This is a genomic window from Psychrobacter sp. 16-MNA-CIBAN-0192, from assembly GCF_040309565.1.
Lineage (GTDB): Bacteria > Pseudomonadota > Gammaproteobacteria > Pseudomonadales > Moraxellaceae > Psychrobacter.
Genome location: NZ_JBEOOX010000001.1, coordinates 1 through 57671, shown reverse-complemented (window position 1 = coordinate 57671; position 57671 = coordinate 1). Strand labels below are relative to the sequence as shown.

Annotated in this window: 48 protein-coding genes, 2 tRNA genes and 1 riboswitch; of the genes, 17 read left to right on the top strand and 33 right to left on the bottom strand. The window is 43.0% G+C overall.

Going from position 1 to position 57671, the window contains the following annotated elements; all coding sequences use genetic code 11:
- Window positions 1-913: 913 nt before the first annotated feature.
- From AAEY78_RS00250 to sdhC, 4 genes are all read right to left on the bottom strand, one after another.
- A complete protein-coding gene (locus tag AAEY78_RS00250; RefSeq protein WP_352336322.1) occupies window positions 914-1624 on the bottom strand; it encodes a succinate dehydrogenase iron-sulfur subunit in 711 nt (236 codons plus the stop codon).
- Window positions 1625-1881: 257 nt separating this feature from the next.
- Window positions 1882-3732, bottom strand: a complete 1851-nt coding sequence (gene sdhA, locus AAEY78_RS00245; protein ID WP_352336320.1) for a succinate dehydrogenase flavoprotein subunit — start codon at window positions 3730-3732, stop codon at window positions 1882-1884.
- 177 nt (window positions 3733-3909) lie between these two features.
- The gene (gene sdhD, locus AAEY78_RS00240; RefSeq protein ID WP_352336799.1) at window positions 3910-4296 is read right to left on the bottom strand and encodes a succinate dehydrogenase, hydrophobic membrane anchor protein; all 387 of its coding nucleotides are present in this window, start codon (window positions 4294-4296) and stop codon (window positions 3910-3912) included.
- A 20-nt stretch (window positions 4297-4316) separates the two neighbouring features.
- Window positions 4317-4703, bottom strand: coding sequence for a succinate dehydrogenase, cytochrome b556 subunit (gene sdhC, locus AAEY78_RS00235; protein WP_352336318.1), 387 nt, complete (start codon window positions 4701-4703; stop codon window positions 4317-4319).
- 1282 nt (window positions 4704-5985) lie between these two features.
- Between sdhC and gltA the strand changes: the two genes are divergently transcribed.
- Window positions 5986-7278 carry a citrate synthase gene (gene gltA / locus AAEY78_RS00230; RefSeq protein WP_352336316.1) on the top strand — a complete coding sequence of 431 codons (1293 nt, stop codon included), beginning with the start codon at window positions 5986-5988 and terminating at the stop codon, window positions 7276-7278.
- 132 nt (window positions 7279-7410) lie between these two features.
- On the opposite strand, the gene AAEY78_RS00225 is transcribed toward gltA, so the two are convergent.
- Window positions 7411-8307, bottom strand: a complete 897-nt coding sequence (locus AAEY78_RS00225) for a hypothetical protein (RefSeq protein ID WP_352336314.1) — start codon at window positions 8305-8307, stop codon at window positions 7411-7413.
- A 130-nt stretch (window positions 8308-8437) separates the two neighbouring features.
- Complete coding sequence (locus tag AAEY78_RS00220) at window positions 8438-8962, bottom strand: type IV secretion protein Rhs (protein WP_352336312.1); 525 nt, start codon at window positions 8960-8962, stop codon at window positions 8438-8440.
- A gap of 272 nt (window positions 8963-9234) precedes the next feature.
- Here AAEY78_RS00220 and AAEY78_RS00215 point away from each other — a divergent pair, with 272 nt between their 5' ends.
- Together AAEY78_RS00215 and ribBA are read left to right on the top strand one after the other, a co-directional pair.
- Window positions 9235-10524 carry a replication-associated recombination protein A gene (locus AAEY78_RS00215; RefSeq protein ID WP_352336311.1) on the top strand — a complete coding sequence of 430 codons (1290 nt, stop codon included), beginning with the start codon at window positions 9235-9237 and terminating at the stop codon, window positions 10522-10524.
- A 154-nt stretch (window positions 10525-10678) separates the two neighbouring features.
- Complete coding sequence (gene ribBA, locus AAEY78_RS00210) at window positions 10679-11791, top strand: bifunctional 3,4-dihydroxy-2-butanone-4-phosphate synthase/GTP cyclohydrolase II (protein ID WP_352336310.1); 1113 nt, start codon at window positions 10679-10681, stop codon at window positions 11789-11791.
- 146 nt (window positions 11792-11937) lie between these two features.
- Here ribBA and AAEY78_RS00205 read toward each other — a convergent pair whose 3' ends face one another.
- From AAEY78_RS00205 to AAEY78_RS00180, 6 genes are all read right to left on the bottom strand, one after another.
- Entirely contained in the window at window positions 11938-12426 is a 489-nt protein-coding gene (locus tag AAEY78_RS00205) for an acyl-CoA thioesterase (RefSeq protein ID WP_502943606.1), read from the bottom strand.
- A 124-nt stretch (window positions 12427-12550) separates the two neighbouring features.
- Window positions 12551-13462: a hypothetical protein gene (locus AAEY78_RS00200; RefSeq protein WP_352336306.1), complete on the bottom strand. Its 912-nt coding sequence runs from the start codon at window positions 13460-13462 to the stop codon at window positions 12551-12553.
- Window positions 13463-13546: 84 nt separating this feature from the next.
- Window positions 13547-14512 carry a uroporphyrinogen-III synthase gene (locus tag AAEY78_RS00195; protein WP_352336305.1) on the bottom strand — a complete coding sequence of 322 codons (966 nt, stop codon included), beginning with the start codon at window positions 14510-14512 and terminating at the stop codon, window positions 13547-13549.
- Window positions 14513-14591: 79 nt separating this feature from the next.
- On the bottom strand, window positions 14592-15623 hold the full coding sequence (hemC, locus tag AAEY78_RS00190; RefSeq protein WP_352336303.1) for a hydroxymethylbilane synthase: 1032 nt from the start codon (window positions 15621-15623) through the stop codon (window positions 14592-14594).
- A 188-nt stretch (window positions 15624-15811) separates the two neighbouring features.
- Window positions 15812-16549 (bottom strand): LytR/AlgR family response regulator transcription factor, encoded by a 738-nt coding sequence (locus tag AAEY78_RS00185; RefSeq protein ID WP_352336301.1) that lies wholly within the window; start codon window positions 16547-16549, stop codon window positions 15812-15814.
- Window positions 16550-17176: 627 nt separating this feature from the next.
- Entirely contained in the window at window positions 17177-18328 is a 1152-nt protein-coding gene (locus AAEY78_RS00180; RefSeq protein ID WP_352336300.1) for a histidine kinase, read from the bottom strand.
- 122 nt (window positions 18329-18450) lie between these two features.
- Here AAEY78_RS00180 and argH point away from each other — a divergent pair, with 122 nt between their 5' ends.
- From argH to thiC, 3 genes are all read left to right on the top strand, one after another.
- A complete protein-coding gene (argH, locus tag AAEY78_RS00175) occupies window positions 18451-19824 on the top strand; it encodes an argininosuccinate lyase (RefSeq protein ID WP_352336797.1) in 1374 nt (457 codons plus the stop codon).
- Between the two features lie 159 nt (window positions 19825-19983).
- A complete protein-coding gene (locus AAEY78_RS00170) occupies window positions 19984-20280 on the top strand; it encodes an oxidative damage protection protein (RefSeq protein WP_352336298.1) in 297 nt (98 codons plus the stop codon).
- A 105-nt stretch (window positions 20281-20385) separates the two neighbouring features.
- A riboswitch (TPP riboswitch) is annotated at window positions 20386-20509 on the top strand.
- A gap of 239 nt (window positions 20510-20748) precedes the next feature.
- On the top strand, window positions 20749-22812 hold the full coding sequence (gene thiC / locus AAEY78_RS00165; RefSeq protein ID WP_352336296.1) for a phosphomethylpyrimidine synthase ThiC: 2064 nt from the start codon (window positions 20749-20751) through the stop codon (window positions 22810-22812).
- 88 nt (window positions 22813-22900) lie between these two features.
- Here thiC and AAEY78_RS00160 read toward each other — a convergent pair whose 3' ends face one another.
- Both AAEY78_RS00160 and AAEY78_RS00155 read right to left on the bottom strand, forming a co-directional pair.
- A complete protein-coding gene (locus AAEY78_RS00160) occupies window positions 22901-23803 on the bottom strand; it encodes a fructose bisphosphate aldolase (RefSeq protein ID WP_352336295.1) in 903 nt (300 codons plus the stop codon).
- A gap of 327 nt (window positions 23804-24130) precedes the next feature.
- On the bottom strand, window positions 24131-25027 hold the full coding sequence (locus AAEY78_RS00155) for an EamA/RhaT family transporter (protein WP_352336294.1): 897 nt from the start codon (window positions 25025-25027) through the stop codon (window positions 24131-24133).
- Window positions 25028-25354: 327 nt separating this feature from the next.
- On the opposite strand from AAEY78_RS00155, the gene AAEY78_RS00150 reads away from it, so the two are divergent.
- Genes AAEY78_RS00150 through AAEY78_RS00140 form a run of 3 tightly spaced genes read left to right on the top strand, consistent with a single transcriptional unit; the run spans window position 25355 to window position 28846 of the window.
- A complete protein-coding gene (locus AAEY78_RS00150) occupies window positions 25355-27298 on the top strand; it encodes an ABC transporter ATP-binding protein (RefSeq protein WP_352336290.1) in 1944 nt (647 codons plus the stop codon).
- A 34-nt stretch (window positions 27299-27332) separates the two neighbouring features.
- A complete protein-coding gene (locus AAEY78_RS00145; protein ID WP_352336289.1) occupies window positions 27333-28223 on the top strand; it encodes an alpha/beta fold hydrolase in 891 nt (296 codons plus the stop codon).
- Window positions 28224-28231: 8 nt separating this feature from the next.
- Window positions 28232-28846, top strand: coding sequence for an alpha-ketoglutarate-dependent dioxygenase AlkB family protein (locus AAEY78_RS00140; RefSeq protein ID WP_352336287.1), 615 nt, complete (start codon window positions 28232-28234; stop codon window positions 28844-28846).
- 78 nt (window positions 28847-28924) lie between these two features.
- Here AAEY78_RS00140 and AAEY78_RS00135 read toward each other — a convergent pair whose 3' ends face one another.
- From AAEY78_RS00135 to AAEY78_RS00125, 3 genes are all read right to left on the bottom strand, one after another.
- The gene (locus AAEY78_RS00135; protein ID WP_352336286.1) at window positions 28925-29926 is read right to left on the bottom strand and encodes an NADP-dependent oxidoreductase; all 1002 of its coding nucleotides are present in this window, start codon (window positions 29924-29926) and stop codon (window positions 28925-28927) included.
- A 94-nt stretch (window positions 29927-30020) separates the two neighbouring features.
- Complete coding sequence (locus AAEY78_RS00130) at window positions 30021-30779, bottom strand: endonuclease/exonuclease/phosphatase family protein (protein ID WP_352336284.1); 759 nt, start codon at window positions 30777-30779, stop codon at window positions 30021-30023.
- A 341-nt stretch (window positions 30780-31120) separates the two neighbouring features.
- The gene (locus AAEY78_RS00125) at window positions 31121-32236 is read right to left on the bottom strand and encodes an AOC03_06830 family ribosome hibernation factor (protein WP_352336282.1); all 1116 of its coding nucleotides are present in this window, start codon (window positions 32234-32236) and stop codon (window positions 31121-31123) included.
- Window positions 32237-32741: 505 nt separating this feature from the next.
- On the opposite strand from AAEY78_RS00125, the gene AAEY78_RS00120 reads away from it, so the two are divergent.
- The 3 genes from AAEY78_RS00120 to AAEY78_RS00110 are packed head-to-tail and all read left to right on the top strand — an operon-like array spanning window position 32742 to window position 35766.
- Window positions 32742-34961 (top strand): M3 family metallopeptidase, encoded by a 2220-nt coding sequence (locus AAEY78_RS00120; protein ID WP_352336281.1) that lies wholly within the window; start codon window positions 32742-32744, stop codon window positions 34959-34961.
- On the top strand, window positions 34961-35230 hold the full coding sequence (locus AAEY78_RS00115; RefSeq protein ID WP_352336279.1) for a YheV family putative zinc ribbon protein: 270 nt from the start codon (window positions 34961-34963) through the stop codon (window positions 35228-35230). The genes AAEY78_RS00120 and AAEY78_RS00115 overlap by 1 nt, the downstream gene beginning before the upstream one ends.
- A gap of 47 nt (window positions 35231-35277) precedes the next feature.
- The gene (locus AAEY78_RS00110) at window positions 35278-35766 is read left to right on the top strand and encodes a YgjP-like metallopeptidase domain-containing protein (protein ID WP_352336277.1); all 489 of its coding nucleotides are present in this window, start codon (window positions 35278-35280) and stop codon (window positions 35764-35766) included.
- A gap of 39 nt (window positions 35767-35805) precedes the next feature.
- Here AAEY78_RS00110 and AAEY78_RS00105 read toward each other — a convergent pair whose 3' ends face one another.
- On the bottom strand, window positions 35806-36135 hold the full coding sequence (locus AAEY78_RS00105; RefSeq protein WP_352336275.1) for a hypothetical protein: 330 nt from the start codon (window positions 36133-36135) through the stop codon (window positions 35806-35808).
- A gap of 376 nt (window positions 36136-36511) precedes the next feature.
- On the opposite strand from AAEY78_RS00105, the gene AAEY78_RS00100 reads away from it, so the two are divergent.
- Window positions 36512-37711, top strand: a complete 1200-nt coding sequence (locus tag AAEY78_RS00100) for a sugar transporter (RefSeq protein ID WP_352336273.1) — start codon at window positions 36512-36514, stop codon at window positions 37709-37711.
- Between the two features lie 181 nt (window positions 37712-37892).
- On the opposite strand, the gene pnp is transcribed toward AAEY78_RS00100, so the two are convergent.
- From pnp to tpiA, 13 genes are all read right to left on the bottom strand, one after another.
- Window positions 37893-39989: a polyribonucleotide nucleotidyltransferase gene (gene pnp / locus AAEY78_RS00095; protein ID WP_352336796.1), complete on the bottom strand. Its 2097-nt coding sequence runs from the start codon at window positions 39987-39989 to the stop codon at window positions 37893-37895.
- A 565-nt stretch (window positions 39990-40554) separates the two neighbouring features.
- Entirely contained in the window at window positions 40555-40821 is a 267-nt protein-coding gene (gene rpsO / locus AAEY78_RS00090) for a 30S ribosomal protein S15 (RefSeq protein ID WP_352336271.1), read from the bottom strand.
- A gap of 264 nt (window positions 40822-41085) precedes the next feature.
- On the bottom strand, window positions 41086-41268 hold the full coding sequence (locus tag AAEY78_RS00085; protein WP_352336270.1) for a hypothetical protein: 183 nt from the start codon (window positions 41266-41268) through the stop codon (window positions 41086-41088).
- A 173-nt stretch (window positions 41269-41441) separates the two neighbouring features.
- Complete coding sequence (locus AAEY78_RS00080) at window positions 41442-41594, bottom strand: hypothetical protein (protein ID WP_352336269.1); 153 nt, start codon at window positions 41592-41594, stop codon at window positions 41442-41444.
- A gap of 299 nt (window positions 41595-41893) precedes the next feature.
- The gene (truB, locus tag AAEY78_RS00075) at window positions 41894-42916 is read right to left on the bottom strand and encodes a tRNA pseudouridine(55) synthase TruB (protein WP_352336267.1); all 1023 of its coding nucleotides are present in this window, start codon (window positions 42914-42916) and stop codon (window positions 41894-41896) included.
- Complete coding sequence (locus AAEY78_RS00070) at window positions 42917-43321, bottom strand: ribosome-binding factor A (protein ID WP_352336265.1); 405 nt, start codon at window positions 43319-43321, stop codon at window positions 42917-42919.
- Window positions 43322-43479: 158 nt separating this feature from the next.
- The gene (gene infB / locus AAEY78_RS00065; RefSeq protein ID WP_352336264.1) at window positions 43480-46215 is read right to left on the bottom strand and encodes a translation initiation factor IF-2; all 2736 of its coding nucleotides are present in this window, start codon (window positions 46213-46215) and stop codon (window positions 43480-43482) included.
- Between the two features lie 157 nt (window positions 46216-46372).
- Complete coding sequence (gene nusA / locus AAEY78_RS00060) at window positions 46373-47857, bottom strand: transcription termination factor NusA (RefSeq protein WP_352336262.1); 1485 nt, start codon at window positions 47855-47857, stop codon at window positions 46373-46375.
- Window positions 47858-48077: 220 nt separating this feature from the next.
- Complete coding sequence (rimP, locus tag AAEY78_RS00055; protein WP_352336260.1) at window positions 48078-48578, bottom strand: ribosome maturation factor RimP; 501 nt, start codon at window positions 48576-48578, stop codon at window positions 48078-48080.
- A 458-nt stretch (window positions 48579-49036) separates the two neighbouring features.
- Window positions 49037-49113, bottom strand: a tRNA-Met gene (locus tag AAEY78_RS00050).
- Window positions 49114-49237: 124 nt separating this feature from the next.
- Window positions 49238-49321 (bottom strand) — tRNA-Leu (locus tag AAEY78_RS00045).
- Between the two features lie 248 nt (window positions 49322-49569).
- Window positions 49570-49878, bottom strand: a complete 309-nt coding sequence (gene secG / locus AAEY78_RS00040) for a preprotein translocase subunit SecG (RefSeq protein WP_182405819.1) — start codon at window positions 49876-49878, stop codon at window positions 49570-49572.
- A gap of 279 nt (window positions 49879-50157) precedes the next feature.
- Window positions 50158-50961 (bottom strand): triose-phosphate isomerase, encoded by an 804-nt coding sequence (tpiA, locus tag AAEY78_RS00035; RefSeq protein ID WP_352336258.1) that lies wholly within the window; start codon window positions 50959-50961, stop codon window positions 50158-50160.
- Between the two features lie 301 nt (window positions 50962-51262).
- Between tpiA and pilB the strand changes: the two genes are divergently transcribed.
- The 4 genes from pilB to coaE all read left to right on the top strand — a co-directional run bounded on the left by pilB (window position 51263) and on the right by coaE (window position 56226).
- On the top strand, window positions 51263-52972 hold the full coding sequence (pilB, locus tag AAEY78_RS00030) for a type IV-A pilus assembly ATPase PilB (protein ID WP_352336256.1): 1710 nt from the start codon (window positions 51263-51265) through the stop codon (window positions 52970-52972).
- A gap of 194 nt (window positions 52973-53166) precedes the next feature.
- Window positions 53167-54390, top strand: a complete 1224-nt coding sequence (locus AAEY78_RS00025) for a type II secretion system F family protein (RefSeq protein WP_352336254.1) — start codon at window positions 53167-53169, stop codon at window positions 54388-54390.
- Window positions 54391-54415: 25 nt separating this feature from the next.
- Window positions 54416-55315: a prepilin peptidase gene (locus AAEY78_RS00020; RefSeq protein WP_352336252.1), complete on the top strand. Its 900-nt coding sequence runs from the start codon at window positions 54416-54418 to the stop codon at window positions 55313-55315.
- Between the two features lie 236 nt (window positions 55316-55551).
- Entirely contained in the window at window positions 55552-56226 is a 675-nt protein-coding gene (coaE, locus tag AAEY78_RS00015) for a dephospho-CoA kinase (protein WP_352336794.1), read from the top strand.
- Here coaE and rlmB read toward each other — a convergent pair.
- Entirely contained in the window at window positions 56189-56959 is a 771-nt protein-coding gene (gene rlmB / locus AAEY78_RS00010) for a 23S rRNA (guanosine(2251)-2'-O)-methyltransferase RlmB (protein ID WP_352336250.1), read from the bottom strand. The two genes, coaE and rlmB, sit on opposite strands and share 38 nt — an antisense overlap.
- Before the next feature lie 93 nt (window positions 56960-57052).
- Window positions 57053-57388: a pyrimidine/purine nucleoside phosphorylase gene (gene ppnP / locus AAEY78_RS00005; protein ID WP_182405806.1), complete on the bottom strand. Its 336-nt coding sequence runs from the start codon at window positions 57386-57388 to the stop codon at window positions 57053-57055.
- Between the last annotated feature and the right edge of the window lie 283 nt (window positions 57389-57671).

Genomic DNA, 57671 nt, shown 5'->3' with positions numbered 1-57671 from the left:
TAAGCTCGACGTTGATGTTGCTCGATCTTACAAAACTCTGCAACGTGCTGCCATAAATATATCGAATAAATATAGATTGGGCAGCATCATTACAACTGATAGGGTTAATTATTTGTGAACGTTCAGTCTTGTATCTTGCTTCGTTCCACAAAATTAACTCATATATACTGACATCAGCCATAGCCTATTATGATTAACGGGCTCTTAGCACATCAATCTCAACCTATAGAAGGCTGGATAAATAGGTATGTCATTCAGCTAGCTAATTACTCAGCTATTTCCTGCTGCAAAAGTCTTTCCTTGACTGATAAACGCTGTTTTTTGCCAAACATACATTGCTATCTAGGATAGCATGAATAAGATGCCAGCCATAGTTTGTTTATTCAATATTCAGTATTTAGCTAATAAATACCGAATATCACTCGGCTACTTATTCAATATTAGCTAGAGATTCATAATGGTGACGAAATTTGGTTGCTGCCAACCGTAGATAAATTTTAACGTTGCTATAATAGCACCTTTAGAACCATATTTTTATCCCAAGTTTTAAGATATTGCGATTTTTTTAAAAAACTTGTCTTTTTGGTCAACTATTTTATACTTTGAATAGCACCCTTAGCCAAATATTTTTTATGAACGTTTATAATTGCTTTTGTTTAAATGAAAACCTATTAATATTATCACTATACGGGCTGACTATAATACGGGCTGACTATAACATTCGGATAATTTTTTACATGCTATCAACGTGATCTTGCCTTAGCATTACATTATGATAGATATTTGTGACCTGATGATTTAGTTGCGAATTGGCTATTTGTAAGATTATAAATAGGCTTGCAAACAGATATAAAAAACACCGCCTAGTTATAGACGGTGTTTTTTTATATCAATTAAGCAGACAGTGATGCCATTAGCCTGCTTGATCGAGTAACAAATTGCGCAGATGACCAATGGCTTTGGTTGGGTTTAAGCCTTTTGGACAGACAGATACACAATTCATGATACCGCGGCAACGGAATAAGCTAAACGGATCATCCAAACGCGCTAAACGGGCACGCGTGTCGGTATCACGGCTATCAACGACAAAGCGATTGGCGTTTAATAATGCCGCTGGTCCTAGGAATTTATCTGGATTCCACCAAAAAGATGGGCAGCTGGTTGAACAGCAAGCACATAAGATACATTCATACAGACCGTTCATTTTTTCTCGTTGCTCAGGAGATTGTAAGCGCTCGGTTGGCGGCGCTGGTTGATCATTGATTAAGAACGGGTGTACTTTTTCATACTGCTCATAAAATTGGTTCATATCGACGACCAAATCACGAACTACGGGCAGACCCGGTAAAGGACGAACGACTACTTTTTCTGGCAAGGTATTCATGTTAATCAAACATGCCAAACCATTTTTACCGTTAATGTTCATCCCATCCGAGCCGCAAATACCTTCACGGCATGAACGACGGAAAGTTAGGCTTTCATCTTGCGACTTTAAACGTAAAAGCACGTCAAGCAACATACGATCAGAGTCAAGTAGCTCAATCGTATAGGTTTGCATACGTGGCGCTGCGTCCTGATCCGGATCGTAGCGGTAGATTTCGATGGTGCGAGTACCACGGCTCATAAGCTAAACTCCACACTTAAGATGATGGCGGGCAGACAAAACCGATGATCTAATCGCGCTTAGGGTGGTACAGAACTACATTATATAGAGCTATCATTCCCATCAGCGTTGATTTGATTTGGCTAAAGTCTTGTCGCTTGCGGTCACCTTTTATTAAATGAATAAAGGATAAAACAGTTCAATCATCGTGCCCCAACCAATATAATTTCAATGGACACGATAACTGATTAATAACTCAAATGATTAGTACACACGAATTAGTACACGCGAACTTTTGGCTCAACATAATCTACGGTTAGCGGGATTTTGCGAACTGGTTTATAGACGATTTTGTTGCCTTTAGAGTACCAAAGCGTGTGCTTCATCCAGTCGTGGTCATTACGACCGTTTGGTGCATAGTCATCATCTTCTGGGCGGTCATAATCAGAGACACTGTGCGCGCCGCGGCTTTCATGACGATGCGCAGCTGATACCATGGTCGCTTTTGCCACTTCATACAGATTTGCGACTTCAAAGGCTTCAATACGCGCGGTATTAAAGACTTGTGATTTGTCAGTCAGATGAATTTGGTCAATTTTATCTTCAAGCGCTAAAATCTGCTTCACCCCTTCATCCATCAAAGCTTGGGTACGGAACACGCTGGCATGCTTTTGCATAATGGCACGGATCTCATCCGCCACTTCTTGCGCATTGTAGCCTGATGTTGACTGCTGCAACTTGTCTAAACGCTTTACAGTATAGTCAAGCACATGGGTATCTAGTGGTTTATAGTCATGGTCGGCATGATGGAATTCATCAACAATATGTTTACCCGCGGCACGACCGAAGACCACTAAATCAAGTAATGAGTTGGTACCTAGACGGTTGGCACCGTGGACACTAACGCACGCACATTCACCAATCGCGTAAAGACCTTTAACCACAGTGCCTTTTTGATATAAGCCGTCTTCATCTGCACCGGCTTCTAAATCAGGGGTAATAACTTGACCATGAATAGTAGTAGGAATACCGCCCATCATATAGTGAATGGTTGGGATAACTGGGATTGGCTCTTTGGTGATGTCAACGTTCGCAAAGTTTTTACCAATCTCAAATACCGATGGCAAGCGCTTCATGATGGTTTCAACGCCTAAATGGGTCATATCCATTACGATATGGTCAGCATTTGGTCCACAGCCACGACCTTCTTTGATTTCTTGATCCATAGAACGAGAAACCAAATCACGCGGAGCTAAGTCTTTTACGGTTGGCGCATAACGCTCCATAAAGGCTTCGCCATCTTTATTACGTAAGATTGCGCCTTCACCACGGCAACCTTCGGTCAATAGCACGCCAGCGCCGTGAACGCCAGTTGGGTGGAACTGCCAAAACTCCATGTCTTGCAATGGAATACCAGCACGAACTGCCATACCGATACCGTCGCCAGTATTAATATACGCATTGGTAGACGCGGCAAAGATACGACCTGCTCCGCCCGTTGCAAGAACAGTAATCGGAGACTGGAATACCGCAACGGTGCCCGTTTCTTGTTCAATCGCGATGACACCATTGATATTACCGGCATCATCTTTGATTAAATCAAGGGCAATCCACTCGATAAAGAACTCTGTGCCTTGCTCAAGATTCTTTTGATACAAGGTATGTAGTAGCGCGTGACCCGTACGGTCAGCCGCTGCACATGCACGTTGTACGGCTTTTTCGCCATAGTTTGAAGTATGACCACCGAATGGACGCTGATAAATCGTCCCATCTTCGTTACGGTCAAACGGCATGCCCATATGCTCAAGCTCGTAAACGACTTTTGGCGCTTCACGGCACATATATTCAATAGCGTCTTGATCACCTAACCAATCTGACCCTTTAACGGTATCATAAAAGTGAAAATGCCAATTGTCATTACTCATATTGCCGAGACTGGCACCAATACCGCCCTGCGCTGCTACCGTGTGTGAGCGGGTTGGGAATACTTTAGTCAATACCGCAACCTTCATACCCGCTTGAGCCAAATGTAGTGAAGCACGCATTCCTGAGCCGCCACCACCAACGATAACCGCATCGTAATTAAGGGTTTTGATGTTGCTGATCGTATTGTCTTGTCGTGTTGCCATTATGGTTTTCCTAATGCCTGTTAATACTTGCGAAGTAAATACAAAGACCGCCTAGCCAGTCATGCCATCCGAGTTGAGTCATAGACTCAAAGCACGGGTTAGGATGATAGAACCCTACAAACTGGACATCTAAGCTGCCTTCAACCACTTACTAAAACGTGCAAATCTATCTGAGAGTTAAACAGCAACGACACCGAAGCCACTACCCCAAAAAATCATGATGCCCCAGAACAAGAAAACTAAAATAGCGATAATCATCACAGACTGTAGCACCAAGCGTAAACCTGAGGCACTAGGACCCAATTTACCCGTCGTGATGTAATCAGTAAATACCGTCCACATCCCAACCCAAGCGTGACCAGCAAGCGCCAGCACTGCAAGCAAGCTAAATAGGCGCATCGGCAGACTGGTCATAAACCCTGACCACTCGTAAAAATCGACGTCACCATGGGTCAAAAAGAAACCCAGTAACACCACACTATAGACCGCTAAAATAACGGCACTGATACGCTGAACCATCCAATCGCGAGTACCGGAACCGGTCAAACTTGTGGCGCTTTTGATACTTGAATCATGTTTATTCATTAGAACATCACCCATACAAATGACGCGACAATTAAAATCGCTGCAATTACAAAGCTGATCATAGAGGCAGCACGGCCAGAATTCAGCTCTTCGTTCATACCCATATCAGCAAATAAATGCTTCATACCCATCACAAAGTGATAAGCAATGGCAGCGACAAAAATCCACGCCAAAAAGCGCACAAAAACATTATCAAAAACAGTCTCAAAACTCTCAGGCGATGCCAAAGAGTTTTGCAGCAGCCATAACATGACCGGAATCAGTAAAAATAGGACAATGCCAGAGATACGATGCAGAATTGAAGCAATGGCAATCGGTGAACTATTCACGCTAATCACTTGGCTCAGCGGCAGATTTATGGGGCGGTTGCTTTTCACAGCGGGCATCCTTTTGCGGTTATACTTTTGCAGTAACTAAGACACCAATCGGTAATATGCACCTAAAAGTATATAGCACTACACGAGATGAATAAGATAAGGGATAGCTAGCTAGCTGACCTTGTTAATGTAAAGTTAATAGCGTGCAAATCAATCATAAAAGACACATTCGGCGTTGTCACATCTAACATGTTCACATCTAGTATAGACATCTGCCGCTTATATACCATTTAATAAGAAAACAATATCAATAAAAACCAGCATCAATAACCAGCACCATTAAAGTACAGTTGCTCATCTAATATGAGCAGCTCGTCACTTCCAAGCGCCTTAACGCAAAAAAGATAACTTTTCTCAGCCATGTTTTATTAAAGAAAATTACATGACGAGCACTTTTAAAGTAAAACATATACTAGAAACATTCAAGACACAAAAGTTTGCTGAGTCGCTAGAATGTTTGGTTAAACGTAACAAAACTTAAAAACATCTGGTGTGTAAACATTCATATATTTTATTTACTGGCTAATAGATATTGCTTTATTGCCATCACTGCATCGTCATTGACTCCTGTCATCATCATCCATTTGTACACTATTTATCATTAAGACCAGCGGTCACAATGAGCTGACATCACCACGCGTCACCACAAAATAAAATACAAAACGAGTAATCCTAAAGCCATATTAAAAAGACGCTGATAACCCATTTAAATTAGAAAAAGTTATCAAAAATAGCGATATACCATCATATTAGTTTTGTATAAAACGATTGGTCTTAAATCATCTTAATTATAAAAGGGCTGTCTCTTAATTACAAACTTATCCCCTAAATAATAAGCACATACGACGCCTTTTATAAAACTCATGAGTCTACTTATAATTTTAATGTTAGCTATAACTATATTATTGTTTGAATAGATAGAATTGGTCTATGCTCACCCATACCCTACCTAAGACTACCAAAATCGCTACAAAAATAATTACTTATATACCATTAAATAGATACATAATATATCACTATAACACTTGCTGCCTAATGGCGCAAAACGTCCGAAATTCATACAAAATTACTAAGCAGACATATTTTGATACAAAAATTACAGCCAGTAACTGCCTTAAAAGCACGGAAATTGGGCGCTGGCGTACTAAAACTCTTTTCAAATGTTGCAGCTTTACTGTTAATATAACCGGATTGTTAGATTAGACACAAAGCGATTATCGCTTTTGACTGGTCATACTCGACACTATACGTCGATAGCATCTTTACGCTAAAAACCAATGGAGAGGAAATTATGGCTGAGAATGTAGCTGAAAATAATGCCACCCTAACAGTAGACGGTAAGGATTACCAACTTCCTATTACTGAAGGTACTTTGGGACCGTCAGTAATCGATGTCGCTGCTTTCCAAAAAGCAGGCTACTGGACTTATGATCCAGGCTTTATGGTGACGGCTCCTGTTGAGTCAAAAATTACCTTTATTGATGGTGGTAAAGGTGAGTTGTTATATCGCGGCTACCCTATTGATCAGTTGGCGAACAATGCAGAATATTTAGAAGTGGCTTATGCGTTGATTCATGGTGAGCTGCCAAATGCTGAGCAAAAAACAGAGTTTTATAAAAAGATTCATAGCCATACTGCGGTACACGATCAGCTGCGTAAGTTCTTTGAAGGCTTCCGCCGTGATGCGCATCCGATGGCAATTATGGTCGGTGTGGTCGGTGCTCTCTCAGCCTTCTATCATGAAAGCTTTGATGTCAGCGATGAGCGTCATCGCGAAATCACTGCGATTCGCCTGATTGCCAAAATGCCAACACTTGCCGCGATGAGTTATAAATACTCACAGGGCGAACCGTTTATGTACCCACGTAATGACTTCAATTACGCGGAAAACTTTGTTTATATGATGTTTGCCACGCCTGCTGACGTGAATTTTCAAGTGAACCCGATCATTGCTAAAGCGCTGGATAAAATCTTCACGTTACATGCTGACCATGAACAAAATGCCTCAACGTCTACCGTACGTCTAGCAGGCTCTACGGGTGCAAACCCTTACGCTTGTATCGCAGCGGGTATTGCTGCCCTTTGGGGTCCATCGCATGGTGGCGCGAACGAAGCCGTGCTTGAGATGTTAGATGAAATCGGTACGGTTGAAAACGTGCCTGCATTCATGGAAAAAGTAAAAAACCGTGAAGTGAAATTGATGGGCTTTGGTCACCGTGTTTATAAAAACTTCGATCCACGCGCACAAGTTCTAAAAGAGACGTGTGATGAAGTATTACAAGCGCTCGGTATCAACGATCCTAAGCTTGAGCTGGCAATGGAGCTGGAAAAAATCGCATTAGAAGATCCGTTCTTCATCGAGCGTAACTTGTATCCTAACGTTGATTTTTATTCTGGCATTATTTTAAAAGCCATCGGTATTCCAACCTCAATGTTTACTGTGATTTTCTCGCTAGCTCGTACTTCTGGCTGGATCAGCCATTGGCTTGAGATGCACAGTGAGTCATTCAAAATCGGTCGCCCACGCCAATTATATACTGGTGAGACGCGTCGTGATTTTGTTAAAGTTGAAGAGCGTAAATAATCTACGCTTAAGTGTCATATAAGTAAGAATCTTAATAAAAAATCCTGCCATGTGCAGGATTTTTTATGGGCAGAATTTGAGACTGCCTTTAGTCATACGTCTAAATCTAACCAAACCGCTAAGCGACTGATATTATTTAAACTCTTTTAACGTTTGCTCGTATTTGGCAATTTGCTCATCGTAGCCTTTAATAGTGTCGTCAAACTTGGTCATGAGCGTCTCAAACTCTTGTTGCTGCGTTTGCTTTAATTGCTGCATATCGAGGGCTTGTTGCACCTCTATTTGTTGCCATACTTGATACTGGACAATCAAACGACCGAGCGCTGGACTTTTTAACGTAAGCCGCGCCGCGATTTCAGGATGTTCAAAGAGCTGCGGCGTTAAGGTAGCGATATTAAGCAGTGTGTCGATGTCTTGCGCGCTTAATGCGGTTGCGGTAGGCTGATACAGGGCTTCCATAGCTTGTTGATAACGCTTAATTAATTCATCTTCTGGAAGTAATTGAGGTTCATACGCTTCAAGACTCAAACTTTTCAATACTTTTAAATCACGCTCGCCCACCTCGATACTGGTATTGATATCTACCGAGGCAGTCACTACATCTTCAGATTCCGCTTCGTTTGTCACAGTTGCTGAGCTCTTGTCCTGTGTAGATTTGGCATGATCTCCAGCGGCAGCAATGCTATCTGTTGCATCTGCTGCTTGTAGCGACTCATATTCTGCTTGCAAGCGGCGCTGTAAACCTTGCATTTGGGTGACATATAATGACTGAAATTCAGCAATACGCGCGGCAGCCGAGTCACTTTGTACCGCAGATTTATTAGCATCGGCATGTTGTTGCTCAGCGGTCTGACCGCCTTTCTCTACAGTCTCCGTTGCTGCTTGCTGCTGACAGGCGCTGAGTAATAGGGTTGCTGTGAACATACTGGCAACGAGTGTTGATTTTTGCCGTCCGTAACGCGCAGATTTGCACGCCGTTAGCGCAGCAGCAGAGCCAGTAAGAGGCGTTGGTGTTAAAAACTTAAACATGACGTCACAGTTCCTATATAAAATACGTAGATAAAAATAAGAGCAGAAATAATGCGAATTAAACTAAAAACTAATTCAAGGATAGATAAAAAATTAGGCTAACGATAAAGGGTAGTCATGACTTTACGCCTTACACGTTAACAGCCAACTTACTTTGCAAAAAGGGGATACACGCCATAAACATCTGACAATCTTGCCCACGCTGCTGACGAATAAAATAATCCTGCACCATCCGCGCTTGCTGCTCAATACCATAATCAAAAAACGGTTTACCAGTCACCAGTTCATACTGATAACGCCGATTCATCAGCGCACCGCGTACCACTTTTAGCCCTTGTTGTAGCTGCCACACGTGCGTCAACTCATGAATCAGCCAGCCCTGCTTACTAAGAGAAGCCTGAGTAAAATCAGTAATCCAATTGGCGCGGTGAAAGTAAATATTACCATTGGGACTGACCGCATAATTTCTAAGCACCCACCATGCCGTCTTTAATTGCACACTATCAAGGTTAATATGTGTACCGAAAACGGTACGCGCGAGAGCAATCTCAGCGGCGTTCAGCTTGCGTACCTGTTGTGGATAGCATTTAAAAAAGGTGCGCCATGTTGACTGGTTAGTTTTGTCAGCAGGTGGTTTGATAATTTGCCTTGGCATAAGCAGTCATTGACTCCATAGTAATAACTTAAGGTATTTTTATAATAAAATTTAGTTTGAGGTTAGCTTCGGTTCAACTACAGTATTGCCAACACAGCTTAAATAGGGCTGATAACGCTAAAATAAAAGCGCTGCGGACATAAGCTGTACAGTCACGTGACTTTTTTTTAACATGGTTTTGCGTTAGCCTGTTCTGTCGGCTTTCGAAGCTGGCAGTATTCTTTATTTTTTAAATCAACTTTTAACCTTTTATTTTAAGTTATGAGAGTCTTATGTCATCCTCCTTCCATAGCGATACGCCGCTGGCACAGCGCATGCGCCCAACCTCCCTTGATGCGATTATTGGTCAAGCGCACTTACTGGCGCAAGGTGCACCGTTGCGGCGTTTGATTGAACAGCAGCATCTACCTTCCATTATTTTGCATGGCGATGCTGGTATTGGCAAAACGACCATTGCGATGCTGCTTGCTGACGCGGTAGGACGTCCGTTTCACGCGTTATCGGCACTCAATACTGGGGTTAAACAACTGCGTGAAGTATTAGATAGTAAAGACTCATTAAGTTTTGCAGCGCCAGTGGTTTTTATTGATGAAATCCATCGTTTTAATAAGGCACAGCAAGATGCACTGCTCGGCGCGGTAGAGTCCGGAGACATTACCCTGATTGGGGCAACCACAGAAAATCCGTCTTTTAGTGTTAATAATGCGCTATTGTCACGTTGCCAAGTCTATCGCTTGCAACCGCTGAGTTCAGAGCAGATTAGTGCCGTGTTGCAACGTGCAATGACAGAAGATATTAAGTTAAAGTCGCTAAACATCGACCTGCAAGCTGAGCAATTTATCAGTGAATTGGCACATGGTGACGCGCGTAAGGCACTCAATATACTGGAGCTGGCGATTCAAACCGCTGACCCAAAACAGACGCAAATTCTTATTGATAATGAGCTGGTCAGTCGAGTCGTACAAACGGCATTGGTACGCTATGACAAGGATGGCGAGCAGCATTATGATATTGTCTCTGCACTGATAAAGTCGGTACGTGGTTCCGATCCTGATGCAGCATTATATTGGATGGCACGAATGCTCGTTGGCGGCGAGCCTGCTGATTTTATTGCTCGGCGCTTGGTGATTTTAGCCAGCGAAGATATTGGCAATGCCAATCCCAATGCCTTATTGCTTGCGGATGCGGCGCTGCGCAGTGTGCAGTCGATAGGCATGCCTGAAGCGCGCATTATTTTGGGGCAAGTGGTGGTCTATTTAGCGACCAGCGCCAAAAGTAACAGCACTTATAATGCGATTAATGCGGCGATGAAATTAGCAGAAAAAGATGCCTCGCCTGTGCCGCTACATTTGCGTAATGGGGTCACCAAATTGATGCGTCAAGAAGGTTATGGTGCTGGCTATCAGTATCCGCATAATTATCCGAATCACTATTATCCGCAATCTTATTTACCTGATAATCTGGTGGGCACGCAGTTCTATAAATTTGCAGACAATCAGCGTGAGCAACACAGCAAGCAATTTATGGAGTGGCTAAGGGCACAAGTTGCCAGTAATGAATAAGCAGTCACGTTTTTAAACTGTTAATTTTAATACTTTTATATTAATGATAAATGACTTTTACTAAGCACTACAGCGCGCCTGAGCCTCAGCTGTTACAATAGCCACATGAGTTTTATATTCACCCTTATTTTTACATAATAATATTGAGATTCTTATGAGCTTAGACAGTATTACTGACATTATTGACGATATTCGTGCCGGCAAAATGGTCATCTTAATGGATGATGAAGACCGCGAAAATGAAGGCGATATCATCATGGCAGCGACCCATGTGCGCCCGGAAGATATTAACTTTATGATTACTCATGCGCGCGGCTTGGTTTGTTTGACCTTATCACAAGCTCGCTGTCAGCAATTGGCATTGCCGTTAATGTCGGATCGCAATGAGGCAAAATTCAGTACCAACTTTACCGTATCTATTGAAGCGGCTGAAGGTGTAACCACGGGTATTTCAGCGGCGGATCGCGCGCGTACGATTCAAGCAGCGGTGGCGTCAGCTGCAAAGCCTTGCGATATCGTACAACCGGGGCATATTTTCCCAATTATGGCGCAAAATGGTGGCGTGTTGCACCGTGCAGGACACACCGAAGCCGGTTGTGATTTGGCGCGACTTGCCGGTCTTGAGCCAGCAGCAGTGATTGTTGAGATTATCAATGCCGATGGCACCATGGCGCGCCGTGATGACCTTGAAGTATTTGCTAAAGAGCATGATCTTAAAATTGGTACCATTGCCGATTTGATTAATTATCGCATTGCCAATGAACAAACGGTAGAAGAAGTCGAAGTGCGTTCGTTTGAAACCGAATATGGCACTTTTACCTTACACCGCTTTCGTGAGTTTGGCGCTTCTGAGACGCATTTAGCCTTAGTAAAAGGTGATGTCAGTACAGGCGTCAGTACCGTACGTGTGCATGGTTTTCATCCCTTGCGTGACTTATTTGCTGCCAAAAATGACACCACAGGTCGTAGTGGCTGGAGCGTACAGTCAGCATTAGAGGAAATCAATGCCAGTGAGCGCGGGGTATTGGTATGGATTGGTAATCATGAGCCGACTGATTTAGGCGATGCGCTTGATAAAGCGGCGGCGAATGAAGCCGTCTCCACGCTTATTCAACAGCCATACCGCAGCATCGGCGTGGGTGCGCAGATTTTGCGTCATTTAGGCGTACGTAATATGCGCTTATTGTCCTCACCAATGAAGTTTCATGCGTTATCAGGGTTTGAGTTAAACGTATTAGAGTTTGTGCCTGCGCCTAAGCAAAAATAGTCCTTAACAATTTATTTTTAAAAAAATTAGGTTATAAACAGTCAGTTAATAAACAGCTAGTAAATAAAGAATAGTAAAGAAAAAGGCACGTTAGCTATAGTTAACGTGCCCTTTTTTGCTAAATTTTTATTGTAAGTACTAACTTATTACATCTCAGGCATATGTCCGACTGTGTTTTCCAACGCTTGCAAACGCGAGCGCTCATCGGTTGTCCACGGCACTTTTTTCTCGCCCTGACTGTCCAAACGCACTACGACCGCATCGGCAGTGGCAACGATGGCTTGTTGCGCGCAGCTATAATAGCTGTATTCTATAACGATACTGGTTGTGCCCAAACGCTGACAACGTACGCCCAATAATAACGTATCAGGATACGTCACTGGACGTAAATATTGGCAACTTGAGGCGGCAAGTACGGTCACCATATTGCCATCAAACATCCCAAGCGCTTGCAGATAAGCAATACGCGCAGACTCCGCATAGCGGTAATACACCACATTATTTAAATGGCTAAAGGCATCCATTTCGCCCCAATGTATGGGCTGCTGATGAATCACCGGATACTGCGCCAATGCGTCAGGCACGTTGCTGTCATCAGCAAACCTGTTTTGCTGTAAATTTAAAGGATTAGCCATTTGATTACTATTCATAGGTGAGTACCTGTTGCTCATTCAGCTGAGAAGTCACGTTTTTTATTAAAAAATTATCAGTAAAAACTCATCAATAAAATTTAGTATCATAAATTTATCATTAAAATATTTAGCGCTCAGACTGCTCTATAATTTGCGTGGTTGCTAGTGGGGTTACTGTTGGCGGACTGGCAAGCAGTTTATCAAGCCAAGCAATCACCTCAGCAATCGTAGTCGGTGCTGCCATTATTGTATCTACTGGGTCAGTGGATGCTGATGCGTTATTTTTAGATGGGTTGCGAGTGACTGTAGATGTTGCGACAAGCGGTTGCAGCTGCTTGCGTGCTTGCCGCAAATAGCCAGCAAGTTGTTTTTGCTCGCGCATATTACCCGCTTGCATGGCAAGATTTAGGGTCATGATGACTTCATGAATGGTTAGTTGCTGACGAGTAATGACGGCATTGTTCTTTAAACGGTCATGGCTAGATAAAAATTTCTGAATATTCTGGAGGGCAATATTTTGTAGTTGCCAAGGGCTAGGTTGGGCGCTTTGTGCTTGTAGATGGGCAATATCTTTGATAAGGCTTTGTTGAATCACCTGCTTTAATGCAGGTGCAATCTCACTGTTATTTTGCGACAATTGCCACTGTAAGCCACGTAATAATCCTAACGCGGCTTGGTCATTATTGTCCGCCAATAAACTATCTGCCGCTTGAAGTTGCAAGCGCAATAAATTCAGCTGATTTTGCGTTTGATTGTCTTCTGCTGGCGTGGGCGCTTGCTTTATTTTGGGCGTCGCTTGTTGATTAAGCGCAAAAAGTCGGTCGTCCATATCATTCAATCGGGTCGCTAACTGCTCATTGGTTTGCAGGCGTTCTATCATCTGATTTTGAAAGCGCTGCTGACTGACATACAACCAAATAAACCCAATAATCAGCAGCAAAATAAACAGCCACTGTAATTGTAATAACAGTACACTCGCCTGCCGCCGCTGCTGACCCGCGGTGGGTACAGGAGATGAGGGTTTAAAGTCAGTTGGCATAAGGATGTACCGTTAATAATAAGAGTAAATCAGCTTAAAATAAATGTAAGCTAAATGCTATTTTATATAAGCCATATTTTAAAGCTAAGGACTTGATATCGCAGCTAAAATTGTTGCTGGCGCTAAATCTTCAACTTGCCAATAGTCTAGGTCGCGTTCGGCAACCATATCCGCTAGGCGCGTTCCTAATACCACATAACAAAAATCATTCAGCGCTAACGGCGTTACTTGAGGGTTAAAAGTATCAGATGCACTCACCTGTGACTCAGCAACCACCTGTAACCAATGCTCAAATGCTGTACCACTACTAACAATCACGATAGGTTTTTCGATTTGCGGCTCTGTTTGTGTTTGCGCTTGTCCCTGCAATGCACGATTAAAGTGCTGTTGCCAATGCTGATATTGCGCGCTTGCCGTCTCTGGCATGATACGCTCATACCAGGCAATGCTATCAATATGGACGCCGCGCGCGTGTAGCGTATCAACCAACAGCCGCCGTCCGCCCAGTCCGCGCCATACCAGTAACTTATCTCCTGCTTGTAATACCTCAATCTCAGGCATCGCCAGCATACCCTCATTATTAGCAAGAGTGGGCTGCAATACCTCATAATGAATAGGCAAGCGCTCATCCGCTAACACTGCTGCCGTTGCTTGACCGACCGCAATGATATGACTGGGCGCTTTTATGGTGCTATGGCTACTTTGGTTCTGTTCATGCTGATGCTGATGATTACTGCTAATTGTCTCATCTTTGTGTTGCAAATCAGCTTGTAAATCTCTTAACTGTTGCCAAACCGCCAGACCAGACGCTGCGGCGGTTGGGCTAACAATGACCAACGCCTGATAGTCGCCTGCCAACCATTGGCGCATGATATCGATATCAGGCTCTGATACCGTACGCGGTTGTAGCGCCAGCATAGGAATATCCACAACGCTAAAACCAGCTGCTTGCAGATGAGCCGTTAACGGCGCAGCGCGCTCGATGGGTCGCGTATTAATAACCACACGCGCAGGCGCTATACCAGTAGAGAATGGGGCAGAGAGTGTCATAAACCAACCATGTTATAAAAAGAAGATTTAGCGCATCAACAATATAAAAGCCTTGATAGCGTCAGGCTTAAATTTAAAACTAGTCTTCTGGATGATAAATCGCTGATAAAATAGCGCCCGCACCAGTAGCAAGCAGCATATCAGCAACCTCAATACCCAACTGATTGGCTTGTGCTTCTTGTTCAGCCTGCGTACCCGTTAACACCACGCGCTTGTCGGCTTTTAGTAAAGCACTACCATCTGCTTGCCCAACGCGTCCACGCAACCATAACGTATTGCCAGCATCATCATTAGCAATGTTATTACCGTCTTGGCTATCACTGGCACTTTCAGCATGAAGTACCGCATAGGCAGCAATCGGTACTTGGCAACCACCTTCTAAATGACGATTGAGTGCACGTTCAGCAATCAGACGAATACGGGCTTTATCATCATTTAATGGGGCTAATAACGCCAGTATGTCAGCATCGCCTTCACGGCACTCAATTGCCAATGCGCCTTGACCAACCGCAGGCAGACACATATCAATATCCAGCTCACCACGGATACGCGCATCAAGCTCAATACGCTGCAGTCCACTGGTTGCCAAAATAATAGCATCATACTCGCCAGCATCTAACTTACCTAAACGTGTACCGACATTACCGCGCAACGTTTTAATCTGCAAATCTGGGCGATAAGTTTTAATCTGACACTGACGACGCAGACTTGACGTGCCGACAATCGCACCTTGCGGCAGCGCGTCGATATTATCGTAAGTGTTAGATACAAAAGCGTCCGTTGGAGCTGCACGCGTACAGTAAGCACCGAGCATCAATCCTTCTGGCAAATCCATGGGCACATCTTTGAGTGAATGCACGGCAATATCTGCCTGTCTGTCATACATCGCTTGCTCAAGCTCTTTAACAAACAAGCCTTTACCCCCAATTTTTGCTAAGGGCGTATCCAAAATTTTGTCACCCTTAGTGACAATTTTTAGTAAATTAATGGTCAAGTCTGGATACAACGCGAGCAGACGATCACGAATATGTTCTGCCTGCCATAGTGCTAATGGACTTTGGCGCGTGGCAATATTTAGAGTGGTAACAGTCGGTTGAAACGTGCTGCTCATAGGGAACCTCGATAAAAGTGATGCTATAAATTGGTGATGTAGTGATGCAAAAAAATACCCCTATTTAAGCATAAATAAGGGTTGGATGATATGGGGCGTTTATTAGAGGCTTGAGAATGAAATAAGTTATACTTTTACCCTCTATGTAACCTTTGTATTGACATACCTTATTTTTGTCTACCTTTCCCTTACATGCTATGTATCTTTTCTCGCAATGACGGCAAATGACGACGGCTCACCGCGAGAGTCTCATCAACACCTTTAAAACGCACCTGATATTGACCTGAATCGACTGTTTCCAAAAAATCAAGGTAGCTGAGATTGATAATGGCATTACGGTGGACACGGAATAGCTGATCGCCAAACTCTTCTTCCAAATCTTTTAAGGTATCATCAATTAATACCACGCCATTTTTATGACGAACCTTGACATATTTTTGATCTGCTGTGCAATAATAAACATCACTAAGTTTGATTAACTCAACCCCGCGATGGGTACGAGCGGTAATATGCTCGCGTAATGGCTTTGCGGTAGGATCTTCTAGTTTGCGCATCTCATTTAATTGCGCTGCATTCAATTGCTTGGCTTTATTTAACGCTTCAAGCAGCTCATCTTTATTGGCAGGCTTTAACAGATAGCCGACAGCGTTGGCTTTGAATGCAGCAATGGCATAATGATCATAAGCGGTGACAAAAATAATAGCAGGTGGACGCTCAAATTCGTGCAACAGCGTAGCACAGCGCACCCCATCCATCTCAGGCATCCGAATATCCAGTAGTATGACATCAGGTTGATGCGTCTTTACTGCAGCAATAGCATCAGCGCCCGTTAGCACCTGTGCGACTACCTCATGCCCTGACTCTTGCACAATCCTAGTCAAACGCTCACGGGCTAATGGTTCATCATCACAAACTATAATGCGCATGTATTTCCCTCTTTGACCACTGAATAAACAATAATAAATGATTATGGCGTTATTAAACCGTATGCATGCCAATCCCTACCCATCGAACGCCCTTAAAACAACTAAATCTCTCTTAACCTACTTCCATAGTACGCCAATTTGCTTTAAAGCAAAGGACAAATTAGCAACCCGTAAAGTATCCCTATTTGACCGCCTTTATTTTGATTAACTATATAATATAACAAGGTAATGACGGCAAAGAAGCCGATGCGCGTGCTTTGTACCCGTGGCTGATTCTAGCAGGCTATTATTAGCGACATTTTTAACTGAATAATAGACATTATGCCTAATAGAAAATAGACAACACCCGTTCAAATTAGGTGCTTTTTTGGTAGCTGTTGGCATGATAGCAATCATCCATAAAATAATGGTGCAACAATCATGCCATTGTAAGAGCAGATAACAGAATAAAGGAATAGTGATAAGGTGGTTATAAAGTAGAGAGAAGATAAAAATAAGCCACTGTTAATCTTAATGACACACGCTAAAAGCACATAAATATCTTATCTATCACGGTGATGTATATCAGGCTTAAAAAGCTAATACCTGCTAATTTTGAGGCTATGTTGCACCTACAATGCACCTTCTTTATAGTCCCACATCTTGTAATGGGTAGTCAATTATGGTGATTACTTGGGTGTTGGTGATGGTACTTTTAATATCAGCATCTTGACCAAAGTGAGCACGAAGCCGCTCTGCTTGTATATTAAAGTTAATTTGTTGGCGTAGCTCATGCGCTACCATAAAGGTCTTATCTGGTAACTGTACCGTGACTGTGATGATTACGCGGTGCGACTGCCATGTTACAACGATATCAATAGTAATGGTTTCAGTGGTTCTCTCAACCACATTGAGTAACATTTTTTCGAGCACCATCTGTAAGGTCAGCGCCGTAATGATCATATCGTACATCACATCTTCTTCTGGCAACTGCCATCTGACTACCAGCTTATCTGCTAACCGACACGCTTCAATAGCTAAATAATGCTCGCATAGTGCCACCTCTTCTTCAAAGCTAATCTCACGCGCCCCATCAAAACTGGCACGAAATAAGGCGGAAATATGTTGCAGTAATATAGCAGCACGCGCAGGTTCGGTTTCAGTCAACGATGCTAAACTATTAATGATATTAAAAAAGAAATGCGGTGAGATACGCGATTTCATAATGTCGTTTTGGGCAGTGAGCTTATCTTCAAATGACTGTTTTAGTATCATTAACTCGCGATGACGACGCAAAAAGTACAACAAAAATACAAACGTAAAGCCGCCAGTAATTAAAACATTAAACAAAACGTTATTTAAAAAAACTTGGCTATTGTATTCAATCCAGCCCGCATTAATCATTATCAGCATAATGAGGGTGACAGATACAGCAGAGCCTATCGTCAGCAATAATAAAATACGTAGACTGACCTTTACCACATTCTCATGTCGGAAAGTAGGACGCATATAGTCAATAAGGTAGAGCGCTGGAAGAATCGTTGCCACATTTTGAACAATACGGCTGGCAAATTTGATTAAAAAGTCTGACCACGTTGCTAAATCTTGTCGATTGATAATAGTGACAAATAATGACCAAAAAAAGATATACAGTATCCACTGCCAAGGTCTCATCATCTCCATGAGCTTGGGGACAAAAAACTCTAAGCGCTCCGCTAGTAAGGCAACCTCATCCTTTGCTATACTTAAGTCCTTATTCTCCTGACTTGTCTTAGACCGATATGAACGCCAATTTTTCAAATAATAGTAATCCTGAGCAAAATAATAATTCACATGCATCTGATTCTAGCACAGATGTTTCTCTTGCGAATAGCCAAAGCGTATCTGCACCTACAAGTGAAGGCAGCGGTAAAGGTCAACAGATGTGGGGCGGACGTTTTAGCGAAGCCACTGACAGCTTCGTTGCTGCCTTTACCGCATCTGTTGGCTTTGACCAACGCTTTGCCCGCCACGATATCGAGGGCTCAATCGCCCATGCAACCATGCTCAAAGAATGCGATATTTTGGAAGCCAGTGAAGTTGCAACCATCATTGATGGTCTGCAGCAAGTGCTACGTGAAATCGAAGCCGGTGAGTTTAACTGGTCGATTGCGCTAGAAGATGTACACATGAACGTCGAATCACGCCTGACAGATATCGTCGGTGCAGTGGGCAAAAAGTTGCATACCGGTCGTAGCCGTAATGACCAAGTGGCGACCGATATTCGTCTTTGGTTACGTGAGGAAGTCGATAACATTATCGCCCTACTCGTACGTTTGCAAAGTGGCTTGTTAGATTTGGCTGAGCAGCATACCGATACCATTATGCCGGGCTTCACGCATTTGCAAACTGCACAGCCTGTGAGCTTTGGTCATCATGTGATGGCATGGTTTGAGATGTTGTATCGCGATACCGAACGCTTGGTTGATGCGCGTCGCCGTATCAATCAGATGCCGCTTGGTAGTGCTGCCCTTGCAGGTACGACGTTCCCAATCGACCGCACTATTACCGCTGAATTATTAGGTTTCGAAGGTATTTGCCAAAACTCGCTTGATGCCGTATCAGACCGTGATTTTGCCATTGAATTTACCTCGGCAGCTTCTATTTTAATGATGCATATGTCACGCATGAGCGAAGAAATTATTCTTTGGATGTCTGCGCAATTTAACTTTGTACAGATTCCTGATCGCTTTTGTACCGGCTCTTCTATCATGCCGCAAAAGAAAAATCCTGACGTGCCAGAATTGGTTCGTGGGAAAGCTGCGCGTGTGTTTGGGCAATTGATGACTTTATTAAGTCTAATGAAAAGTCAGCCGCTTGCCTATAATAAAGACAATCAAGAAGACAAAGAACCACTTTTTGATTGCGTCGATACCTTGACTGGTTCGCTATTGGCATTTGCTGATATGCTGCCAAACATCACCCCTAATAAAGAAAATATGCGCGCCGCCACCATGAAAGGCTATGCTACTGCTACTGACTTAGCTGATTATCTGGTGCGTAATGGCGTAGCGTTCCGTGATGCTCATGAAGTCGTTGGTAATGCCGTTGCGTTAGGTATTAAAGAAGGCGTTGATTTGAGCGATTTATCTTTGGCGCAATTGCAGCAGTTTAGCGATGCGATTGGCGATGATGTGTTTGAGTATTTGACGTTAGAAGGCTCACTTGCTGCGCGTGACCATTTAGGCGGTACTGCACCCAATCAAGTCAAACAAGCGATTAGCCGTGGTCGTACTCGCTTGGAAGTCTTTGCCTAGACTGATACTTTTAATTGTTTAAATACTTCACTTAAAAACGCCCGCCATTGTTGCGGGTGTTTTTTTGAGCAGAATCAGGTACAGTACTAGGCAATCTCATTTATTCTTAACATCATTAAAAAAGCCATTAAAAAAACCTTTATAAATCAGGAGTCTTTCATGACCGAAACGTTTAACCCACAAGCCAATACCGTTTTTTGCCGTAAATATCAGCAAGAGTTACCAAAAATGCCGCATCCGCCTTTTCCTAACAAAGCGGGTCAAGCGCTACAAGAAACGGTCTCTGAAAAGGCTTGGAAAGAGTGGCTTGAGCAGCAAACGATGCTGATTAATGAAAATCATCTTAGTATGCTTGATCCTGAAGCTAAGAAATTTTTAACCGATCAGCGTGATAAATTTTTGGATAATGAAGATTATGAGCGCGCACAAGGTTGGACGCCAGAGAGTAAAGGCTAAGCAACTCTTTAATCTTACCGATAGCAATATCATGCTAAAAAATAAAGCGGCTAAAGGGCTGGGACTTGCTGGCGAAGTTTGCTAGTATAAGGAAGATTTACAACACTGACAGACTCGGGGTGCGATATATATTGACTGCTTAATAGGCAGTTAACGTATGGTCGCTGAGAAACCACCCGCCGAACCTGATGCGGTTAGTACCGACGCAGGGAAGTCTTAAGCCTATGTTGTATCGTACAAAGGGCGCGCAGAAATGCCTTTTTTATTATTGCCAACATTGAGTAGAACTTTAGACTGCTAAATGCTGTTTTAATAAAAATGATGCCCACCAATCCTTTAGAAATGACTTATCAAGGTTTATGTTGATAAGCTATTATATTGCGATTGAATTTGTCGGTATAAAATAGTCTTGCCCCGCAGCTACTGGCGGTGTTGCCTTTACCACTGGACAACACGCTAGGACAGCATATGACTACTTCAGATATTGGCTCACAAGCCACCAAGCATACCCCGTCAAAAGTAACTGCTAAAGCAGACGCGTTAAAAACTCCCGCCCATCGCAGCGAAAAAGATGCCCGTTTTGAAGAAGACGCGCGCGACTTACATCGCATTTTACCTGCCTCGCGCAAGGTTTATATTGAAGGTTCACGCCCTGATATTCAAGTACCGATGCGCGAGATTACCCTTGACCCAACCCCGATTCAAGGCGTGTCCGAGTCCGAATGGGAGCAAAACCCACCGTTTTATGTGTATGACACCTCAGGCGTTTATACCGATCCTAATGCCACCATTGATTTGACCAAAGGTTTGCCTAAACTGCGCGAAGATTGGATTAAAGAGCGTGGCGATACCGAACAATTAAGCGGCTTATCAAGCGATTATGGGCTAGCACGTGCGCGTGATATCAGCACTGCTAATCTACGCTTTGCTCATATCGACAAACCGCGCCGTGCTAAAAAAGGACAGAACGTCACGCAATTGCATTACGCGCGCCAAGGTATTATCACGCCTGAAATGGAATTTATCGCCATTCGTGAAACCCAAAAACAGCACGAGCTGACCGACATGCGTCAACATGAAGGTGAAACGTTTGGTGCGCACACGCCAGCGATTATTACGCCTGAATTTGTCCGCAGTGAAGTGGCTGCCGGTCGCGCTATTATTCCAAACAACATCAACCATCCTGAATCTGAGCCGATGATTATCGGGCGTAATTTCTTGGTCAAGATTAACGCCAATATCGGAAACTCAGCGCTCGGCTCTTCTATTGATGAAGAAGTATCCAAAATGACGTGGGCGACGCGTTGGGGTGCGGATAACATCATGGATTTATCAACAGGTAATCATATTCATGAAACCCGCGAATGGCTGATTCGTAACTCGCCAGTGCCAATTGGTACCGTGCCAATTTATCAAGCGTTAGAAAAAGTCGATGGCGTTGCAGAAGATTTAACGTGGGAAATCTTTCGTGATACCTTGATAGAGCAAGCCGAGCAAGGTGTGGATTACTTTACCATTCATGCTGGTGTACTGCTGCGTTATGTACCGCTGACCGCCAATCGCTTGACCGGTATCGTCTCTCGTGGTGGCTCTATTATGGCGCAGTGGTGCCTCGCCCATCATAAAGAAAGCTTTTTATATACCCATTTTGAAGATATCTGCGAGATTATGAAGCAGTACGACGTAGCCTTTAGTTTAGGCGATGGCTTGCGTCCGGGCTGTTTACAAGATGCCAATGATGAAGCTCAATTTGGCGAGCTGCGTACCCTTGGTGAGCTGACCCAAGTCGCTTGGAAGCATGATGTACAGGTGATGATTGAAGGTCCAGGGCACGTGGCAATGAACCGTATTAAAGAAAATATGGACTTGCAATTAGAAGTCTGTGCGGACGCGCCTTTTTATACCTTAGGACCCTTAACCACGGATATCGCACCGGGTTACGACCATATTACCAGTGCCATTGGCGCAGCGATGATTGGCTGGTTCGGCACCGCCATGCTCTGTTATGTGACCCCTAAAGAGCATTTAGGTCTGCCGAATAAAAAGGATGTCAAAGACGGTATTATCACTTATAAAATCGCTGCCCACGCCGCTGATTTGGCAAAAGGTCATCCGGGCGCACAAGCGCGTGATAATGCCTTATCTAAAGCCCGTTTTGAGTTTCGTTGGGACGATCAATTTAACCTAGCACTTGACCCAGACACTGCGCGCGAGTTTCATGATGAAACGCTGCCAAAAGACGCCCATAAATCAGCGCACTTTTGCTCGATGTGTGGTCCTAAGTTTTGTTCAATGAAAATCACCCAAAATGTCCGTGATTATGCTGCTGGACTTAAAACCTTAGCCGATACGAAAAATAGCGTGACGCCGCAATCAGGTGCGCTCAATGATGCTGAGCATTTGATTAAAAAGGTAGATACGCAATTGGTCGAGCAAGTTGGCTCGGCAAGCGCTGAAGAGATTCATCAAGGGATGGCAGAGATGACTGAGAAATATCACAAGGAAGGTCGTCAACTATATAAAGAGGTATAAAGCTATAGAGATTACCTGTTATTAAAGTATAAAAAAGCCCCTGTGAATATCGCAGGGGCTTTTTTATGCGTACATTAATTTTTTAATATTAAACCTTCGACGCCTGATAAATCTCATCAATCGAGGTATTAATGGTATCGGCAAATTCTTTATCGCTTTGCTGTTTGCTCAAGCCTTCAGTAAAGGCACGTGAGAAGCTGGCAATCATACCCGGATTTTGCTTCAATTCTGCACAGGCATCCGTGCGGCTATAACCACCCGATAACGCCACGACTTTGAGTACTTTTGGATGGTCAATCAATTCTTGATAAAATCCAGCTTCTTCAGGCAAGGTCAGTTTAAGCATCACTTGTTGCTCATCATTTAAGCGCTCAAGATTATGCAAAATACTGGTTTTAAGAATCAGCTCACACTCATGCTTCTTCTCGCTATTGATATCTACTTCTGGCTCAACGATTGGCATTAAACCCTTTGATAAGATTTGCTTTGCCACGTCAAACTGCTGTTGTACGACCAGCTCAATACCATCAACACTTGGCTCATAAACCACAGAGCGCATTTTAGTACCAAATACTGGATAGTTCTTTGCTTTGTCCAATAATAAATCTAGATTTGGCATTGGGCGCATGACTTGTACGCCATTCATACGTTCTGCCAAGCCTTTATCGACCTTTAAAAATGGAACGATTTGCTTGTCTTCCCATAGATAATTAGCCGTGGGCTTGCCATTGACCGCGCGCTCCATGGTATCTTCGAACAAAATTGCACCAATTACTCGCTCATTATCAAAGCAGTCGCACGTCATGATACGCGCACGCATCTCATGGACTTGGTCAAACATCGCTTCATCATTGTCATAAGCATCGCCCATAACCCCGTAATTTTCTAATGCTTTTGGCGTGCTGCCGCCACTTTGGTCAAGCGCTGCGATAAATCCTGAACCATTTTTGATACGTTGTAGCTGTTTGTTATATTGGTTTTGATATTCCATGGAAAGAGCATCCTGTTGTTATAAGTGAAGGTGTTATAAGTGAAGGTGTTATAAGTGCATGGTGTCTAGTTAAAGGTAAAAAGCGAACGAGATAAACGGCTGGTAACGAAAATTATCCGCGTACCGTTTTTGGATAACCTTACCATAGGTCGCGCGATGTGCCTAATACAGTTGGGTTAAAAGCGTGCAAATCCAAGATAAAAATAAACAATAGTCAATTATAATAATAGATAAACGAAAATTATTTTTAATTGAAAATTGAATTTAAGCCAAACTGCTTTAATTCATAACCTTTTTAAATCAAAACAGCTTTAAACCAAAACAGTTCTAAGCTAAAAATAACACCGCCACACAAGCAATGGCTAATAATAGCCCTAGCATATTTATACGGTTGAGTGATTCTTTAAAGATACCGATGCCAATAATAGTAGCAACGGCAATAACGCCTACATTCATACCAGTAAAGACGATGCTTGGCGACTCAGACAATACTTGATGGGCGCGGATATAGGCGTAAATATTACCGATATTGAGTGCACCCAGTAACACGCCAGCCGCCAGCGCGCGACTGTGCCAGCGCACACGTACCACTAATAAATAGCCAAACAATAACAAGCCGGCAAACCCAAAACTTATTAGCAAAGTTAATGGAAATGCGGCACCTTGTTTTGCAACTTGCTTAAACAAAATATCAATAACGCCATAACCAGCCCACACGCCAAATAACCAAAGCGGCGTACGTAACGCGTTTTTCGATTGGGAAATATCCGTTTTATCGTCCTGAACATCAACCGTATTATTATGACGCTCTAACGGCTGCGGACGATAAATCAATGCGCCTAATGCCAATAACCCAAGCAATAAACCAAAAATACGCGTGCCGGTAACGACTTCGCCAAATAATAAAAAAGCCGCAATTATTGGAATGATTAATGATAAGCGCTGAGCGGCATCGGTAGCGACCATGCCCACTGCTGCAATAGCACGACCCAATATTACAAATACGGTCGGTAATAAAATACCAAGGGCGATAATAATGCCCCATGAGCCGCCAAGTTTATCAATGCCTGTGATATCAGGCTTAAGCAATAGCCATGTTAATAATAATGCAACCGGATACCCAGCAACGATGGTTTGGCGAATATCTAACTCTTGTTGTCGTAATATTTTAAGAAGCACAGAAACCGCAACGCTACACAGCACCGCCAGCAGTAAATACAGCATAAATAACGACCTTTTTTATTATTATCGTGTTTTATTATTATCATGGTTACAAGTTCCATTGAACATAGCTATTAAACCGACAGCGTATGAAGAACGGCTTAGAAGGTAACAAGTTATGTCAATGGCAGCAATCTATTTTTAATTTACTACATCTGATGAACGCTGCCGTGAAAGGTGTCTGATGCGTTCAAATTACAATTACGCTGCAAGGCTGATTGCGAAGTTTTGCTAAAATAGAGTGCTATTTTACTAACATAAATCACAGTACAGGATGACGTTGACTGACGCCTATCTTGACCTACTGTTATTGACCTATTGCTACTGCCTATGAATGCTCTATTTCGCTTTTTTGAAACCCGTCTGTCCGCCTTTCCTGATACCCCAATGCCACTGCCCCGTGATGGGTTGCTAAAATTTTTGTGGGCGTGTACCAAAGGTCTGCGCGGCTGGCTACTGCTGTTTATGATTCTCTCCGCTGGGGTCGGCGTTTATGAAGCGCTACTGTTTGCGTGGATTGGTAATTTGGTCGATTGGCTGGGCGCGTATACGCCCGATATGCTGTGGGCAGAAAAAGGCGACATGCTGCTATTGATGCTGGCGGTGCTGATTATTAGCCCATTTTGGATTACCTTATCTTCGTTGATTCACTTTCAGGTGATTCAAGGGGTATTTCCCATGCAGATGCGCTGGCGCTTTCACCAGCGGATGCTGGGGCAATCGATGCAGTTTTATCAAGATGAGTTCTCGGGTCGAGTTTCTGCCAAGGTAATGCAAACGGCGCTGGCGGTACGGGATACGGTGATGACCGTTACCGATATGGTGATGTATGTCACGGTTTATTTTATTACCACCGGTGTCATTTTATTTAATCTTGATAGTCTATTATTGATCCCATTTGCCATTTGGTTTGTGCTTTTTGGCTTAACAATGTGGTATTTCATACCAAAACTTAAAATCACTGCCATTGTGCAAGCCGATGCGCGCGCGCTGATGGTTGGGCGTATTACCGATGCTTATGCCAATATTATGACGGTCAAGCTATTTAGTCATTCACGCCGCGAGCTGGGTTATGCCAAGAATGCAATGGGGCAATTTTTGGGTACAGTACACGCCCAAATGCGCTGGGTTAGCTATTTAGAAGTAGCCAATCATACTATCAGCGTGATTTTGATTGGCTCGACAGCGACGATCGGCTTCTATCTATGGCAACAAGGCGCGATTGGTGTCGGGGCAATTGCTGCTGCAACTGCGATGGCACTGCGTTTAAATGGTTTGACCCGCTGGATTATGTGGCAAACCGCAAGCTTATTTGAAAGTATCGGCACGGTGCAAGATGGTATGCGCACCTTATCTGCGCCGCAAACCATTATTGATAAGCCTAACGCGCCAACATTAACAGTTACTGACGGTAGAATCGTCTTTGATCATGTTGATTTTAGTTATGAAAGCGATAATAAGGTCACTAGTGCGGTTACTGATAAGGCAAATCATGCCGAGCTTGAAGGCAAGCATCTTGATGAAGTGGATACAGCGCTCACCGCTTCGCGAGTAAAACTCTTAGATGATTTTCATTTAGACATCAAACCGGGTGAAAAAATTGGCTTGGTTGGGCGTTCCGGCGCTGGTAAATCTACGTTGGTGAATCTGCTGCTACGCTTTTTTGATGTGGACAATGGAAAAATATATATCGATGGGCAAGCCATTGATGAAGTCACTCAAGAGTCTTTACGACAGCAGATCGGCATGGTGACTCAAGATACGTCATTGTTACATCGTACAGTACGTGAAAATATCGCTTATGGACGCCCTGATGCCAGTGATGAGGCGATTATTACGGCAGCAAAACAAGCGCAAGCGTGGGGCTTTATCAAAGATTTATATGATGATAAAGGCAATACGGGACTCGATACCCAAGTTGGCGAGCGCGGTGTCAAACTCTCTGGCGGGCAACGTCAGCGTATTGCCATCTCACGAGTCATGCTCAAAAATGCACCGATTTTACTACTTGATGAAGCGACCAGTGCCCTTGATTCTGAAATCGAATTTGCCATTACTGAAAGTCTAAATGACATTATGACTGGCAAAACAGTGATTGCTATTGCCCACCGTTTATCAACCATTGCGGCACTTGATAGATTGGTCGTCATGGATAAAGGACGCATTATTGAGCAAGGCAGTCATGACGAATTACTGGCAGCGCATGGCGTCTATGCGCGCTTATGGCAGCGTCAAAGTGGTGGATTCTTAGGTGAAGATAGCGAGCAGGAATAAATGAGCGACTCAATCATAAATGAAGGGGCTTAAGATGGAAGCGTTTGCAAAGCGTATGATAATAAAAAGACAAGCTGCCCGCTATTACGATTTAAGTCTGCTGAGCTCGATAGCAAATCAAGAACAGCAAACACGCCCACGCGCTCATTTTTATGGTGGTAATGGCTTTACTGTCGGCAGCTACACACCATTACTAAAGGCGCTTAGCGCAAATCTTGAGGTAAGCGCACTTGCCATGCGCGGTTATTGGTACGATAAGCCAAACAGTAAATGCCTAACACGCGCGCAAGATGCTGAGATGCTGATTGAGTTTTTAGAAAAAACGCAAGACGCGCCTATTATTGGCATGGGTCATTCGCAAGGGGCAACGGCTACTGCTATTGCAGCGGCAAAGCGTCCTGACCTGTTTTCACAATTGTATTTAATAGAACCGGTCACCTTTACCAAAGCGCAAACGCGACTTTATAACTTGACCCCGCGCGCGCTAAAGCTTACCCGTGAACCTTTTAAAAGTACGTTAACAAAACAAGCTACATGGGCAAGCGTCGCAGAATTTTATGAGCATCTACGCGCCCAACGCGCTTATCGCCGTATTAGTGACAAGCATTTGCAAGTATTCGCCGGACAAAGCTTAGAGCAGCAGCAAGATGGCAGTTATCAGTTAATATTTATCCCCGAGCAAGAGCTGGCGAATTATTTTGGTACGCCTTATATTGATGAGGCACTTAAACAATTACGCTGTCCTTATACCTTGATTACGGGTAAGCCGACTTTATTTATCAGCGATAAAGTCAGAAAAAATTGGGCGAAATTTATCCCTAATGAACGTATCATATCCTTGCCAAAGTATGGGCATCTCCTGCCTATGGAAGCGCCTGAACGTTGTGCTCAAATCATCATTGACCATTATCAAAACGGTAAATAAGCAACGCTATGACTGACCTTTTCTCCCATGCGCCCACGGATAACCTATTGCCTTATGATGGTCAGGCTCATGATCTCGGGATTATTATTGATTATCCCAGTCCCTTATTTTATAACCTAGTGACTGAGCTACCTTGGCAGGCGGATATGGTTACTTTATTTGGCAAAACGCATACCACCACGCGGCAAATCGTATGGATGGGCGATAGCGATATTGGCTATCAATATTCTGGTCATATGCGGCGAACCATCCCTTGGACAAACACCATACTGTCTATCAAACAGCATGTAGAACAGCAATTGTTAGAGATTGGGATTGAGGCGAATTTTAACTCGTGCTTGCTTAATTATTATCCTTCTGGCGAGGATGGTATGGGTTATCATGCCGATGATGAAAAAGAGCTTGGCGTGCAGCCGATTATCGCCTCTTTATCGCTTGGTGCCACGCGCAAGTTTGTGTTTAAACATAAAAAAACTCAAGATAAAGTGGCGCTTTATCTTGAGTCCGGTCAACTGATTGTCATGTGTGGTAATACGCAAACCTTTTGGAAACACAGTATCACCAAAACCACAGCGGTGCATGAGGGGCGTATCAGCCTAACGTTTCGGCACATACAACAGTAACGCGCTTAAGGTGAAAACTCACTCTTAAAATCCACCTTTTCGTCATCGCTTTTATCGGTTACTTACCCAAGTTCTTTATTAAACTTCCGAAGTTTGTAAGACGATTTTGCCAAAAGTATCGCCTTTTTGTAGCTCATTATGGGCAGTAATAACTTCGGATAAGGGATAGCTGTGCGCTACTACTAAGGTTAATTTACCATCTGCCACTTGTTGTAGCACCCGTGCCATATCTTCACCATTTGGCTGCACGGCATAGCCATCAATACTTAGATTCTTATCGCTTCCTGCCTCTTTTAATTTATCCACCCAAATAGACGGCAATACTTTAACTCGTCCGCCAGACTTAAGTACATTTAGGGCGCGCACGCCAGCTTCATCACCGACCAAATCTAACAATATATCGGCTTGCAAATCAGGGAAATTATCATCTTTGGTATAGTCAATCCAGCCCGTCAGCTGTGATTTATCAATTAAGCTATCCAGCTTGGCGTACTTCTCTGCTGAGCAAATCACGGTAAGCTTAATATTATTTTCAGTAATTTTATCCATAAGCATTTGAATCAATAAGTGACCAACGCCGCCTGCTGGCGCGTTCATCACCACATGCTCGCCATCTTCAATATCAGAAAATGCTAGGAACTGTAATGCAGTTTGACCAGCACACGGCAACGCGCCCGCTTGTTTTAGTGTGACGTTGTCCGGCACAATGGCTAACAAATTGGCATCTACGGCTACGTATTCTGCATAGCAGCCGCTGGCAAAACTTAAGGCGGCAACCTTATCACCAATCGCAAATTTCTCACTATGACTAGCAACAACTTCGCCAGCAACATCGAAACCTAAAATTGCGGGTTGATCATGATCAAATTTATCTTTTTGAATATTGGCAGCGCCCCAGCCTTTACCTTGACGGGTTTTATAATCGACCGGATTAATTCCAGCGTAAGCGACTTTTACTAAAACTTGTCCTGCGTCAAGCTCAGGAATAGCAACGCCTGCTTGATAATTCATGACGTTAGGTTCACCAAATGCGCTGATAAGTACGGCATGTTGGCTATGAGTCAGTTCTTGTTGAGACATTTTAAATATCCTTATTTAATGTTGGTTATTATTCAATCATAATTATTGGTTTTATGAGCAGTAGATTATTTATTATTATGTTTTGAGCATTTAGCTACGCTAATGCCAATTCTGCACTTATCGGCAGATGATCTGACAGTTTTGACCACGGCTTGCCCGTATGTACCCACGCATCTTTGACGACTAAGTTACGCACATAAATTCGATCCAAGCTTAATACCGGTAATTTTGCAGGAAAGGTTGCTGACAATTTACCATGACAGCTTTTAAAAGCTTCGGTCATACCGAGACTGATTGCGAGCCGATCACAAGACATTTTTTTCCAATCGTTAAAATCACCTGCCAGTACCAGCGGCTGGTCAGGGGCAATGGCATGACGCACATAGTCGCTGATGGCTTGATACTGCTTAATGCGGTCGCGCTCAAATAAATTAAGGTGGGCGCACAAAATCACCACCGGCATCTCCCATCCTACAGGTTGCACTTCGCAATGCAAGACACCGCGCTGTTCCAACTTATTGACCGTGATATTCACATTATGTTTGGGGTCGAGCGGAAAACGGCTAAGTACGGCATTGCCATGATGACCATTGTCGTATTCTGAATTTTTACCATAGCTGTTTTCCAGCTGCAAAAACTCCCCGAACCATTCGTGTTGCGACTGGTCAGGATACTCATTGTATTGCATATTGCGTTTGAGGTTTTGCCCTTGCACCTCTTGTAGACATAAGACATCTGAACCCACATCTTCTAGCGCTTTGGCAATGCCTTGCATTTTAACTTGTCGATTTAATGGCGACATGCCTTTATGAATATTGTAGCTGGTCAGGACAAAAGAGTTTTTAGGTGTCATGGATTCTATCGTCATCTATTAGAAGTAACATTATTATTAGCAGGATTCAGCACGGTTAGCAATGCATACGGTGATTATCAATACGCATTCAAGAAACCATTTTTTACCTGCTAACGTGCCGTATTTTGTGATAAGTATTAAACCATCATAAACCATCGGTATCTAAAACGATGCAGTAAATAACATAATGCTTAATAAACAATGCTGAATAAAGCTTGAATACCCAATAAATAAAAAAAGCACCGGCTCAACTGAACCAATGCTCTTTTTATTAAAAATCTGACTTTCTATCAAACCTGTTTTCGTTAATAGCTATGTTTTAATAAATAAACAGTTAATGATTAATAACGGGTTACCAAGGCAATAGGTTGGTCAGCACTCATAATATCTTGTGGCATAAAGACTGCCTTGCCGCCATTATGAATCACATGCTCAATGATAAGCCCGATGACATCATCCGTCACATCCGCGCTTCCTGTTGTCTCATCAGTGACGCTCAGTGTTTGGGCATCTTCATCTATTTTAGCCGATTGCACGTAGCCGCGGCGCACGTATAACGTCTCGCCTGCGCCTTGATAGGCGGCACGGTATACATCTTGTAAATCCGTGCTTAACGCATTAGCGCCGCGCGCTTTATCAATCTCGCCAAGCGCGGCTTCGTGTAAAGAAGTACGGTAGCCTTCTACTGCTTCTTGCACACCATCAATAATATGCTGGGCATTACCACTATCAAGGTCAGTCAAATTTGATACCGTTGCAATGATATTTTCAGGACGATCACAGACATCTTTATAGTAGCCGATATTTTTGGTATCGCCGACAACAACCAGCGGCATTTTATGCTCGCCCCACAGCTCTTGCACGCTCTTATCAACTTGATTAAAGAACTCTTTTAGATAGCTGTTTTCATTATTGGCAGAACGATCAGAACCACCATCGCCCGTGGTATAGAGTCCATTATTATCGATAGGGAACGGGATATTTTCCATATTGTTTTGCTGAATACTGTCGTTATCAAACTCTCTAACGACGCGATCGTTTGCCGCTTCAATCAGACGCGCCTTATCACGGGTCAATACGACAGTATAATAGTGCACGGCACTTGCCATATCACGCACTAGATCACGAGTTGCAAAGCGATCAGAGATAACCACACGCTCAACGGTATCAATCGGCATACGAATGACTTGGACATCGTCAGTACTTGCGAAAATAGCCAAGGTATCGAGATTATAATTATGATTCAGCTCTTGTGTTTCAGCATGAATTTTATCCAGAATCGTAGTGGCAGTACGTTTGTCATACTCATTGGTCAGGCGCTCTTCCACCACTTTTAATTGATTTTTTAGAGCAATAGGATCTTGGTCATTGGCAGGATGGGCACGATGGGTTTTTACAAAAATACTGACCGCTGGATTGGCTTTGGTTTCACGAAGACTTTTGAGTGTCGCTTTCATAAATACTTTTCCTTATTTTATTATCATTAAGTTTGATAGTCATTAACTTTATAATGGTAAAAGTGGGTTTTATTTGAAGCACATCTTTATTTTAATTTTGTTCTAAAGTTTTGTCTTGCATCTTGTACTATCAGTTTTATTCGAAGCTTATCGTCTTTAACCATAGCAAGTTCGTTGATAGCACTATACGGTGACTTTGCAAGGAAATGATGACAGTTTGTAAGTAAGCATAGACATTGATAAATCTTCTAGTTACCGCTTATTCCTTATATTACTTAGTTAAGAAATGGACTAAGTGCTTGGCTTGCATTCTTCTGCAATCATACCCATCTTTTAGGTATTGCTATTTGATGATATAGCAAAGCAAACTTTATCTAAAAAATTATAAAAGCAATAGTGAATGCCCTACTTCTTATAGCACGGCTTTTATTAACGAAACTCTTATTAACAAGACCCTTATTAACAACATTTTATTCATACGCCTTATTTAATTTGGATACCTTTTATGCCTACTCTTATACCTGCTCTGACTACAGATTTACACCTTGTCGATTTTAGCGCTGCTTCTGCTGACGATTTACAGACCCAAGTGACGGCAGCGATTGCGCAAGCCAATGCTTTTTTAGATACGCTAACCGCTCGTACCAACAACGGCAGCATGAACGCAGAACAAGCACTAGCGGATATCATTGCTTTTGACCATATCAATTTGGCATTGGATCGCAGCTGGGGCATTTTGTCACACTTAAATAGTGTGATGAGTAATGATGAAATTCGCCATGTGCATCATGAGCTATTGCCGCAATTATCCGCTTATGGCACACGGGTTGGGCAACATCAGCCGCTCTTTAGCTGCTATCAAGCCATTGTTCAAGATGCTGCGTTTTTTGCCGCGCTTGAGCCAGCACGTGCGCGTGCTATCGAGCTGTCATTACAGCGTTTTGAGTTATCCGGTGTGGCATTGCCCAAAACCGAGCAAGAGAAATTTGCAGCGATTCAAAGTCAGTTATCCACGCTGTCCGCTACCTTTTCAGACAATATTTTGGATGCCACCCAAGCTTATGCGCTGCCTCTTAAGCAAGAACAGTTAGCCGGATTGACCGATAGTGGCTTGGCACTACTAGCGGATGCAGGTAAGCAATATAAAGCAACAGCGCTAAAAAATGGGTCACTCACGTCCACCGATATCGCCGCGCTACCTGAGCCTTATTATGTGGCAACCTTAAATATTCCGGTCTATTTAGCCGTGATGACGTATGCCGATAATCGCGAACTACGTAAGACCTTATATCGCGCTTATGTGACCCGCGCTTCAGAGTTTGATACGCATACTAATGCTAAGGGCGAGTCGCTTAATAACGCGGATATCATGGGTCAAATTTTACAATTACGTGAGCAAAAAGCCCAACTATTAGGCTTTGCTAATTATGCTGAAGTGTCGTTGTCGACTAAAATGGCGGATAACGTAGCAGAAGTTGAAGCCTTTTTGCGCAGTCTAGCGGTGCAAGCAACGCCCACTGCCAAGCAGGATTTGGCACAATTGCAAGACAGTGCTAAAGCTTATGGCATTGATGCGCTACAAGCGTGGGACAGCGCTTATATTGCCGAAAAGGTAAAGCAAAGCAAATTTAGTTTATCGCAAGAGGAAATCCGTCCTTACTTCCCATTGCCTACCGTAATTGACGGCTTATTTGCCATTGTTGAGCGCTTATATGGCATCACGGTAGAGGAGCAAAAATTAGATGATACCCAAAACATGGCACAAATGGATAATGCGCAAGTAAATAAAGTATCGCGCTGGCATGATGATGTGCGTTTTTATCAATTGTTCGATGCTGACGGCAGCTTAGTTGGTGGCTTTTACTTTGATTTATTTGCCCGTAGTGGCAAACGTGGCGGCGCGTGGATGAGTGGCTTTCAGTCACGCTATCATCATGAAGAAGCTGGCTATCAGCAGTTGCCTGTCTGCTTTATGGTAGGCAATTTTACCCCAGCATTGGATGGCAAACCTAGCCTATTAACTCATGATGAAGTCATTACTTTATTTCATGAATTTGGACATGGTTTGCATCACCTATTAACGCAAGTCACGGTCGGCGATGTGGCGGGTGTCAATGGCGTTGAGTGGGATGCCGTTGAGTTGCCCAGTCAATTTATGGAAAACTGGGCGTGGGATGCAGAAGGCATTGCCTTGATTAGTAGCCATGTAGAGACTGGAGAACCACTGCCAAAAGACAAGCTCGATGCGTTGCTGGCGGCGAAAAACTTCCAAAGTGGCATGCAGACGTTACGTCAAATCGAATTTGCCTTATTTGATTTATTGATACATTCGCAGACGCCAGCGCTAGATTATGCCAGTATCTTAAGCACGTTAGATAGTGTGCGTGATGATATTGCCATTATGAAGACGCCAGATTATAACCGCTTTGCCAATGGCTTTAGTCATATCTTTGCTGGCGGCTATGCGGCAGGTTATTATTCTTATAAATGGGCAGAATTATTATCCGCTGATGCCTTTAGTAAGTTTGAAGAAGAAGGTATTTTTAATCCAATTATCGGCAAAGCGTTCCGTGAGACTATTTTATCCGTTGGCGGTAGCTTACCTGCAAAAACCAACTTTGAGAATTTCCGTGGTCGTAGCGCCAGTATTGATGCGTTATTACGCCATAGTGGCTTTAATAGTGAAACAGCAATCAATGCTGACACTAAACATGAGGCAAGCTGATGCGCTATCAATCAGATGCGCCAAAACGGCGCTTTTTGGCAGGCGTGAGCTGTCCCAAATGTCAGGAAATGGATACTGTGGTACAGGTCAATATTGTCATACCAACGCCCGATGAATATATCGAATGTAACCAATGCGGGCATCGTGAACATCGACCTGATCCCGATACCATTAGCGCCAAAAACCACGCCGAAGACCAACTTATTCGTGACGCCCTAATGACGGAAACGGCAACGGGCACAAGTGGTACGGTGAAGTTTAAACCTTAAATACGGTTTATATCATTCAAAATTATATAGTTGAAAAGGCATTCCTCTTGACCACATTAAATTATATCGCCCACTACCCTGAGCACATTCAAACCCAAGCCGCCACATTGATAAGCAGTGGGCGGCTGGGCGAATATATTGACAAAAACTATCCAACTAAGCATGAGATACAAAGCGATAAAGCCTTATATCAGTATATTAATGAGATAAAAAATCAGTACATGCGCAAAAGCAGCTCATTATCGCAAGTCAGCTATAATAGTAAACTGCAAGTATTGCAGCGTGCATTGGGCATTCATACCTATCAATCACGGGTACAAGGCAGTAAGTTAAAAGCGCATAATAGCATCACGGTTGCCAGCTTATTTAAAGAAGCGCCGTTGGAATTTTTACGGATGATTGTGGTGCATGAGCTTGCTCATTTTAAAGAAAAAGAGCATAACAAAGCCTTTTATCAATTGTGTTGTCATATGGAACCAAGTTATCATCAGTTTGAGCTCGACACTCGCCTTTGGCTGCAATGGCGAGAGTTATAAATAGTTACTAGTGTCAACTAATAAGTAATACTAGCGTTTTTACTCTAATCTCAATAACCTAATTGCTTCATCATAGTATTCCATATTAAGTATTTGACTAGGTGCTTTAGGAGCAACCATAGAACCATCTGTAAGCGTTCTATTTCCTAGATTATAATCAATACTACGTGACGTTTTACTGCATCGAATACATTTATAGGTGTAACCTGTTTCCCCTGTGGGAGGAGCAATACCGCCACAATGACAAATCATAGCAGTATTTTTTAAAAGATTAGCATTTTGCCTTGCTAAACTATTAGGTTCGAATTTTCTCTCTATTTGCTCGCTACTACTGCTAAATAGGCTCTGAATGATGGTAGGGAATTTCATAACTCCTCCTTGTCATATATGTGATGCGCTCTTTGTATACTCTGATAAGTATCAGCTACATTCAAGCATTTTCTTAATTTTCAGATAGAGCGTATCAATTTCCGGATAAAAGTACATTCCTTTAGAATTAGATAAAATAGCTATCCTTCATATTAATACTATAAGTATCCCCTTCTACCTTATACTATAAGAAAGTGCTAATAGGATGACAGGACGATGACTTTATTCTAAATAGCTTTACGGGTTTAAAATAAGAGCATGGTTAAAGTAAATTATGTATACCAAATCGTATCCTTATGAGTAAATACCCTTACCAAATGCTATCCCACTTTCGGGCTGATGGTGCTATATTGGCACCTTTTTTTGATTAAAAATTATGACACATTCTCTCGAAACCGCTGAAGTTTCCCGCCGAACCCAATATTCTCGCATGATTCTTATGGGTGTCAGCGCATTTGTCGTCAACACCACAGAATTTGTCCCTGTGGCTTTATTAAGCGATATTGCGCAAGATTTCGCTATTACGCCAGCAGAAACCGGCTGGATGGTGACGCTCTATGCGTGGATTGTGGCGGCAATGTCTTTACCGCTCATGCTATTCACTAGTAAATTGGAGCGAAAGCGCTTACTGTTATTTGTATTTGTCGTTTTTATTGCTAGCCATGTGCTATCGGTGTTTGCATGGAGCTTCCAAGTTTTACTGATTAGTCGGGTCGGTATTGCCTTATCGCATGCAATATTCTGGTCGATTACCGCAGCGATTGCGCTACGTGTGGCGCCTGTCGGTAAAAAAGCACTGGCACTTAGTATCCTTGCTACCGGTACGTCCTTAGCGATGGTGCTGGGTGTGCCGATAGGACGCGTGGTTGGTCAATGGTTTGGATGGCGCACGACGTTTGGCGGTATCGGGGTCATTGCCTTTATTATCTTTATGCTACAAGCAAAGCTGTTGCCGACTTTGCCCAGTATGTTTGAGGGTTCATTTAGAAAAGTTCCGGAGTTACTGACCAACCCCTTATTGGTATGCTTATACTTGTTCTGCTTTTTAGCGTTTACTGCTGATTATGCCGCTTACTCTTACATTGAACCTTTTATGCGCGACGTTGGTGCTATCAGTGAGAATTTAGTCACCTTTATTCTATTATTGTTTGGCGGTGCAGGGTTAATTGGTAGCGTTATGTTCAGTCGTTGGGGCGAGAAATCCACGACCAATTTACTATTAATATCTACTATACTTATATTGTTATGCATGGTGACGATGTTATGGTCAGTCTCGTCCCTGTGGTTGCTGAGCCTCAATACCGTTATTTGGGGCACGGCTATGATGTTATTACTGCTATGTATACAGGTCAAAGTCATTATGATTGATGTCAATGCGCAAGATATGGTGATGTCAATGTTTTCAGGTATTATCAACTTAGGCATTGGCACTGGCGCGTTTCTTGGCGGCTATGCGGTTACTCATATTTCACTCTCAAGCGTGGGTTATGTGGGCGCGGTTATCGCAGGTCTTGCGCTATTATTGATGATATTTATGATTCAACGTTTCCCAGCATTGCGTCACGCTTCTGACTGAATAAACCCATTAAATTCAGAAGTCAAAATATTAAGAAAGCACGATTAGCATTAATGGCGATATATTGAGATTAAATAACACATTATAAATATGCATAAAAAAACCGCCTTGAGCACTCATCATAAGTGACTCAAAGCGGTTTTTTTTACACTAAAACCTATTACATTATTAAAGTAATAGCTTAGTTTTGCTCAACACCTTTCATGGTTAGTTTGATGCGACCACGGTTATCAACATCTTGTACCAGTACTTTCACAATTTGACCTTCAGTCAAGTAATCAGAAACGCTTTCTACGCGCTCATCAGAGATTTGTGAGATGTGGACTAGACCATCAGTATTTGGCAATACGTTAATGAATGCACCAAAGTCAACAATACGAGCAACCGTACCTTCATAAGTTTTGCCCACTTCAACTTCAGCGGTCAAAGCTTCGATTTTGCCAATAGCGGCTTTTGTTGCTGCTTTATTTTCACCAAAGATACGAATATTACCCGCATCATCGATATCAATAACCGCACCGGTTTCTTCGGTTAGCTGACGAATGGTTGCGCCACCTTTACCAATAACGTCACGAATCTTGTCTGGATTGATAGCAATAACGGCATAGTTAGGAGCATGCGCATTGATTTCAGTACGGCTCTCTGGCAACACTTTATTCATCGCGTCTAAAATATGAATACGACCAGCATGGGCTTGTTTTAGCGCTTGCTCCATGATATCTGGAGTAATACCTTCGATTTTAATGTCCATTTGTAGGGCAGTAATACCGTCTTTAGAGCCAGCAACTTTAAAGTCCATGTCGCCAAGATGATCTTCATCACCTAGGATGTCAGACAATACCGCAAAACGCTCACCTTCTTTAACCAGACCCATGGCAATACCAGCAACAGGTGCTTTAATTGGTACGCCTGCGTCCATCAATGCCAAGCTTGCACCGCAAACTGACGCCATTGACGATGAACCGTTTGATTCAGTAATCTCTGATACCACACGGATGACGTACGGGAAGCGGTCGCTATCAGGCAGCATCGCTTGCACACCGCGGCGTGCTAGACGACCATGACCGATTTCGCGACGTTTTGGCACGCCTTCACGACCCGTCTCACCTACTGAGAAATGAGGGAAGTTATAATGCAACATGAAATGGTCACGAATCGTACCGGCTAGTGAGTCAATCATATTGACGTCACGAGTATTACCGAGCGTAGTTGTTACTAAGGCTTGGGTTTCACCACGAGTAAATAGCGCTGAACCATGAGTAAATGGCAATACGCCCACTTGCACATCAAGCGCACGAACCGTTTCTAAATCACGACCGTCAATACGTGGCTTGCCTGACAAAATATTGTCACGAACCGTACGATATTTTAGCTCATTATAGATTTCTTTAAGCTCAGCAACGTTATTGCTATAGGCTTCTGATTCAGCATCACCAGCAAGCGCTGCAATAGCGGCGTCTTTGATTTCGTCAAGTTTCGCGTAACGAGCTTGCTTATCAGTAACCGTATAAGCGTCAGACACTTGCGCGCCAAACTGCTCTTTCATACCAGCTTCTAACGCTTCATCGCGTTTTGGCGCAGTATATTGCTGCTTTGCTGTGCCCACTTCTTCGGCTAACGAGACAATGTTATCGATAACAATTTGCTGCTGCTGATGACCGTACAATACAGCGCCTAGCATTTGGTCTTCTGATAGCTCTGCTGCTTCAGATTCAACCATCAATACCGCAGACTTTGTACCAGCTACAACCAAATCAAGATCACTTTCTTTTAACTGCTCAAGCGTTGGGTTAAGCACGTATTCGCCATTGATAAAGCCAACGCGCGCGGCAGCAACAGGACCATTGAATGGTGCATCAGAAATAGCTAGCGCGGCTGAAGCACCAATTAATGCTGCGATATCTGCTGATTGGGTTTTGTCAGAGGACACAACCGTTGCTGTGATTTGGATTTCGTTGACGTAGCCTTCAGGGAATAACGGACGAATTGGACGGTCAATTAAGCGTGAGGTTAAGGTTTCAGACTCGCTCGCACGACCTTCACGTTTGCCATAAGCACCGGGAATTTTACCCGCAGCGTACATTTTTTCTTGATAGTTAACCGTCAATGGAAAAAAGTTTTGACCTTCTTTAGCATCGGCTTTTACAACTGCGGCAACGAGTACAGAAACGCCGCCCATGTGCACCAAAATAGAATGGGCTTGGCGCGCGATACGACCCGTTTCGATGACTACTTGCTGGTCACCGTATTGGAATTCACGTTTAATGGTGTTGAACATACTCTGATTTGTCATATAAATTTTTTCCTAATAATGAATGAAGAAGATAGTATCAGCACTATATATCACTGATGCTGATCACTAGAAACTTTGGTTATAGCGCTTTATTGGCAAGCGTTGATGTTGATATGACAGAACCTACCGTCAGTACGGCTATCAACGTACTTCTTACGGCAATACTACTAGATTCTGCTACTTCAAATTCAGGGTTATATCAGCCGTTATCAATTAAGAAAGGCTCATATAATTTGTTTAGCATTATTCTATATATATTTAGCATTGTTATATAGCGTCTGTTATATATAGACACAGATATAAAATTGCAGTGCATCATTTTACAGTGATTTGCCAGCATTGACCAATTTATTACAGCAGTCTTTTTATTTTACGCCTCAACAGATTTTAGCACCGCACGCTATCACTATTTTTATGAATAGCTAGCCTACTTCATACCGGTTTTTATACTTATCAACCGACAATTTACCTGCTATAAATATAAAAAAAGCGGTGTGAAACTATTTCACACCGCTTTAATATTGCTACTATTTGAGTATTTGGCGTTGAATTAACGACGTAGACCCAATTGGCTGATCAATGTCGTATAACGACCAAGATCTTTACCTTTTAAGTAATCAAGCAATTTACGACGGGTGTTAACCATACGGATAAGACCGCGACGGCTATGATGATCGCCTTTGTGTGCTTTAAAATGGTTTTGTAAATCGTTGATGCGTGCGCTTAATAAAGCAACTTGCACTTCAGGGGAACCCGTGTCATTTTCGCCACGTTGGTATTGGGCGATAATTTGTTCACGATCAGTATTAGTTAACATAACTTACTCCGGCAATGCTAAAAGAACCAAGAATACTTAATTAGATTAAGCAAAATGGAACAATAGAATAGGATAAAAAAATAGTCTGCTTATCATTCAGGACAACCCTGCATTACTAGAGTTGACCTAGTCATAAGCAAACGCAATGTTTGAATGTGGCGCAATTATAGCAAAAAACAATCAAACTAACAGCTTATTTTGCTGCTAGCTTAATTGTTTTTAGTAAACCCATTATCGTTTAACGATAACTCATTCTTTAGTAACTTACTCTTTTGTGTTGTGTTTAATATCTGCTTGCGTTGCGTGACCACCGAGCGCATCGTCGGCTAATGGTGCCGTTGTTGCTTCAGCCAGACTTTCAGGCTCTTTGTCTTTAGGATTGATATCATCCGCTAACTGTTTTATTTTTTGTTCTTCTGTATGCAGTGTTTGTTTAGATTTATCCATATTATCTCTCCCTTCTATATCCCATGTAAATAATAATCCCAATACTAGAAAATAAAAGTGCCAAACCTTGTTGATGTTTGGCACTTTTAAAAATAAAATTTATAAAATAAGAATTAAGAAAAACCCCTTATTCAGTATAATTTAGCTTACTGTTTACTTATTCAAAGTCTTACTTATTCAGAGTCGCTTTCATTATCAGCAGTATTTTCTGTCTTACTTTCATCACTATTTTCACTGTCTTTTTTCGTCTGACTTTCTAACGCAGCTCTAGCAGCATCAGAACGTTGTTGCTCGAATGGTTTATCGTTTGGATTCGGTTGTGACATTATGTACTCCTTCTTGATGGTTAAAATAGCTCACGATTTAAACTTGATACTTATATAAATTTTCTTACGATATTTTTTTCTTAGCAATCAATTTTTTCTACTAGTTGTTTTATTAGTTAATAGTTTTCTTATTTCTTATTTTTATCTTGATAATTATCAGTATCGCTTTTGTTAACGGATAATATTATCTAACAAAAACTAGTGTATAAAAAAAGCAGGTTTCACTATAGGTGAAACCTGCAATTAAATGTGACAGTATGTGATTAATGTATTTTGTACGTAAATTGGGTAAAAACTATCTAACGCTGGATTAATTTTTTCGGCTGCAATCGTCCATTAAGGCTGACAGCGCCCAAACCTAAAAACTGTCCTGCTTCATCTATCAGACGAATATCAACAGGCAACTCATATTCCATAGGGATATCGGTAGCGCTAGAATTTGCCGCCTCACTCGGGATATTAGCGCTAATATATGCATTTAGCTCAGGCGTCAGTTGTTCAAGCACATTTAGGCGTTGCCCCATATGTATACGCTCGCATTGTGCGCCATTTAACATTAACGTGGCGCTAATATTGACGCAAGCATCTATAGGTAAGAGCTGGGTCAAGCGGGCACTGGTATCTTGCTGCTCTAATTGCTCAATGGTAATAGCATCACTTAGGCGAAATTTGCCCACTTGGATACGGCGTAAAGCAACCAAGTGACCAAGCGTTCCTAAACGCTTAGCAATATCTTCGCCAAGTACGCGTACGTAAGTACCTTTGGTACAAGTCACAGTCAGCTGTATTTCCTGCTCAGTCAGTAGCTCCAAACTCAGCGCTTTAATCTCAATATCCCTTAATGGACGCTCAATCTCAATACCAGCTCGCGCATACTCATACAGCTTTTTGCCATCTTTTTTTAGCGCAGAGTACATCGGCGGCATTTGCTGCTGTGCACCCATAAAGCGCTGAGCAGTCTGCTGCAATAAGTCTGCGGTCAGTATTGGTATGTTAGCTTGGGCAGTAACTTGCCCATCAGCATCACCAGTATCCGTCTGACTGCCTAACAATATCGTAGCCTGATATGATTTGTCTGCATCAAGCTGATAATGGCTGAATTTGGTCGCTTCACCCAAGCAAATAGGCAGCAATCCTGTTGCCATTGGGTCAAGTGTCCCCGTATGACCTGCCTTTTTGCTGTCATGTATCGGTGACTTAAACAAGTATTTAACCTTAGATACTACTTGCTGTGAGGTCATACCAATGGGCTTATCTATTAAGATAACCCCTGAGACCTTTTCCTTTACTGCCAGTTTTGACGCTGTAGCCATAATAGTCATTTACTTGTCTACTTCTTGCACTTCAGTTTCGTTTTGCTCAGTTTTGGTTACTGCCTGATTGATCAAGTCCATCATATAGTTGCCGCGGGCGGTAACTTCGTCATAATGAAAACGCAAGCGCGGTGTGGTGCGTGTTTTTAAACTGTGACTAAGCTCAGTACGCAAGAATCCAGCCGCTTTATTTAGGACATTTACGCTTTGCTCATGATTGGTTTTAACCATCTCATCATTAAGCTCAGGCTCCATGATGGTGACATAAATATCCGCATAACCCAAATCAGGGCTGACTTTAACAGTAGAGATGGTCACAAAACCAGTCAAACGTGGGTCGTTGACGGCATCACGTATCAGTACTGCAAGTTCGCGCTGAATCTGATCAGATAGGCGTTGTAAACGTTGGTTCATATTATTATCCTGTTTTTTATAAAATAGCGACGATTATATAATAAAAAAGGTCTACCAGGATGGACCTGTTAGACCTAATTACAGCACAATATCCGTCAGCAATGCTAAAAAGATGCGCAGCTGGTTAGGCGTATCGTCTGTCTAAAGCATACATTGATTTAGATGGTACGCTCAAACTGCTGAATCTCAAACACTTCGATTTTATCACCGGCTTCAACATCATAGCCACGAACAGCAAGACCACATTCCATGCCAGTACGCACTTCGTTGACGTCTTCTTTATAACGACGTAGTGACTGCAATTGACCAGTAAAGATAACCTTGTCATCACGCAAGACACGAATAGGCTTATTACGGAAGATTGTACCTTCAACCACCATACAACCGGCAGCCGCGCCAAACTTACTAGAGCGGAATACTTCACGCACGTCAGCAATACCTAAAATCTTCTCGCGATGTTCAGGCGCTAGCATACCGCTCATTGCCGCTTTCACATCATCAATTAGACCATAAATAACGCTGTAATAACGAATATCCATATCAGCTGCGTCTGCTTTACGGCGCGCTGTAGCATCCGCACGAACGTTAAAGCCGAGCAATACTGCTTCACTAGATTCAGCAAGGGTAACGTCAGATTCAGAAATCGGACCAACACCTGAGCTGATCACACGAACTTTAACTTCATCCGTTGATAACTCATTTAATGCAGCAAGCAAGGCTTCGAGTGAACCACGAACGTCTGTTTTAAGCACGATGTTTAAGAATGAGACATCGCCTTGTTCCATTTGCTCGAATAAGCTTTCTAAGCGCATGGTATTTTGACGTTCAAGCTGCTGCTCACGCTCACGACTGGCTCTAAATTCTGCCACTTCGCGGGCTTTTTTCTCATCACTAACGACTAAGAATTCACTACCAGACGCTGGTGTTTCAGGTAAACCTAAAATCTCAACAGGAATAGAAGGACCTGCTGATTGAATACGCTTACCATGCTCATCAATCATGGCACGAACTTTACCATAATGTTCACCGGCTAATACCAAGTCGCCTTGTTTCAACGTGCCTTTTTTAACCAAGACAGTAGCAACAGGACCACGACCTTTTTCAAGTCTTGACTCAATAACCACGCCTTGAGCAGCGCCGTCTAACGGGGCTTCTAACTCCATTAGCTCTGCTTGCAGGCTGATATACTCGAGCAGCTCATCAATACCTTCACCAGTTTTGGCTGAGATACGTGCCATTGGCGTATCGCCGCCCCATTCTTCCGAGATAACCTGCTTAGCAGTCAATTCATTCAATACACGATCTGGATCGGCACTTGGCTTATCCATTTTATTGATAGCAACAATAATTGGCGTACCCGCTGCACGAGCATGGTCAATAGCTTCTGCCGTTTGTGGCATCATACCATCATCAGCAGCCACTACTAATACCACGATATCTGTCGCTTGAGCACCACGTGAACGCATGGCACTAAAGGCGGCGTGACCTGGTGTATCAAGGAAGGTGATAACACCACGGGCAGTTTTCACATGATAAGCACCGATATGCTGGGTAATACCGCCAGCTTCGCCAGTCGCAACTTTCGTTTCACGGATTTTATCAAGTAATGATGTCTTACCATGGTCAACGTGACCCATGATGGTAACCACTGGTGGGCGTGCTTGCACATTACTGCTACGCTCATCAACGGCGTCATGCAGGTCATCTTCAACTTTAGTATCACTAACAGGTACTGGATTGTGACCCATTTCTTCAACAATTAAGCTGGCTGTTGCCTGATCGATGATATCTGATTCGCTTGCCAATTCACCCATTTTCATGAGCAATTTAGTCACTTCGCGAGCTTTAACAGCCATACGTTGTGCCAAATCTGAAACGGTGATTTGCTCGCTAATCTCAACATCATAAATGATTTTTTCAACAGGCTTTTCGAACTTATGCTGCGATGCTTGTGCTGAGCGTAAACCACTATTACGGTTTTTAATTTCACGCTCATCTTGATTCTTACGACGACGACCACGCGTACCAGTACTGCTAGCACCGCGCTTTATTTCGCGACGTTCTTTCTCAAATGATTCTTCTAATGCATCACCGACTAGACCTTCAGCCAATGGTTCATCTTTACGTACTTCAGTTACTGGCTGATCCGTATACTGACCTGCCATTTTACGCATTTGTTCAAGCGTACGCTTTTGCGCTTCTTCAGCTTGGGCGCGACGCGTTTTTGCTTCGATTTGACGGAGGCGTTCTTCTTCTACTTCACGCGCTTCGCGAACTTTGCGTTCAGCAGCCGTTTCAACTTTAGGCTTGGTTGCTGCAACTTTTTTCTTCGCTTTCTCTTTTTCTTTTACAATGATTTCAACGGCAGCATTTTTGCCACCTTTTTTGACCACCACTGAAGAGTTAGCAACTTTCGCACTTTTGCCATCAGAGCTTTTACTTGAGCCAAAACTGGTACGCATCGCAGCTAAGGTTGCTGCTTGACGTTCTTCAGCTTTTTTCTTAGTTTCTGCACGTTCCTCAGCTTCTTTTGCGGTACGGGCTTGGGCTTCAACTAAAGCCTGCTCACGTGCTGCCAATTCTTCAGCCATCTGTTCAGGATTTGGCTTCTCAAAGGTTTTCTTTTTACGCACTTCAACATTGACACTCTTTGATTTACCTGAAGAGCCGGTCACGCGAGCAGTGCTGGTCGTCTTAGATTTTAGGCTAATACGGCGCTTTTCTTGCTGACCATGACTTTGTTTTAAATACGTCACCAACTTTTCTTGCTCAAGTTCGGTGACTAAGTCATCCTCACTACGAGCAGGCAGCCCAGCATCTAGCAATTGCTGCTGTACAGCACTTGCGGCTTTGCCTACCATATCTGCCAGTTCTTTGACGGTCTTATCTGCCATTGATTATCACCTACTGTCTATTGTTTGCTATATGTTCAATTCAATTATTGGCTACAAATGATTGCGTTAAAAGGAATAACTGGCTGTTTATAAACTCAATTATCCGCATTTTATGTCGCTAGCATATCACCAAAAGACAGCGATATGCAGTTAACGCCTATTCATCGAACCAAGATTCCCGAGCCTTCATAATCAGCTGTCCTGCTGTTTCAGCATCTAAGCCTTCGATATCTTCCAAATCAAATACTGCTTGTTCAGCCAAATCATCAACGGTAATGATGTCGTTTTGTGCCATTTTATAAGCCCAACTGACCGTCATACCCTCTAGATCTTGCAGCTCTTGACTCGGCTCTTTCATATTTTGTTGTTTTACCAATTCATCCGCGATCACAACTTCTTTCGCACGCTCTTGAATCATATCAATGGCTTCATCATCTAAGCCTTCAATATCATAAAAGGTATCGGCAGGCACATACGCCACTTCTTCGATACTGGTAAAACCAATATCAACCAGCGCTTGCGCCAAATCTTGATCCACCTCTAAGCGCTCATAAAAAAGCTTAATATAGACTTTTGATTCATTTTCTTGGCGCTGCTGATATTCTTCTTCTAGCATCATGTTAAGCTTATAACCAGTCAACTCTGACGCTAAGCGTACGTTTTGACCTTGTGAACCAATAGCACGTGCCAATTGATCATTGGTAGCAAATACGATATCAGCTGTCTTAGTATCTTCATCTAGAATGATACTGCTTACATCAGCAGGTTCAAGCGAGCTGATAATATATTGCGCAGGATCATCTGACCATACGACGACATCAATGCGTTCGCCATCGAGCTCTTGCTGAACCGCTTGAATACGCGTACCGCGCATACCAATACAAGCGCCAACCGGATCGATACGATGATCATTGGTTTTAACCGCTATTTTAGCACGAGTACCTGGCAGACGAGCAACATTACGAATCTCAATGATTTGCTCGGCAATTTCTGGCACTTCTTTTTGCATCAATGCAGATAGCATCTCAGGACGTGTACGCGATAATAATATTTGCGCGCCACGATTCTCACGGTTCACATGGTATAAGATAGCATTGATACGTGATTTTGCTCGTAATTGCTCACGTGGCAACATCTGATCACGTGACAAATAGCCTTCGGTATTATCACCTAAATCAACGATATAACCATCACGGGTCTGTTTTTTGATTTCGCCATACATCATCTCACCAACGCGCGGCTCAAAAGCATCGGCAACAAGCGCACGCTCTGCTTCACGAATTTTTTGGATAATGACTTGTTTCGCTTGCGTGGCAGCAATGCGACCGAATTCAATCGATTCGATCTGCTCTTCCTTAATATCACCGATAGACCACTCTTCTTGGTCAAGATCGGTAATTGCCAACTGGCAAGCAGGCATTTCATGGTCTTCATCAGCCACAACAGTCCAGTAACGATAGGTATCATAATCGCCTGTTTCACGATTAATTGCCACGCGCACTTCTACTTCCGGCTGATCGGTATAAACTTTTTTCTTGGTCGAAACCACCAAAGCGTCTTCTATAGCTTCAAAGATGTCTTCAGGATTTAAGCCTTTTTCATTACTGACGGTTTCAACTACCGTTAAGATTTCACGACTCATGCTATACCTGTCCTATCATTTTATAATTGGCTTCAATGTTGTCAGTGCTGAATCAATAGCTTATAACTATGTTCAGCGACTTACTATTTCGAAAGTTACGGTTAGATACTTATCTGTTATAGCTATACGCTAATACCTTTATAACAAAGCTGTTACGCCAACGCCTCTAAAGTAATTTTTTAGACCATGACTGAGTCAGCAATGATTAAGTAAGTAATAACTAAGCGTCTTCATATATTAAATTAGCTTTATCGATATTGCTCAATGCAATGTCAAACTGCTCGCCGTCTGTTGCGGTCAAAGTCAAGTTTGTAGCATCAATACTGTTTAAAATACCAGTCACTTTGCGGCGTTTTTTATCGCCTTCACCAATTGCTTGAATCAAACGTAAGCTTACTGTCTGTCCAACATAATCATGCATCTGCTCATCAGAGAAAAAAGCACGATCAAATCCGGGTGACGAGACTTCTAAGATAAATTCGCCAGCAATAGGGTCATGCACCTCTAATATACCGCTAACCTGATGATTAACCGCTGCGCAGTTTTCGATGGTTACCTGTGTACCTTGAGCTTGCTCTTCTGGCAATGCTTCAATATAGATACGCAATAATGAGCGTTGACCTTGCGGTACAAATTCAACACCCCACAACGCCACGTCACAAGCAGCAACGGCTGGGGCAATAATCGCGGTCAATTCTGTTACTTTGGTCGAAAGTTTCATAATCTGTTTATATCTTCCTAATCACTTAGTTATTATATTAAGTGAATTATATAATGGGTGGGTATGTTTTTTTAAAGAGTTAGGTAAGATTACTTTAATATAGTTAATTTTCAGTGTGTCTGACGAAGTTGATATAAGTATTGTTGTTGCTATCAAGCTCAATGTTGCTATGACCTAATTTTATTCTATTATAACCCTTATATATATAAGGCTAAATAATTAGCACGCCATAAAAAGCTAATACAGACATTCATCATAGGAAATAGGGATAAAAGAACATAGCCTTCATCATGATAAGCTAAGAGGTGGCGATTGCTGGACGCTGTAAATCAAAAGCTTAGCATATATATGACAAATACCGAGATAACACCAACCGTTAGATACAAAAAAACCCACAAACATTATGGTGGGCTGATTGTTACTGACAAATTTAGGTTACAAAACATCAGTATAAAAAGTGGTAGCGGGGGCTGGATTTGAACCAACGACCTTCGGGTTATGAGCCCGACGAGCTACCAGACTGCTCCACCCCGCATCAATCTAGAACGCACATTATAGGTAGGTTTGATACAACTGTCAATCTTTATTTTAAAATAACTTAAATTAAAAATCTCGTTGCTACAATCTCTAACCCCACGCGGTGCTGCGTGTCACAAACTTGGTGCGATTGGGGGGACTTGAACCCCCACAGCTTGCGCCACCACCCCCTCAAGATGGCGTGTCTACCATTCCACCACAATCGCTTATCTAGCTACTTAATCATGCTGCTTTTTACTTATATGCTGCTTATATTAATAACCATGAGGACGATTATCATCAGTAAACTGCGCTAAAAGCAGGCAAGCATTGTAAAACTAACTTATACAAATTGCAAGGGCAGCTCATAAAAATGCGTCTGTTACACTGCCTAGTACTCTGCAATATTTAAAACTATCAACATAAATTGTGCAGTATTAATCATTGAATGAGTACAATGAGTAACATTAATAAGTTACTGACTATTACCAGTTAATGGACGCGGGGTTTGTGGCACTGATACCGGCGCATCTAAACGAAACTGGTCATCAGCTTGCTTCCGGGCTTGTACGGCTAGCGTCATACTGGTCACAAAGAAGATGGCAGTCAATACGGCAGTGGCACGAGTTAAAAAGTTGGCCGTACCCGCTGCACCAAATACGGTACCTGAGGAACCGGCACCAAAAGAAGCCCCAGCATCTGCCCCTTTACCATGCTGTATCAAAATCAAGCCGATCATGGCAATCGCCACAATAATGTGCAGGGCTAATATAAATGTATACATGGTGTCCTCTTGTGCCGCGTAATAACGACGGATAACGGTAGTGAAATCTTACAGTTGCAACAATGACGATAAAGGACAATGCGCTTAACTGATGCTATTAAATTGAGAATATTAAATAAGGCGCATTGTACACGATTGCAAGGTCACTATTAAAGTGACTTGTCATAATTTATAACCAACCATTCATATAGCTGTCATAGTATTAATAGCAATAGCAAAAGTTGCGAGGCAGCTTTATCTATTTTTCTATATTGGCATTAATCGTTAATAGAGTAGCTACTAAGCTTTAGCACGGGCGAAAGCATCGGCAATAGTTAGAAAGCTCTCAGCATTTAAAGCCGCGCCACCAACTAAGGCACCATTAATCATTGGACTTGCTGCAAAATTATCGGCATTAGCAGCATTAACACTACCGCCATATAAGACGTTGATATCAGCAAGCGGGGCGGCAAAACTAGCCACGGTTTGCTTAATATATTCGTGAGTCGCGCTGACTTCGGCAACCGTAGGTACTTTACCCGTACCAATTGCCCATACCGGCTCGTAGGCGATAATCAAGCGCTTAGCAAGAATGTCAGCACAGTCAGCAGTTTGCTCTGCTTGTTGTAATAGTGTTGGTATCACTGCCAATTGTTCTGTTAACACGTCAAGCGTTTGCTTAGCATCATACTGGGCTTGGGTTTCACCAACACAAAAAACAATGCCTAAATCTTGTGTAAGGGCATTGCGCATTTTTTGTACGAGGATATCGTTACATTCTTTATGATACTGTCTGCGTTCTGAGTGACCTAATAGTGTCCATGTCGCGCCAGCATCTGCTATTTGTTCAGCAGAGCAATCACCGGTATATGCGCCAATACTTGCGCTATGAGTGCTGATATCTTGCGCGGCGCACAACAGCGATGAATCTTGCAAGCGAGCGCTTACCGTTGCCAAATGAATACAGCTGGGCGCAACCATTAATTGGCAGGTTTTTTTGTCAAATTCTTTGGCGGTGGCGCTTAACAATGCATCCGCAAGTGCCATCGCGTCATGATTCGTTGCCGGATTTTGTTTCCAATTACCAATTACCCAAGCTTGCATTATTCATCTACCTTGTATCTATTGTCGTGCCGATGCGGCTGATATGCGCGCAAGTATAACAAATATTTGTCAACTGCTATAGTATAGGTCATATTCTCTTATCAATTTGATTCTACCTATTATTAGGATGAGCTATTACAGTCAACTATTATGCCCATGTTAATATCTGGTTTTTTAGTTGGCTATGATTGACTGGCATAAAACCATACTTTTTAGCATTATATAACTGTCATGATTCTTGCATCTATTTTGACTATCTTTGCCGTTTTTTTGTATATATTAGGATTAAGGAGCAGACTTTATGTCTACTATAAACAGTAAGTTTGTTGGTTTGCCACAGCATTTAATTAATGAGGGTATTCTGAGCGAACCCCTCTTAAAATCAGCACAAGTAGAGGCAAAGCAGCAACAAGTCGGGCTGGTTCCTTACTTGGTAGACAATAAGATGGTGAGTGCATCCCTCTTAGCTCAGCTGTTATCAAAAGCATTTGACAATCCCTATTTTGATCTCAATGCACTCAACAATGAGCACATTCCTAAAGATTTGGTCGATGAGAAAATTGTACGCAAATTCAATGCATTACCTATCTTTAAGCGTGGTCAACGCTTATTTGTAGCCCTTAGCGACCCCACCCGCATCGATGCTATTGATGCTATTGCGTTTAACTCAAGATTGCCGGTAGAAACGGTGGTGGTTGAGGAAGACAAGCTAAAACAGCGTATCGAAAATTTGTATGCCAATACCATGCAAAGTATGGATAGCTTTTCTAATAGCGATTTGCATGTTGATTTTGAAGATGGGGTAGAAGCGGATAATGAAACCACATTAAATGATGGTGTTGATGAGGCGCCGGTCGTGAAGTTTGTGAATAAAATGCTGGTTGATGCTATTCGTATGGGCGCGTCCGACTTACATTTTGAGCCTTATGAGAAAACCTACCGCGTACGCTTTCGAGTCGATGGGGTCATGCAAAAAATGGCAAATCCACCCGTACAGTTGGCGCAAAAAATAGCGGCGCGCCTCAAAGTGATGTCGCAAATGGATATTTCTGAGCGACGCGTGCCACAAGATGGACGTATTAAGTTAAAATTATCAAAGTCCAAAGCCATTGATTTTCGGGTAAACTCGTTGCCCACGCTGTTTGGTGAAAAAATCGTGCTGCGTATCTTAGATCCTTCATCAGCAATGCTCGGTATTGAAGCGCTGGGCTATGAGCCGGATCAAAAAGAGATGTTTTTGGAAGCCTTACATAAACCGCAAGGCATGCTACTGATTACTGGACCCACAGGTTCTGGTAAAACGGTCTCGTTATATACCGGTATTAATATCTTAAATACCGGCGATACTAATATCTCTACCGCTGAAGACCCGGTAGAGATCAACCTTGAAGGTATCAATCAGGTCAACGTCAATCCAAAAGTCGGCTTAACCTTTTCAAACGCACTAAAGTCTTTTTTGCGTCAAGACCCTGATATTGTGATGGTTGGAGAAATTCGTGACCTTGAAACGGCAGAGATTGCGATTAAAGCGGCGCAAACTGGACATATGGTGCTCTCAACCTTGCACACCAACTCCGCGCCTGAAACCTTAACACGCCTTAGTAATATGGGTGTTGCCTCCTTTAATATTGCCACTTCAGTGAATTTGGTTATCGCGCAACGACTGGCGCGACGCCTTTGCAAAAGCTGTAAGAAACCAATCGATATACCAAAAAACAGCCTTCTAGAATTAGGATTCACGGCTACCGACTTAGATAATCCTGACCATACTATTTATAAGCCAATTGGCTGTAGCGAATGCCGTGATGGTTATAAAGGTCGCGTGGGTATTTATGAGGTGATGAAAATCAGCCCTGATATCTCGCGTATTATCATGGAAGGTGGTAACGCTATCGATATCAAAGATGCCGCGCTAAAGAACGGCTTCCGTGATTTGCGCCGCTCCGGTATTTTAAAGGTATTACAAGGGGTGACCAGTATTCAGGAGATGATGCGCGTGACTTCTGAATAAGCAATGGTAACCATGAGCAATACTTATCATCTTAGACTAGAATAGTGTTGACTAAAAATGTATAGTTTTACCGGTTAATCATCAGATCAATCTCAAGTCTGTTATTTTTTATTTTAGAGTGGCGCTGTCACAGGCGTATACCACTCTATGATGCTGATTTATCTGGCAACATCGCCAAAATTTGAGGTGCTATTATGGCAAAAGCAAAGACTGACAGTCTGTTAGACTTCGTGTATGACGGGGTCAATCGACGCGGTCAAAAGGTAAAGGGAGAGACCACCAGCCGTAGCTTGGAGCTTGCAAAAGCCACCCTGCGCAAACAAGGTATTACGGTTAAATCCATCAAAAAGAAATCAAAACCTTTATATACCTTTAAAAAAGCCATCAAACCCATTGATATTGCTATTTTTGCCCGTCAATTAGCGACCATGATGAAAGCGGGCGTACCGCTGACCCAATCGTTTGAGATTGTTGCGGACGCACTCGATAATCCAAGCATGAAAGAATTGGTGCTACAAATCAAAACGGATATCGAAGCAGGTGGCACCTTTGCCTCAGCGCTGCGCCGTCATCCGCGTTACTTTGATGATTTATTCTGCTCTCTTGTTGACTCAGGTGAGCAGTCAGGTGCGCTTGAAACCATGCTAGAGCGCGTTGCCACTTATAAAGAAAAAAGTGAGTTGCTAAAGGCTAAAATTAAAAAGGCGTTAAAATACCCCATCGCTGTTATTGTCGTAGCGGTTATTGTGACCATTATTCTTCTGATTAAAGTCGTGCCCGTATTTTCAGGTTTGTTTGAGTCCTTTGGTGCTGAGCTGCCCGCGTTTACGCAAATGGTAGTCACCATGTCCGAGTGGATGCAGGCATGGTGGTTTGTATTAATTGTGCTGATTGGCGGCGCGATTATTGGCTTTTCTGAGGCGAAAAAACGCAGCAAAAAATTTCGCGATTTCTTAGACCGTTTAACCTTAAAAGTGCCGATATTTGGCAATATCGCTTATCAAGCCATTATTGCCCGTTTTTCTCGTACCTTAGCGACTACCTTTGCCGCTGGCGTGCCGTTAATTGATGCGTTGGATTCTACGGCTGGCGCGACCAATAATGTGGTGTTTTACAATGCCACCCAGCAAATCAAAAACGATGTGTCGACGGGTCAGCAATTACAGTTTTCCATGCGTAGTACCAATCTATTTCCAAGTCTGGCGATTCAGATGGTGGGTATCGGTGAGGAATCTGGTAGCTTGGAGGAGATGCTCGATAAGGTGGCGGTATATTATGAAAACGAGGTAGATAATGCCGTTGATGGCTTGACCAGCTTGATGGAGCCGCTGATTATGGCGGTGCTTGGGGTGTTGGTCGGTGGCTTGGTCATCGCCATGTATTTACCCATTTTCCAAATGGGTGCGGTAGTAGGTTAACGACTAATTATAGGGCAGTCAGCGGATGGAATTGATAGCATTATTACAAGATAATATGGGCGTTGCGCTCTTAGTATTTGCGTTGCTTGGGCTTTGCGTGGGCAGCTTTTTAAATGTGGTGATTCACCGTATACCGCTAATGATGCATTACGCTTGGCGCCAAGAGTGCAGTCAGTTTTTAGCGCAGCAAGCCGATATGCCTGCTGAACCGGCTAAGGAGCTGACTGATATTGTGGCAACTGATATACCTATCACTTTAAGTAAACCAGCATCGCGCTGCCCACATTGTGCTCATAAAATCAGTTGGACTGAAAACATTCCGCTGGTCAGCTGGTTGCTATTACGCGGACGCTGCTCTAACTGTAAAGCCCGTATTAGCGTGCGTTATCCTATTGTTGAATTGGTCACCGCCCTATTGTCAGCATTGGTCATTTATCATTTCGGGGTGAATGCTACTGGATTGTCCGCCTTGGTCTTAGTATGGACGCTGATTGCGCTGACGGGGATTGATTTTGATACTCAGTTGTTGCCGGATCGCTTAACCTTTCCGCTAGCAGGATTAGGGCTGGCAGTAAATTCACAAGGCTGGTTTGTGAGTCCAACTCAATCGATTTGGGGCTTATTATTAGGCTTTTTATCACTGTGGGTGGTGGTAAAAGTATTTTATTTGATTACGAAAAAACATGGGATGGGGCAAGGCGACTTTAAATTATTGGCGGTATTAGGGGCATGGCTTGGACCGATGATGTTGCCGTTAATTATCTTATTATCCTCTTTAATTGGCTCTATCGTCGGTATTATTTTGCTTAAAAAACAAGGGGAAAGCCGCCCGTTTGCCTTTGGACCTTATATTGCTATTGCGGGCATCATTGCCTTATTATACGGCACAGATATCGTGAATGGCTATTTGGGCATGTATCCGTAGTCGCCCTAACATCCTGAACGCCTAATATCTTGAACTACCGAGTCAGTCTAACGCCAGTCACTTTAAGGCTAGATTCTTTATCGTTATAGTTTGAGTTTGAGATTGAGATTAGTTGAGCCTGTCTCCATAACTTATTCTTTATCCACTCTCCTCACCCTATTCTATCATTCAAATAAGTCACTTCTATGTCAACAAACTATAGTAAAACGCCTCAGCACGTGGTTGATAATGCCAGTATGATACCTCAACAAGACAATAGCAAAAATGACCATACGGCGTTAAAAAAGACGCTGGTAGTCGGTTTGACTGGTGGTATCGGTAGCGGTAAATCCGCAGCAAGTGACTGGTTTGCCCAGCAAGGGATTGATATTATTGATGCCGATGTGATTGCGCATGAAGTGGTCGCAAAAGGCAGTGAGACCTTGCACAAAATTCAGAAAAAATTCGGTGACTGGGTATTAAATCCAGTAGGGGAGATGGATCGAGCAGCGGTGCGCAATCACGTGTTTAGCCATCCTGAAGCACTAATAGAGCTTGAATCTATCACTCATCCAGCAATACGTGAGGCGGCAAAAGAACAATTACTTATTTGCACTTCACCGTATATCGTACTATCAGCGCCGCTATTAATTGAAGGCGCAGAAGCTGGATTGGCAAATTTATGCCAGCGTATTTTGGTCATGGATGTCGCTGAAGACACTCAGCTTGCGCGAGCGAGTTTGCGTGACGATCAAAGCATGACCAAGATTAAAGCGATTATGGCGAATCAATTGGACCGCGCGGCACGCAATCGCCATGCTGATGATGTCATTATTAATGAAGGGGATGTGGCGGCGCTACACGCTCAGTTAGCACCGCTGCATCAAAGCTATCTTACCCTTGCGCAGCAGCTAGCGTACGCTGCCGATTAACCTCATACAGTGCCATACCGGTAGCGACGCTGACGTTTAGGCTTTGCAAATTGCCGTGCTCGTTGCCTGACATCGGAATATAAACCAGCTCATCACAGCTCTCTAGGGTGAGCCTACGCATACCCTCGCCTTCTGAACCCATAATCAGTGCCGTTTTGCCGGTCAAGTCAGCCGCATGTATTGGCTTGGCATCGGCATTAAGCGCGGTGCCAAATACAAAAACTCCAGCATCTTTAATATGCGCTAATGCTCGTGCTAAATTGGTCACACTAATAATCGGCATCATCTCAGCCGCGCCGACCGATACTTTAGCAACGGTTGGCGTCAAGCTTGCGGCATGATGCTTGGGACAAATAACCGCATCAACACCCATTGCCACAGCAGTACGCAAACAAGCACCAAAATTATGCGCATCGGTAATCTGATCCAATACCAACAATAAACACTGGTCACGCGCAATGATGGTATCTAACACCGCCTCATTTGCAAAGCCCAAGGGACGAGCATGCATCACCACCCCTTGATGCTGCGGGCTGCCGCATAATTGGGTCAGCTTTTCTTTTTGCGTGGGCTGTAAACTGATGCCCTGTGCTTGAGCTTGCGCCATGATTTCTTGTACATGACTGTCCGTCTCGCGCCCTTGTTGCACAAAAAGGCTGAGCGCATCGGTCGGGCGATATGCAAGTAACGCTTCAATAGCATGAATGCCGTAAAAATAAGTAGGTTTTGCCATAACATGCCTGCTGATTAAAAAAGGACTACCGCTCATGCGATAGGAGGTAGATACTGCGCTAGAGTATGGACTATAGACTACTTGCCCAACTGCCTAACCTTCTAAATGACAGACATATTGGACAATTTCTTCAGTACGTAAGCTAAAGCCACTATTGCCTTCAACCACAAACGATTGACCCGCGCGGTAATAGCTGTAGTCTTCTTCGCCATCGATTTTGACTTCGCACTCGCCGCTGATGAACTCGATACGCTCGGACGTATTGGTACTGAACTGGTAATATTCAACACTGCTATCACAGGGTAAAATGACGCCTAATGTCTTATGGCGACCGTCTTCAAACATAATGGTATGGCTAGAACAGCGACCATCATAAGTAATCGTGGCCTGCGCATTGACTGTCACGTTAGTAAATTGTGCGGCTGTCATAAAGACCTCCTTATCAAATAATTGTGGCTAAACTAAAAAATAAGTGACTGATTATCAGGGCTTACTTCAGAACAATTCTTAAAAAGCACTTAAACATTGTTAAAAAACTACTGTTAAAAAAATTTGGCAACATGCCCAGCACCCATGACTTTCCCACACTAAAACAGCAAGCAAACAAGACATCTGAGCCTTATTTACTCGCCGTCTGTCAATTCCAACAATTAATGTCAAATTCCAAGAATAGATGTCAAAAATCTATCTTCAGCCTTAGATTCTCTGTTAA

Coding starts and splice junctions, on each gene's coding strand:
- AAEY78_RS00225 (WP_352336314.1), bottom strand. CDS start 8,307: ATGTTTAAGTTTTTAACACCAACGCCTCTTACTGGCTCTGCTGCTGCG.
- AAEY78_RS00160 (WP_352336295.1), bottom strand. CDS start 23,803: ATGGAATATCAAAACCAATATAACAAACAGCTACAACGTATCAAAAAT.
- AAEY78_RS00170 (WP_352336298.1), top strand. CDS start 19,984: ATGACCGAAACGTTTAACCCACAAGCCAATACCGTTTTTTGCCGTAAA.
- AAEY78_RS00220 (WP_352336312.1), bottom strand. CDS start 8,962: ATGCCAAGGCAAATTATCAAACCACCTGCTGACAAAACTAACCAGTCA.
- pilB (WP_352336256.1), top strand. CDS start 51,263: ATGTCTACTATAAACAGTAAGTTTGTTGGTTTGCCACAGCATTTAATT.
- truB (WP_352336267.1), bottom strand. CDS start 42,916: ATGACTATTATGGCTACAGCGTCAAAACTGGCAGTAAAGGAAAAGGTC.
- AAEY78_RS00140 (WP_352336287.1), top strand. CDS start 28,232: ATGACTGACCTTTTCTCCCATGCGCCCACGGATAACCTATTGCCTTAT.
- secG (WP_182405819.1), bottom strand. CDS start 49,878: ATGTATACATTTATATTAGCCCTGCACATTATTGTGGCGATTGCCATG.
- AAEY78_RS00145 (WP_352336289.1), top strand. CDS start 27,333: ATGGAAGCGTTTGCAAAGCGTATGATAATAAAAAGACAAGCTGCCCGC.
- infB (WP_352336264.1), bottom strand. CDS start 46,215: ATGGCAGATAAGACCGTCAAAGAACTGGCAGATATGGTAGGCAAAGCC.
- ppnP (WP_182405806.1), bottom strand. CDS start 57,388: ATGACAGCCGCACAATTTACTAACGTGACAGTCAATGCGCAGGCCACG.
- rimP (WP_352336260.1), bottom strand. CDS start 48,578: ATGAAACTTTCGACCAAAGTAACAGAATTGACCGCGATTATTGCCCCA.
- AAEY78_RS00100 (WP_352336273.1), top strand. CDS start 36,512: ATGACACATTCTCTCGAAACCGCTGAAGTTTCCCGCCGAACCCAATAT.
- AAEY78_RS00205 (WP_502943606.1), bottom strand. CDS start 12,426: ATGGCTAATCCTTTAAATTTACAGCAAAACAGGTTTGCTGATGACAGC.
- argH (WP_352336797.1), top strand. CDS start 18,451: ATGTGGGGCGGACGTTTTAGCGAAGCCACTGACAGCTTCGTTGCTGCC.
- AAEY78_RS00070 (WP_352336265.1), bottom strand. CDS start 43,321: ATGAACCAACGTTTACAACGCCTATCTGATCAGATTCAGCGCGAACTT.
- AAEY78_RS00135 (WP_352336286.1), bottom strand. CDS start 29,926: ATGTCTCAACAAGAACTGACTCATAGCCAACATGCCGTACTTATCAGC.
- sdhA (WP_352336320.1), bottom strand. CDS start 3,732: ATGGCAACACGACAAGACAATACGATCAGCAACATCAAAACCCTTAAT.
- AAEY78_RS00195 (WP_352336305.1), bottom strand. CDS start 14,512: ATGACACTCTCTGCCCCATTCTCTACTGGTATAGCGCCTGCGCGTGTG.
- AAEY78_RS00105 (WP_352336275.1), bottom strand. CDS start 36,135: ATGAAATTCCCTACCATCATTCAGAGCCTATTTAGCAGTAGTAGCGAG.
- AAEY78_RS00085 (WP_352336270.1), bottom strand. CDS start 41,268: ATGGATAAATCTAAACAAACACTGCATACAGAAGAACAAAAAATAAAA.
- AAEY78_RS00185 (WP_352336301.1), bottom strand. CDS start 16,549: ATGCGCATTATAGTTTGTGATGATGAACCATTAGCCCGTGAGCGTTTG.
- thiC (WP_352336296.1), top strand. CDS start 20,749: ATGACTACTTCAGATATTGGCTCACAAGCCACCAAGCATACCCCGTCA.
- tpiA (WP_352336258.1), bottom strand. CDS start 50,961: ATGCAAGCTTGGGTAATTGGTAATTGGAAACAAAATCCGGCAACGAAT.
- hemC (WP_352336303.1), bottom strand. CDS start 15,623: ATGAGCAGCACGTTTCAACCGACTGTTACCACTCTAAATATTGCCACG.
- rpsO (WP_352336271.1), bottom strand. CDS start 40,821: ATGTTAACTAATACTGATCGTGAACAAATTATCGCCCAATACCAACGT.
- AAEY78_RS00115 (WP_352336279.1), top strand. CDS start 34,961: ATGCGCTATCAATCAGATGCGCCAAAACGGCGCTTTTTGGCAGGCGTG.
- AAEY78_RS00125 (WP_352336282.1), bottom strand. CDS start 32,236: ATGAAAGCGACACTCAAAAGTCTTCGTGAAACCAAAGCCAATCCAGCG.
- AAEY78_RS00130 (WP_352336284.1), bottom strand. CDS start 30,779: ATGACACCTAAAAACTCTTTTGTCCTGACCAGCTACAATATTCATAAA.
- AAEY78_RS00200 (WP_352336306.1), bottom strand. CDS start 13,462: ATGCCAACTGACTTTAAACCCTCATCTCCTGTACCCACCGCGGGTCAG.
- nusA (WP_352336262.1), bottom strand. CDS start 47,857: ATGAGTCGTGAAATCTTAACGGTAGTTGAAACCGTCAGTAATGAAAAA.
- AAEY78_RS00215 (WP_352336311.1), top strand. CDS start 9,235: ATGTCATCCTCCTTCCATAGCGATACGCCGCTGGCACAGCGCATGCGC.
- rlmB (WP_352336250.1), bottom strand. CDS start 56,959: ATGGCAAAACCTACTTATTTTTACGGCATTCATGCTATTGAAGCGTTA.
- AAEY78_RS00020 (WP_352336252.1), top strand. CDS start 54,416: ATGGAATTGATAGCATTATTACAAGATAATATGGGCGTTGCGCTCTTA.
- ribBA (WP_352336310.1), top strand. CDS start 10,679: ATGAGCTTAGACAGTATTACTGACATTATTGACGATATTCGTGCCGGC.
- AAEY78_RS00025 (WP_352336254.1), top strand. CDS start 53,167: ATGGCAAAAGCAAAGACTGACAGTCTGTTAGACTTCGTGTATGACGGG.
- pnp (WP_352336796.1), bottom strand. CDS start 39,989: ATGTTCAACACCATTAAACGTGAATTCCAATACGGTGACCAGCAAGTA.
- gltA (WP_352336316.1), top strand. CDS start 5,986: ATGGCTGAGAATGTAGCTGAAAATAATGCCACCCTAACAGTAGACGGT.
- coaE (WP_352336794.1), top strand. CDS start 55,552: ATGATACCTCAACAAGACAATAGCAAAAATGACCATACGGCGTTAAAA.
- AAEY78_RS00250 (WP_352336322.1), bottom strand. CDS start 1,624: ATGAGCCGTGGTACTCGCACCATCGAAATCTACCGCTACGATCCGGAT.
- AAEY78_RS00155 (WP_352336294.1), bottom strand. CDS start 25,027: ATGCTGTATTTACTGCTGGCGGTGCTGTGTAGCGTTGCGGTTTCTGTG.
- AAEY78_RS00080 (WP_352336269.1), bottom strand. CDS start 41,594: ATGTCACAACCGAATCCAAACGATAAACCATTCGAGCAACAACGTTCT.
- sdhC (WP_352336318.1), bottom strand. CDS start 4,703: ATGCCCGCTGTGAAAAGCAACCGCCCCATAAATCTGCCGCTGAGCCAA.
- AAEY78_RS00120 (WP_352336281.1), top strand. CDS start 32,742: ATGCCTACTCTTATACCTGCTCTGACTACAGATTTACACCTTGTCGAT.
- AAEY78_RS00150 (WP_352336290.1), top strand. CDS start 25,355: ATGAATGCTCTATTTCGCTTTTTTGAAACCCGTCTGTCCGCCTTTCCT.